Source organism: Bradyrhizobium yuanmingense (genome assembly GCF_900094575.1).
GTDB lineage: Bacteria > Pseudomonadota > Alphaproteobacteria > Rhizobiales > Xanthobacteraceae > Bradyrhizobium > Bradyrhizobium yuanmingense.
Genome location: NZ_FMAE01000011.1, coordinates 53,658 through 109,385, shown reverse-complemented (window position 1 = coordinate 109,385; position 55,728 = coordinate 53,658). Strand labels below are relative to the sequence as shown.

The 55,728-nt window shown below is 64.3% G+C and carries 54 protein-coding genes and 1 pseudogene (1 of these 55 cut by a window edge); 30 read left to right on the top strand and 25 right to left on the bottom strand.

Translation table 11 applies throughout. From position 1 onward, the window contains the following. Positions 1-65 (bottom strand): annotated as a pseudogene (locus GA0061099_RS32710) (DUF3455 domain-containing protein) (its annotated part extends 226 nt beyond the left edge of the window); the annotation flags it as partial. Positions 66-150: 85 nt separating this feature from the next. Continuing rightward, positions 151-1,365 carry an NADP-dependent isocitrate dehydrogenase gene (locus GA0061099_RS32705; protein WP_036027864.1) on the bottom strand — a complete coding sequence of 405 codons (1,215 nt, stop codon included), beginning with the start codon at positions 1,363-1,365 and terminating at the stop codon, positions 151-153. A 336-nt stretch (positions 1,366-1,701) separates the two neighbouring features. Here GA0061099_RS32705 and GA0061099_RS32700 point away from each other — a divergent pair, with 336 nt between their 5' ends. Then, positions 1,702-2,895 carry a TrmJ/YjtD family RNA methyltransferase gene (locus GA0061099_RS32700; protein WP_036027863.1) on the top strand — a complete coding sequence of 398 codons (1,194 nt, stop codon included), beginning with the start codon at positions 1,702-1,704 and terminating at the stop codon, positions 2,893-2,895. A 4-nt stretch (positions 2,896-2,899) separates the two neighbouring features. Here the strand turns inward: GA0061099_RS32700 and GA0061099_RS32695 are convergent, their stop codons facing one another. Together GA0061099_RS32695 and wrbA are read right to left on the bottom strand one after the other, a co-directional pair. Then, positions 2,900-4,099: an MFS transporter gene (locus tag GA0061099_RS32695; protein ID WP_036027862.1), complete on the bottom strand. Its 1,200-nt coding sequence runs from the start codon at positions 4,097-4,099 to the stop codon at positions 2,900-2,902. Beyond that, on the bottom strand, positions 4,099-4,725 hold the full coding sequence (wrbA, locus tag GA0061099_RS32690) for an NAD(P)H:quinone oxidoreductase (protein ID WP_036012985.1): 627 nt from the start codon (positions 4,723-4,725) through the stop codon (positions 4,099-4,101). The genes GA0061099_RS32695 and wrbA overlap by 1 nt, the downstream gene beginning before the upstream one ends. Positions 4,726-4,827: 102 nt before the next feature. On the opposite strand from wrbA, the gene GA0061099_RS32685 reads away from it, so the two are divergent. Together GA0061099_RS32685 and GA0061099_RS32680 are read left to right on the top strand one after the other, a co-directional pair. Beyond that, positions 4,828-5,736 carry a LysR family transcriptional regulator gene (locus GA0061099_RS32685; protein WP_074448245.1) on the top strand — a complete coding sequence of 303 codons (909 nt, stop codon included), beginning with the start codon at positions 4,828-4,830 and terminating at the stop codon, positions 5,734-5,736. Positions 5,737-5,951: 215 nt separating this feature from the next. Continuing rightward, positions 5,952-7,637, top strand: a complete 1,686-nt coding sequence (locus GA0061099_RS32680) for a tetratricopeptide repeat protein (RefSeq protein ID WP_036027858.1) — start codon at positions 5,952-5,954, stop codon at positions 7,635-7,637. A gap of 197 nt (positions 7,638-7,834) precedes the next feature. Here the strand turns inward: GA0061099_RS32680 and GA0061099_RS32675 are convergent, their stop codons facing one another. Next, entirely contained in the window at positions 7,835-8,482 is a 648-nt protein-coding gene (locus GA0061099_RS32675; protein ID WP_036012964.1) for a TetR/AcrR family transcriptional regulator, read from the bottom strand. 247 nt (positions 8,483-8,729) lie between these two features. Here GA0061099_RS32675 and GA0061099_RS32670 point away from each other — a divergent pair, with 247 nt between their 5' ends. From GA0061099_RS32670 to GA0061099_RS32660, 3 genes are read left to right on the top strand one after another with little or no spacing between them, the layout of a single operon-like run. Further along, on the top strand, positions 8,730-9,272 hold the full coding sequence (locus GA0061099_RS32670) for an OsmC family protein (RefSeq protein WP_027576569.1): 543 nt from the start codon (positions 8,730-8,732) through the stop codon (positions 9,270-9,272). 35 nt (positions 9,273-9,307) lie between these two features. Continuing rightward, on the top strand, positions 9,308-10,441 hold the full coding sequence (locus GA0061099_RS32665) for an acyl-CoA dehydrogenase family protein (protein WP_036027860.1): 1,134 nt from the start codon (positions 9,308-9,310) through the stop codon (positions 10,439-10,441). 48 nt (positions 10,442-10,489) lie between these two features. Continuing rightward, on the top strand, positions 10,490-11,368 hold the full coding sequence (locus tag GA0061099_RS32660; protein ID WP_036027857.1) for a sulfurtransferase: 879 nt from the start codon (positions 10,490-10,492) through the stop codon (positions 11,366-11,368). Positions 11,369-11,485: 117 nt separating this feature from the next. Here the strand turns inward: GA0061099_RS32660 and GA0061099_RS32655 are convergent, their stop codons facing one another. Continuing rightward, the gene (locus GA0061099_RS32655; protein WP_036027855.1) at positions 11,486-13,432 is read right to left on the bottom strand and encodes a sigma 54-interacting transcriptional regulator; all 1,947 of its coding nucleotides are present in this window, start codon (positions 13,430-13,432) and stop codon (positions 11,486-11,488) included. Positions 13,433-13,592: 160 nt separating this feature from the next. Between GA0061099_RS32655 and GA0061099_RS32650 the strand changes: the two genes are divergently transcribed. The 4 genes from GA0061099_RS32650 (at position 13,593) to cynS (ending at position 17,397) form a co-directional block, all read left to right on the top strand. Beyond that, positions 13,593-14,972, top strand: a complete 1,380-nt coding sequence (locus GA0061099_RS32650) for a CmpA/NrtA family ABC transporter substrate-binding protein (protein WP_036027854.1) — start codon at positions 13,593-13,595, stop codon at positions 14,970-14,972. Positions 14,973-15,126: 154 nt separating this feature from the next. Next, positions 15,127-15,966 (top strand): nitrate ABC transporter permease, encoded by an 840-nt coding sequence (ntrB, locus tag GA0061099_RS32645; protein ID WP_036027853.1) that lies wholly within the window; start codon positions 15,127-15,129, stop codon positions 15,964-15,966. A 5-nt stretch (positions 15,967-15,971) separates the two neighbouring features. Further along, entirely contained in the window at positions 15,972-16,895 is a 924-nt protein-coding gene (locus GA0061099_RS32640; RefSeq protein ID WP_036027852.1) for an ABC transporter ATP-binding protein, read from the top strand. A gap of 13 nt (positions 16,896-16,908) precedes the next feature. Beyond that, complete coding sequence (gene cynS / locus GA0061099_RS32635; RefSeq protein ID WP_025037304.1) at positions 16,909-17,397, top strand: cyanase; 489 nt, start codon at positions 16,909-16,911, stop codon at positions 17,395-17,397. Here cynS and GA0061099_RS32630 read toward each other — a convergent pair. Beyond that, a complete protein-coding gene (locus GA0061099_RS32630) occupies positions 17,384-18,211 on the bottom strand; it encodes an isocitrate lyase/PEP mutase family protein (RefSeq protein ID WP_036027851.1) in 828 nt (275 codons plus the stop codon). The two genes, cynS and GA0061099_RS32630, sit on opposite strands and share 14 nt — an antisense overlap. On the opposite strand from GA0061099_RS32630, the gene GA0061099_RS32625 reads away from it, so the two are divergent. After that, positions 18,192-19,289, top strand: coding sequence for a LysR family transcriptional regulator (locus tag GA0061099_RS32625; protein ID WP_244429364.1), 1,098 nt, complete (start codon positions 18,192-18,194; stop codon positions 19,287-19,289). The two genes, GA0061099_RS32630 and GA0061099_RS32625, sit on opposite strands and share 20 nt — an antisense overlap. A gap of 5 nt (positions 19,290-19,294) precedes the next feature. Here GA0061099_RS32625 and GA0061099_RS32620 read toward each other — a convergent pair whose 3' ends face one another. Next, a complete protein-coding gene (locus GA0061099_RS32620; protein WP_036027850.1) occupies positions 19,295-19,618 on the bottom strand; it encodes a DUF1476 domain-containing protein in 324 nt (107 codons plus the stop codon). Between the two features lie 320 nt (positions 19,619-19,938). On the opposite strand from GA0061099_RS32620, the gene purC reads away from it, so the two are divergent. The 3 genes from purC to GA0061099_RS32605 are packed head-to-tail and all read left to right on the top strand — an operon-like array spanning position 19,939 to position 21,155. Continuing rightward, positions 19,939-20,706 (top strand): phosphoribosylaminoimidazolesuccinocarboxamide synthase, encoded by a 768-nt coding sequence (purC, locus tag GA0061099_RS32615; protein ID WP_172782948.1) that lies wholly within the window; start codon positions 19,939-19,941, stop codon positions 20,704-20,706. Positions 20,707-20,721: 15 nt separating this feature from the next. Then, the gene (purS, locus tag GA0061099_RS32610; protein ID WP_036027849.1) at positions 20,722-20,964 is read left to right on the top strand and encodes a phosphoribosylformylglycinamidine synthase subunit PurS; all 243 of its coding nucleotides are present in this window, start codon (positions 20,722-20,724) and stop codon (positions 20,962-20,964) included. Between the two features lie 5 nt (positions 20,965-20,969). Further along, a complete protein-coding gene (locus GA0061099_RS32605; protein ID WP_036027848.1) occupies positions 20,970-21,155 on the top strand; it encodes a hypothetical protein in 186 nt (61 codons plus the stop codon). 19 nt (positions 21,156-21,174) lie between these two features. Here GA0061099_RS32605 and GA0061099_RS32600 read toward each other — a convergent pair whose 3' ends face one another. Further along, the gene (locus tag GA0061099_RS32600; RefSeq protein ID WP_036027847.1) at positions 21,175-22,191 is read right to left on the bottom strand and encodes a magnesium and cobalt transport protein CorA; all 1,017 of its coding nucleotides are present in this window, start codon (positions 22,189-22,191) and stop codon (positions 21,175-21,177) included. Between the two features lie 167 nt (positions 22,192-22,358). On the opposite strand from GA0061099_RS32600, the gene purQ reads away from it, so the two are divergent. Beyond that, positions 22,359-23,060: a phosphoribosylformylglycinamidine synthase subunit PurQ gene (purQ, locus tag GA0061099_RS32595; RefSeq protein ID WP_036027846.1), complete on the top strand. Its 702-nt coding sequence runs from the start codon at positions 22,359-22,361 to the stop codon at positions 23,058-23,060. After that, positions 23,057-24,046, top strand: coding sequence for a tripartite tricarboxylate transporter substrate binding protein BugD (locus GA0061099_RS32590; protein ID WP_036027845.1), 990 nt, complete (start codon positions 23,057-23,059; stop codon positions 24,044-24,046). Before purQ ends, GA0061099_RS32590 begins: the two co-directional genes overlap by 4 nt. A gap of 47 nt (positions 24,047-24,093) precedes the next feature. On the opposite strand, the gene GA0061099_RS32585 is transcribed toward GA0061099_RS32590, so the two are convergent. Beyond that, complete coding sequence (locus GA0061099_RS32585; protein WP_074448244.1) at positions 24,094-24,492, bottom strand: RidA family protein; 399 nt, start codon at positions 24,490-24,492, stop codon at positions 24,094-24,096. A gap of 131 nt (positions 24,493-24,623) precedes the next feature. On the opposite strand from GA0061099_RS32585, the gene GA0061099_RS32580 reads away from it, so the two are divergent. The 3 genes from GA0061099_RS32580 to GA0061099_RS32570 all read left to right on the top strand — a co-directional run bounded on the left by GA0061099_RS32580 (position 24,624) and on the right by GA0061099_RS32570 (position 26,676). Continuing rightward, on the top strand, positions 24,624-25,229 hold the full coding sequence (locus GA0061099_RS32580) for a TetR/AcrR family transcriptional regulator (protein WP_036027838.1): 606 nt from the start codon (positions 24,624-24,626) through the stop codon (positions 25,227-25,229). A 145-nt stretch (positions 25,230-25,374) separates the two neighbouring features. After that, a complete protein-coding gene (locus GA0061099_RS32575) occupies positions 25,375-26,112 on the top strand; it encodes a tetratricopeptide repeat protein (RefSeq protein ID WP_036027837.1) in 738 nt (245 codons plus the stop codon). Between the two features lie 138 nt (positions 26,113-26,250). Further along, the gene (locus GA0061099_RS32570) at positions 26,251-26,676 is read left to right on the top strand and encodes a GFA family protein (RefSeq protein ID WP_036012975.1); all 426 of its coding nucleotides are present in this window, start codon (positions 26,251-26,253) and stop codon (positions 26,674-26,676) included. A gap of 13 nt (positions 26,677-26,689) precedes the next feature. On the opposite strand, the gene GA0061099_RS32565 is transcribed toward GA0061099_RS32570, so the two are convergent. Both GA0061099_RS32565 and GA0061099_RS32560 read right to left on the bottom strand, forming a co-directional pair. Continuing rightward, complete coding sequence (locus tag GA0061099_RS32565) at positions 26,690-27,655, bottom strand: DMT family transporter (RefSeq protein WP_036027843.1); 966 nt, start codon at positions 27,653-27,655, stop codon at positions 26,690-26,692. A gap of 76 nt (positions 27,656-27,731) precedes the next feature. Then, positions 27,732-28,211: a PaaI family thioesterase gene (locus tag GA0061099_RS32560; RefSeq protein WP_036027836.1), complete on the bottom strand. Its 480-nt coding sequence runs from the start codon at positions 28,209-28,211 to the stop codon at positions 27,732-27,734. A gap of 186 nt (positions 28,212-28,397) precedes the next feature. Here GA0061099_RS32560 and purL point away from each other — a divergent pair, with 186 nt between their 5' ends. After that, positions 28,398-30,608 (top strand): phosphoribosylformylglycinamidine synthase subunit PurL, encoded by a 2,211-nt coding sequence (gene purL, locus GA0061099_RS32555; protein WP_036027835.1) that lies wholly within the window; start codon positions 28,398-28,400, stop codon positions 30,606-30,608. Positions 30,609-30,734: 126 nt separating this feature from the next. Here purL and GA0061099_RS32550 read toward each other — a convergent pair whose 3' ends face one another. After that, positions 30,735-31,922, bottom strand: a complete 1,188-nt coding sequence (locus tag GA0061099_RS32550; RefSeq protein ID WP_085972307.1) for an acyltransferase family protein — start codon at positions 31,920-31,922, stop codon at positions 30,735-30,737. 175 nt (positions 31,923-32,097) lie between these two features. On the opposite strand from GA0061099_RS32550, the gene GA0061099_RS32545 reads away from it, so the two are divergent. Further along, positions 32,098-32,271: a DUF1328 domain-containing protein gene (locus tag GA0061099_RS32545; protein ID WP_036027834.1), complete on the top strand. Its 174-nt coding sequence runs from the start codon at positions 32,098-32,100 to the stop codon at positions 32,269-32,271. Positions 32,272-32,427: 156 nt separating this feature from the next. Here the strand turns inward: GA0061099_RS32545 and GA0061099_RS32540 are convergent, their stop codons facing one another. Further along, complete coding sequence (locus GA0061099_RS32540) at positions 32,428-32,787, bottom strand: DUF427 domain-containing protein (RefSeq protein WP_036027833.1); 360 nt, start codon at positions 32,785-32,787, stop codon at positions 32,428-32,430. 197 nt (positions 32,788-32,984) lie between these two features. On the opposite strand from GA0061099_RS32540, the gene GA0061099_RS32535 reads away from it, so the two are divergent. Then, positions 32,985-33,221 carry a BolA family protein gene (locus GA0061099_RS32535; RefSeq protein WP_036012929.1) on the top strand — a complete coding sequence of 79 codons (237 nt, stop codon included), beginning with the start codon at positions 32,985-32,987 and terminating at the stop codon, positions 33,219-33,221. Positions 33,222-33,263: 42 nt separating this feature from the next. Then, positions 33,264-34,457: a low temperature requirement protein A gene (locus GA0061099_RS32530; protein WP_036027841.1), complete on the top strand. Its 1,194-nt coding sequence runs from the start codon at positions 33,264-33,266 to the stop codon at positions 34,455-34,457. 9 nt (positions 34,458-34,466) lie between these two features. Here GA0061099_RS32530 and egtD read toward each other — a convergent pair whose 3' ends face one another. Together egtD and egtB are read right to left on the bottom strand one after the other, a co-directional pair. Then, positions 34,467-35,438, bottom strand: a complete 972-nt coding sequence (gene egtD / locus GA0061099_RS32525; RefSeq protein ID WP_074448252.1) for an L-histidine N(alpha)-methyltransferase — start codon at positions 35,436-35,438, stop codon at positions 34,467-34,469. 48 nt (positions 35,439-35,486) lie between these two features. Next, positions 35,487-36,782, bottom strand: coding sequence for an ergothioneine biosynthesis protein EgtB (gene egtB, locus GA0061099_RS32520; RefSeq protein WP_036027832.1), 1,296 nt, complete (start codon positions 36,780-36,782; stop codon positions 35,487-35,489). A 239-nt stretch (positions 36,783-37,021) separates the two neighbouring features. On the opposite strand from egtB, the gene grxD reads away from it, so the two are divergent. The 4 genes from grxD to GA0061099_RS32500 are packed head-to-tail and all read left to right on the top strand — an operon-like array spanning position 37,022 to position 40,497. Then, the gene (grxD, locus tag GA0061099_RS32515; RefSeq protein ID WP_018647423.1) at positions 37,022-37,348 is read left to right on the top strand and encodes a Grx4 family monothiol glutaredoxin; all 327 of its coding nucleotides are present in this window, start codon (positions 37,022-37,024) and stop codon (positions 37,346-37,348) included. 3 nt (positions 37,349-37,351) lie between these two features. After that, the gene (locus GA0061099_RS32510) at positions 37,352-37,903 is read left to right on the top strand and encodes an O-acetyl-ADP-ribose deacetylase (RefSeq protein WP_036027831.1); all 552 of its coding nucleotides are present in this window, start codon (positions 37,352-37,354) and stop codon (positions 37,901-37,903) included. 46 nt (positions 37,904-37,949) lie between these two features. Beyond that, complete coding sequence (locus tag GA0061099_RS32505) at positions 37,950-39,236, top strand: serine hydrolase domain-containing protein (protein ID WP_074448243.1); 1,287 nt, start codon at positions 37,950-37,952, stop codon at positions 39,234-39,236. A gap of 1 nt (position 39,237) precedes the next feature. Continuing rightward, complete coding sequence (locus GA0061099_RS32500) at positions 39,238-40,497, top strand: serine hydrolase domain-containing protein (RefSeq protein WP_036027827.1); 1,260 nt, start codon at positions 39,238-39,240, stop codon at positions 40,495-40,497. Between the two features lie 112 nt (positions 40,498-40,609). On the opposite strand, the gene GA0061099_RS32495 is transcribed toward GA0061099_RS32500, so the two are convergent. The 7 genes from GA0061099_RS32495 to GA0061099_RS32460 form a co-directional block, all read right to left on the bottom strand. After that, positions 40,610-41,677, bottom strand: a complete 1,068-nt coding sequence (locus GA0061099_RS32495) for a threonine aldolase family protein (RefSeq protein WP_036027826.1) — start codon at positions 41,675-41,677, stop codon at positions 40,610-40,612. A gap of 349 nt (positions 41,678-42,026) precedes the next feature. After that, positions 42,027-42,644: a 30S ribosomal protein S4 gene (gene rpsD / locus GA0061099_RS32485; RefSeq protein WP_036012915.1), complete on the bottom strand. Its 618-nt coding sequence runs from the start codon at positions 42,642-42,644 to the stop codon at positions 42,027-42,029. Positions 42,645-42,866: 222 nt separating this feature from the next. Then, positions 42,867-43,634 carry an acyltransferase gene (locus GA0061099_RS32480; protein WP_036012914.1) on the bottom strand — a complete coding sequence of 256 codons (768 nt, stop codon included), beginning with the start codon at positions 43,632-43,634 and terminating at the stop codon, positions 42,867-42,869. Between the two features lie 221 nt (positions 43,635-43,855). Further along, positions 43,856-44,629 carry an HpcH/HpaI aldolase family protein gene (locus GA0061099_RS32475; protein ID WP_036027825.1) on the bottom strand — a complete coding sequence of 258 codons (774 nt, stop codon included), beginning with the start codon at positions 44,627-44,629 and terminating at the stop codon, positions 43,856-43,858. 61 nt (positions 44,630-44,690) lie between these two features. Then, the gene (murI, locus tag GA0061099_RS32470) at positions 44,691-45,488 is read right to left on the bottom strand and encodes a glutamate racemase (RefSeq protein ID WP_036027824.1); all 798 of its coding nucleotides are present in this window, start codon (positions 45,486-45,488) and stop codon (positions 44,691-44,693) included. A 136-nt stretch (positions 45,489-45,624) separates the two neighbouring features. Further along, positions 45,625-46,431 carry a Crp/Fnr family transcriptional regulator gene (locus GA0061099_RS32465; RefSeq protein ID WP_036012905.1) on the bottom strand — a complete coding sequence of 269 codons (807 nt, stop codon included), beginning with the start codon at positions 46,429-46,431 and terminating at the stop codon, positions 45,625-45,627. Between the two features lie 229 nt (positions 46,432-46,660). Further along, a complete protein-coding gene (locus GA0061099_RS32460) occupies positions 46,661-47,740 on the bottom strand; it encodes a SecDF P1 head subdomain-containing protein (RefSeq protein WP_036027823.1) in 1,080 nt (359 codons plus the stop codon). A 226-nt stretch (positions 47,741-47,966) separates the two neighbouring features. Between GA0061099_RS32460 and GA0061099_RS32455 the strand changes: the two genes are divergently transcribed. Together GA0061099_RS32455 and GA0061099_RS32450 are read left to right on the top strand one after the other, a co-directional pair. After that, entirely contained in the window at positions 47,967-49,874 is a 1,908-nt protein-coding gene (locus GA0061099_RS32455; protein ID WP_036027822.1) for an acyl-CoA synthetase, read from the top strand. 168 nt (positions 49,875-50,042) lie between these two features. Then, positions 50,043-51,875, top strand: coding sequence for a caspase family protein (locus GA0061099_RS32450; RefSeq protein ID WP_244429363.1), 1,833 nt, complete (start codon positions 50,043-50,045; stop codon positions 51,873-51,875). 19 nt (positions 51,876-51,894) lie between these two features. Here the strand turns inward: GA0061099_RS32450 and GA0061099_RS32445 are convergent, their stop codons facing one another. Next, entirely contained in the window at positions 51,895-53,067 is a 1,173-nt protein-coding gene (locus tag GA0061099_RS32445) for a M20 aminoacylase family protein (RefSeq protein WP_036012899.1), read from the bottom strand. Positions 53,068-53,235: 168 nt separating this feature from the next. Further along, the gene (purB, locus tag GA0061099_RS32440; RefSeq protein WP_036027821.1) at positions 53,236-54,543 is read right to left on the bottom strand and encodes an adenylosuccinate lyase; all 1,308 of its coding nucleotides are present in this window, start codon (positions 54,541-54,543) and stop codon (positions 53,236-53,238) included. 571 nt (positions 54,544-55,114) lie between these two features. Here purB and GA0061099_RS32435 point away from each other — a divergent pair. Further along, entirely contained in the window at positions 55,115-55,702 is a 588-nt protein-coding gene (locus GA0061099_RS32435) for a TetR/AcrR family transcriptional regulator (protein WP_036012895.1), read from the top strand. Positions 55,703-55,728: the final 26 nt, after the last annotated feature.

The following is a 55,728-nucleotide window of genomic DNA, read 5'->3' as shown; positions in this document are numbered from 1 at the left end:
GCGCTGCCGTCGGCAAGCTCCCAGTTCGGCCCGGCATAGTGTGATCGGCATGGTCGCATCTCCGCGCGAGGGCCACAGAATTGAAAAAGGGCCGCGCTTTGGCGCGGCCCTTGATCATGTCTGGCCCAGTCGGGCGAAATTGCGGACAGCTTACGCCGCCAGCTCTTTCGTCAGGTTCTCGGCGACCTTGTCGAGGAAGCCGGTGGTCGAGAGCCAGCGCTGGTCGGCGCCGACGAGGAGCGCGAGGTCCTTGGTCATGTAGCCAGCCTCGACGGTGTCGACGCAGACCTTCTCCAGCGTGGCCGCGAACTTGGCGAGCTCGGGGTTGTTGTCGAGCTTGGCGCGGTGCGACAGGCCTCTCGTCCAGGCGAAGATCGAGGCGATCGAGTTGGTCGAGGTCTCCTTGCCCTTCTGGTGCTCGCGGTAATGGCGGGTCACGGTGCCGTGGGCAGCTTCCGCCTCGACAGTCTTGCCGTCGGGGGTGAGCAGCACCGAGGTCATCAGGCCGAGCGAGCCGTAGCCCTGCGCGACCGTGTCGGACTGCACGTCGCCGTCGTAGTTCTTGCAGGCCCAGACATAGCCGCCGGACCATTTCAGCGCCGAGGCCACCATGTCGTCGATCAGGCGGTGCTCGTAGGTCAGGCCCTTGGCGTCGAACTCCTTCTTGAACTCCTTGTCGAAGATCTCCTGGAAGATGTCCTTGAAGCGCCCGTCATAGACCTTGAGAATGGTGTTCTTGGTCGACAGGTACACCGGGTAATTGCGCAGCAGGCCGTAATTGAACGAAGCGCGGGCGAAGTCGATGATGGAATCGTCGAGATTGTACATCTCCATCGCGACGCCGGCGCCGGGCGCCTTGAACACTTCCTTCTCGATCACGGTGCCGTCCTCGCCGACGAACTTCAGCGAGAGGGTGCCCTTGCCCGGGAACTTGATGTCGGTGGCGCGGTACTGGTCGCCATAGGCGTGGCGGCCGATGATGATCGGCTTGGTCCAGCCGGGAACCAGGCGCGGCACGTTCTTGCAGATGATCGGCTCGCGGAAGATCACCCCGCCGAGAATGTTGCGGATGGTGCCGTTCGGCGACTTCCACATCTGCTTGAGATTGAACTCCTTCACCCGGGCTTCATCCGGGGTGATGGTGGCGCATTTGACGCCGACGCCGACCTTCTTGATCGCCTCGGCGGCGTCGATCGTCACCTGATCGTTGGTGTGGTCGCGGTATTCCATGCCCAGGTCGAAATAGAGCAGCTCGACATCGAGGAACGGGGTGATCAGCTTGTCCTTGATGTACTGCCAGATGATCCGGGTCATCTCGTCGCCATCGAGCTCGACGACGGGATTGGATACCTTGATTTTTGCCATGATCGGGGAAGCCTCTTGGGAACGGCGCTTTCGGCGCGCCACGGGAATATCCGCCGCCTCTTAGCACCTGATAGCAGCGGGCGAAAGCCAAGGGATTATGCACTTTTAGCTCATCCAGCTTGCGCAGGCGGGAAGCGGCCGGCCGGCCCTCGGCCCGGCCTTCGGGCCCGTTTCGGGCGAGATTCAAAGTCGAATCCAAGTCGTTATTTCCCTTGAGAATTTTGTCAGGACAGGCAAACGACAGACCGCGAGGCGGCCCGGTCGTGGGGGCCGCTTGAATCAATTCCTAAGGCGGCCTTGCCAAGGCCTTGAGACGAAGAGTGGAAGCGAAAGCAGATGTCGGGGACTGACAAGAGCAAAGCGGGCCTTTCCCTCGACGGTCCCATCGTGATCCTGGTCGAGCCGCAGCTCGGCGAGAATATCGGCATGGCCGCGCGCGCCATGGGCAACTTCGCCCTCGACCGGATGCGCATCGTCAATCCCCGGGACGGCTGGCCCAACATCGCGGCCCAGCGCGCCGCGGCCGGTGCGGACCATATCCTGGAGAAGGCGCAGCTGTTCGACACGGTCGAGCAGGCGGTTGCCGACCTCGACCTCCTGTTCGCCACCACCGCACGCCCCCACGACCAAGCCAAGCCCGTGGTCGGGCCGGAGGCCGCAGCGGCCGAGATCGCAGGTCACGTCGCGACCGGCGGCAGGGCCGGCATCCTGTTCGGCCGCGAGCGCTGGGGTCTGACCAACGAGGAGGTCGGGCTCTCCAACCGCATCATCACCTTTCCGGTCAATCCGGGCTTCGCCTCGCTCAACCTCGCCCAGGCCGTGCTGCTGGTCGGCTACGAATGGTTCAAGCGCGCGACGTCGGGCGAACTGCCGCACGCCATGCCGGAGCGCTCCGAGCGCGCCTCGCAGCACCAGATGCAGGCCTTCTTCGACAATCTCGTGCGCGAGCTCGACAAGGTCGAATTCCTGCGCCCGGCCGAGAAGCGCGACACCATGCTGGTGAACCTGCGCAACATCTTCACCCGGATGGAGCCGACCAAGCAGGATATGCACACGCTGCACGGCGTGATCATGGCGATCGCCGAGGGGCGCAAGGGTCCGGCCAAGGGCGGCGTGCTCGATGGCGAGCAGGCCACGCGCCTGCGCGCGCTGCTGGCCGAGCACGGGCAGGGCGGCGGCGTGCCGGACAGCGGCTCGACCGTGCGCGGCCTTGCCCGCCTGCTCCGCCGCAACCCGACCGACGCCGAACGCCTGCTCTGGCAGGCGCTGACGCGTGATCGCCGCTTCGCAGGTGGGTTCAAGCGGCAGACTCCCGTGGGGCGCCACATCCCCGACTTCGTCTCATTCCCGCACCGGATCGCGATCGAGCTGGTGAACCCGGGCGAGGGGGAGGCGATTGCGGCCGATCGCGCGGGACGGCGGACTTGGCTCGAGGCGCGCGACTATCGGGTGCTCGACATCCGGGCAGTGGATGTGGAGCGCGATCTCGAGGCGGAGCTGGTGCGGCTTGCCGGGATGTTGGGACAGTAGAATCTCAGCGGGCTGGGGCGTCATCGAAGCGGGCGGATGCGGCGATGATGGCGGCAAGCAGCGCGGCGATCAGGATGATGGCCAGTGCGGCTGTCCACCCATAGGCCTCAACGGCACTTCCGACCGCGACAGGTCCGGCCACCTGGCCGAGATTGCTGCCCTGCATCACCAGTCCGGTGACCACAGGAATGAGTGCGGCGGATGGCGCGAGCAAGGGGATCGATGAGATCAGGACGGCCGGCATCAGGCCACCGACCGCAGCGAACAGGATGCACAGCAGAAGCGTGGGCGTATCGCCGAAGATCTGCAGGAAGATGCCAGGAGCTGAAAAGCCCATGGCCAGACAGGCCGCGAAGATCAGCACTGAACGCCGGGCACCGCGCGCGAGCAGGTAGCCGGCAGCGACATTGCCGATGATGTTGCTTGCGGTGGCGAGGGCACTGAGCATGCCGGCCGTGCCATGGGGGATGTTCATCCGTTCCATCAGCAGCACCGGGAGGAAGCTGAACAGCGCGAAGAACATCAGGCTGTAGAGGACAAAACATCCGGCCAGCAGAAGCGGGCCTTTGCTTGCCGCCACGTACACGGCATCGGACATCGTCCGTCGCCACGATGCCGGGGTGCGCTTCGGAGCGGCCGGAATACTCATCCACGCGGCCACGATGGCGATCGCTGCAGGACCGGCGCTGCCCCACCACAGTGCGCGCCAGTCGCTGAAGAACGTTCCGACGAGCATCGCGAGCGCAATGCCGGCCGGCATGAAGCAGCTCCACAGGGCAAGCGGAACGTCCTGTTGCCCGGACGGGACTGCTCTGTTCAGGATCGCCGGACCCGCAACAATGATCAGAAGAAATCCTGAGCCTTCTACGATGCGCGATGCGAGAAGCACCGCATAGTCGGTTGCGAGCGCGCCGATGATGGCGCCAAGGATGAGCAGCCCGAGGCCGAGAATGAGACTTCGCCGATCTCCGGCGCGGGCGACGAGGGAGCCGGCAGGGATACCGCCCAACAGGCCGAGAACAGCGATGATCCCGGTCAGCCAGCCGGCAGCGGCGAGGTCAAGGCCCAGATCCTTTTGCAGCATGGGCGTGGCGATCGCAGCCTTCCCCACCTGGATCGCGGCGACGGCGCCAGAGCCCACGACGATGCTCACCACATGCCAATGCCGATCTCGCAAGGACGAGGCAGGTGCTGCCGCCGCCATCAGGCCGCCTCCGTGAGCCGCCCAGCGGCCAGGGCGCGAGCGATCTCGGCGACATGGCGTCCCTGAAAGCGTGCCCCGGCCAGTTCGTTGGCGCTTGGACGACGATCCCCGCCGCTGCCGTCGTCGGCGAGGGTCGATGCGCCGTAGGGCGAGCATCCGGTGACCTCGTCCATGCGCATCTGTCCCTTGAATGTGTAGGGCAGCCCGACCACGACCATGCCGAGGTGCAGCAGCACGCTGTGCACGGACAGAATGGTGCTTTCCTGGCCGCCATGCTGGCTGCCCGTCGATGTGAAGACGCTGCCGACCTTGCCCACGAGCTTGTTCTCGAACCACAGGCCGCCGCACTGGTCGAGGAAGTTCTTCATCTGCGCGGCCATGTTCCCGAAACGCGTCGGGGTGCCAAGGATGATCGCGTCGTAGTCCGGCAATTCGGCCACGGCGGCGGTGTCGGCGCGTTGATCGACCTTGTATCCGGCCCTCTGCGCGACGTGGTCGGGAACAATTTCCGGCACGCGCTTGATGGCGACTTCGGCTTCGGCCTCCCGTGCACCCCGGGCCATCTCTTCAGCCATCGTCTCGATGTGACCGTAGGACGAGTAGTACAGCACCAGGACCTTCGTCATTTTGCTTCCTCGCTCTTAGGTGGGGGCTAGCAGCCAAAATAGGTCTGTGCTTGATCAGCGGTAGCGCGATAGGATCGATGAGTTCGATCGATTGGATAGATCATGCTGGACGTGCTGACGCTAGATCAGTTGCGAACATTCGTGACGGTGGCGGAATGCGGGAGCTTCCGGGCGGCCGCGGCTCGGCTGTCCCGTGTTCAGTCCGCCATCAGCCATGCCATCGCCAATTTGGAGGCCGAACTGGGTGTTGCGCTGTTCGATCGCACGGGTCATCGGCCGGTCCTGACGCCCGAGGGGCAGTCACTGCTCGCCAACGCGCGTGACATTCTCCTCAGGGTCGATGCGATGCGGGCGCGAGCCCGGGGCCTTGGCGAGGGAGTCGAACTCGAGCTTTCCCTGACAATCGACACGTTGTTTCCGATCGGCATGGTCGGCGCAGCATTGACGAAGATGCGCGCTGCCTATCCCTCGGTTTCAATCAGGCTTGCGGTCGAGCCGCTGGGTGGACCGATCGCCTCGCTGATCGACAAGCGCAGTTCGCTTGCGATCGTGGTCGGCGAGGATTTTCGCGATCCGCGGATCGCACTCGAGGCGATCTCGTCGGTCGAGCAGGTTGCCGTCGTTTCCGTCGATCACCCATTGGCGAGGCGGCAATCGCGCAACAGGATCAGCCTTCAGGATCTGGCCGATCATCTGCAGATCGTTCTGTCCGATCCGACGCCGCTGACGGAAGGGCGCATGTTCGGTGTGCTTTCGCCCCAGACCTGCCGGGTCACCAATCAGGACACCAAGCATGCGATGATTTTCGCCGGTCTCGGCTGGGGCCGCCTGCCGTTCTGGCTGGTGGAGCGCGATCTGAGGGAAAGGCGCCTCGTGCGCCTTGCCACCACCGCCCTCGGACGGCGCAGCCAGGTTGCCGCAGAAGCCTATCTCGCGCACCGGCTGGACCAGCCGCTCGGACCAGCCGCGCTGGCTTTTCGCGAGGCCTTGTTGCAGATCGCCGAGGCGTAGGCGGACACGGCTCGAGGCGCGTCGCGTGCTCGACATTAGGGCAGTGGATGTGGAGCGGTGATCTGGAGGCGGAACTGGTGCGGCTTCAGGGGATGATGGCCAAGTCGGCCTGAGCATCGGGCCGCACGGACCCGTCGCCTGCAAGTGCGCAACCAAGGGCTGTGCATAGACAAGATTGGTTGCTATGAAGTCTCTGGAAATTGAGTGGGGACTGCATGTTTGGAAGGATCGGCCGCGCAGGAGTTCGTGCGGCAGCAAGCTTCGGTGTTGTGGCGCTGACGGCCTTGCTCGAAATGTCAGGCGCTCGCGCGGAAATGCCGTTGGCTTCCAAGTGTAACGCGGTCGGCAATTTCAGCCTCGATGACAGGATCGCAGGCTGCACCGCCATCATTCAGGCGGCGGGGACGGGCATGCAGCAAGGTGTGGTCATGGCGCGCTTCCGCCGCGCCATGTTCTACCGCCAGAGGGGCGAGATCGACCTTGCGATAGCGGACTACAACGAGATCATTGAGCGCGATCCGGGCAATCTGAACTCCCGCATCGCGAGGGCTTCTGCGCTGATCCAAAAGCGAGAGCCCGAGGCTGCGCTGCTTGATTATGCCAAGGTGATCGAGCTCGATCCGAAGAATACCTACGCCTATATCGGACGTGCTCACGTCTATTCGGCGAGACGCGACTTCGTCCGTGCCATCGCCGATTATGATCAGGCCCTTCTGATTCATCCGGACAATGTCATAGCGCATGTCGAACGAGGCCTCTCTTACGTCCGGAATGGGGATCCCGATCGGGCCATGGCTGACTGCGATCGTGCGGTCGAGATCAGCCCGCAAAACGGTGGAGGCCAATTGTGCCGCGGTCGAGTTTACTTCGCAAAGGGTAAGAGAGAGCTCGCGTTGGCCGCACTGGATCAAACCATCCAGATCAAACCCAGAAGCGAGAATTTTTACTACTTCCGAGCCGAATCCTTTTCTCAACTGGGTGAACTCGACCGCGCGATCGCCGACTATGACCGGATCATCGAGCTAAACCCACAGAGCCGGTCTGCCTATGGTTGCCGGGGCGTCGCCTATTTTCAAAAGGGTGATTACGATCGCGCCATTGCCGATTACAATCAGGTGATCCAGCTGGCACATAAGGGTCAAGGAAACACCGGCGATCGGCAGAGTCAGCTTCAAGGTCAGGATGCAGATCCCATTTCTGCGTCCGTCGCAGGTGAATCGATTGCGCTCGCGTCCACGGATGGCCCCGTGCTCCGCGCTCGGGGTGGGGCCTACCACGCGAAAGGGGAGCTTGACCGCGCTATCGCAGACTTCGATGACGCGATACGCCTCAACCCCAAGGATAAGGATGCATTCGGGCTCCGCGCCAACGCGTACAAGGCCAAGGGGGACTTCGGCCGCTCGCTCGAGGACTACGATCAACTCGTGCAGCTCGATCCCAAGGATGCGCGCGCCTACTTTCATCGTGCGAGGCTCTATTGGCAGACCGCTTCCTTCGCCCAATCGTTGACCGATCTGGATCAGGCGATCGAGCTCGATCCGAAAGGTGCCTATCCAGTCATCTGGCGCGAAATTGTTGCAAGGCGCAGCGACCAACCGAGCCGGCTGAGCGAGGCTGCAAAGCGGCTCGACGCGACGAAATGGCCCGCGCCGGTCGTCAACCTCTTCCTGGGTACGACGACGCCGGAGCAAGTGCGCAGCGCAGCGGACGATGCCGACCCGGCGAAGAAGAAGGGGCAGGTCTGCGAGGCGAATTTCTATATTGCCGAGCGAGCCCTGCAGAGCGGCTCCAGGGAAGAGGCGTTAAAACTGTTCGAGCAGGCGGCTGCCGATTGCCCGAGGACCTTTATCGAGAAGTCGGCCGCCGACGTCGAGCTTGCCGCGCTGCGAGCGAGCCGCTGATCGAGCGGGCCTCGCAGGGTGGACACAGTGGAAGCGTGCCCACCATGTCGATCAACGGAGCTGTAATGGATTGGGGGCGCGGCGCTTTTGCGCCTTGCCCACCACGAAATCTTCGTAGCCCGGATGGAGCGGAGCGTAATCCGGGACGGTGTCCCCGCATTCCGCTTCGCTGCATGCGGGCTACGAGACCGGCGCGATCACACCGCCTCCAGCTGCTCCGCCGCGCGCTTCTTCTTCGCCTTGGCCTGGCCGAGCAGGGGGCCTGCCGTAAGCGCCGCGGTATCCGCGACGGCCGGGTCGCGCGAGATCATCGCGGCGACGATGGCGCCGTCGATGATGAGGCCGAGCTGGTGCGCCAGCACTGCAGGCTCGGCCGAGCCGAGCTCGCCGGCGAGCTTCTCGATGTGGCCGAGCACGATCTTCTTGTGCTTCAGCGCGATGTTGCGGAATTGCTTGGCATCCTTGTCGTGCTCGCCGACGGCGTTGATGAAGGGGCAGCCGTAGAAGCGCTCTTCGGCGAACCAGCTCTTCAGCGCGGGGAAGATGCGCGTGAGTTTCGCCTGCGCATCGCCGCCGCCTTGCTCCATGGCGCCGATGAACCATTCGCGCCATTGCTTGCCTTCGCTCTCCAGCACCGCGTTGACGAGGTTGGTCTTGGAGCCGAATAATTTGTAGAGCGTGGTCTTGGCGGTGCCGGCCTCTTCGATGATCGCATCGATGCCGGTGGCGTTGATGCCGTTCTTGCAGAACAGATGCGTTGCGGCGCTGAGCAGGCGCCCGCGTGCGGATTCGTCGTCGCCGGCAGCGGCGTGGGGCGGATTCTTCTTCGATGACGGCTTTGCCATGAGCGACAACTTAATCGCAGCCGCCTCGCATCAGCAAGCCGCATCTGTTCGGCGCCGAAAAGATTCGCATCCGCGCGCGCGTCTGCTCCGCCTTTGAGCAGGAGTGGGCTGACCAATCTGCAGGCAGCGACGCTTAAGCGGCTCCAAAGCCTCGCCTTTTGTTTTTCGCGAGATCTGGCACGCTCCATGCAAGGAAACAGACCGTTCGGTATCCTGCCGATTTCCACTTCTGCCAGGGAGAAGATTGATGACTGCCGTCGTTCAGAAGACAGTGCTGACGGGGTGCCTCGCGCCCATCGACAAGAACGGGCTCGAGCAACTGATTGCCAACGGCAAGGCAAACCCGAAGGTCATCAAGACCTTGAAGTGCAAGACGGTCGCGGAGGGCAAATTCCGCCACGCCAACTATATCCGCAACCTGCCGCCCTACATCGTCGACGAGCCGCCGGGGCTTTTGGGTGACGACACCGCGCCCAATCCGTCGGAAGCCTCGCTCGCCGCGCTCGGCTCGTGCCTTGCGGTCGGCCTGCATGCCAACGCCGTGCACCGCGGCTGGATCGTCAACAAGCTCGAGCTCGAGCTCGAAGGCGATCTCAACATCACCGCGGTCTGGGGCACCGGTGACACCTCCGACAAGCCGGTCGGCTTCACCGATGTGCGCGTCAAGGTGGACATGGAATGCGAGGGCATCTCGCCGGACGAGATCAACGCGCTGGTCGCCCATGTGAAGAAATGGTCGCCGGTCGCCAACACCTTCACGCGGCCGGTCAATCTCGAGGTCGGCATCTAGCAGACGGCAATCAGGACAGGGTGCGGGAGACGATCATGGGTTCACTGGCTTTATCGCGGGCCGACGTTCTGGATCAGCCCGCACCGTCCATTGCGGACGAGGTGGCGCGGATCGCGCGCCAAGAGCTCGCGCCGCTGGCCGCCGGCATCGACGACGGTTCGGTCTATCCAGCCGAGGTGCTGCGCAAGTTCGGCGCGGTCGGAGCGTGGGGCAGCCATGTGCCGCACGAAGGCCCCGCCGATCTGCGCTGCGCGATCCAGGCGATGGCGGCGATCGGCGAGGTCTGCGGTGCCACGGCCTTCATGGCGTGGTGCCACAACACGCTGGTCTGGTACGCGGCGAACTCCACCAATGTGAAGCTCGCAAAGCGCTTCGGAGATGCCTTCTCGACCGGCCGCGTGCTTGGCGGCACCGGGCTCTCCAATCCCATGAAGAGCTTCTTCGGCATCGAGAAGCTCAAGCTAAAGGGCCGCAAGGTCGAGGGCGGCTATATCGTGCGCGGTGCGTTGCCCTGGGTCTCCAACCTCGGGCCTGATCACTACTTCGGCACCATCTTCGAGCGCGAGGACGAGCCGGGCATCGCAAGTGGCGAGCCCGGCACTGTCATGTTCCTGGCCGATTGCTCCGACCCCGCGATCACGCTGACGCCCTGCAAGCCGTTCCTCGCGATGGACGGCACCGGCACCTATGGCGTGCAGTTCCGCGACGCTTTCGTGCCCGATGAGCTGATCCTGGCCGATCCCGCCGCGCCCTTCGTCAAGAAGATCCGCGCCGGCTTCATCCTGCTGCAGGCCGGCATGGCGCTGGGGGTGATCAAGGATTGCATCAACATCATGGACGAGGTCGACAATCCCCTCGGCCATATCAACCGCTATTTGCCGCAGCAGCCGGTGCATTTCCGCGAGCTCGCCGCCGAGCTCGAGGCCGAGACCATGGCGCTGGCGCGCGATCCCTACAACGAGGAGGAGACCTACTGGCGCAAGGTGATTGCGCTGCGGCTGCGCGCCGGCGAAGCCAGTGTCGCGGCGGCGCATGCGGCGATGCTGCATTGTGGTGCCCGCGGCTACCTCAAGAGCCACCGCGCGCAGCGGCGCCTGCGCGAGGCCTATTTCGTCGCGATCGTCACGCCGGCCACCAAGCAGCTGCGCAAGATGCTGGCCGAGTCCTGAGTTCTACGAGTCCACCCGAAGACCCCCAACCTCAACGGAGAGGCTGCCATGACTGACGTTCTGATCACTGCCGTCGAACTCGCCGATCTCTTGAAGACCGAGCCGTGTGTCGTCATCGACACCCGCAATCCCGACGCCTACGCCGCCGGCCATCTGCCGGGCGCCGTCAACGTGCATGAGATCTTCACGTTCCTCGCGACCTCCACGCCCGAGGGCATGGCCGAGCTCAAGACCAAGTTCGCCGATGCGTTCGGCAGCGCCGGTCTTTCCGGCAAGGAGACGGCGGTGATCTACGAACAGTCGATGAACTCCGGCTTCGGCCAGTCCTGCCGCGGCTATTACCTGCTCACCATGCTCGGCTATCCCAAGGTGAAGGTGCTGCATGGCGGCTTCGACGCCTGGTCGGCCGCGGGCTTCCCGGTGACCAAGGATGTGCCCGCGCCTGAGAAGGCCTCGTTCTCGATCGTGCCTGAAGCGGGCGAGATCCTGATCGACGCCAAGACCATGCTCGCCGCCGTCGGCAAGCCGGGCATCGCGATCCTCGACGTCCGCGACGTCGACGAGTGGATCGGCGACAGCTCGTCCCCGTACGGCAAGGATTTCTGCCCGCGCAAGGGCCGCATTCCCGGCGCCGTATGGCTGGAATGGTATCGGATGATGAAGCCGACCGCCGAAGGCCCGCGCTTCAAATCGAAGGATGAGATTCTGGCCGAATGCGCCACCGTCGGCATCTCGCAGACCACGCCGGTCTACCTCTACTGCTTCAAGGGCGCGCGCGCTTCAAACACGTTCCTGGCGCTGAAGAACGCCGGCGTGAAGGACGTGCGGATGTATTTCGGCTCGTGGAACGAATGGTCGCGCGATCCGTCGCTGCCGATCGAGCAGGGCCTGCCGATCGCATCGGACGTCACCACCAAGGCAGCCTGAGCGCGCGCCTCGTCCTTCGAGACGACCGCTTCGCGGTCTCCTCAGGATGAGGCTAAGCGGCACCGGTGTCTGTTGATACTGTGGCCGCGCACTCCGACCTCATCCTGAGGAGCCCGCCTAAAGCGGGCGTCTCGAAGGATGGGCCCCTTGCGGACGATGTGCGATTCCCAGCGCCTTGATCCGTGAGGCCAGCGTGGTCGGCTTGATGTCGAGGATCTCGGCGGCGCCGCCGGGGCCGAAAACTTTTCCGGCACAGGCCTCGAGCGCGGCGAGAATGTTGGCGCGCTCGTGGTCGCGCATTTCCGACGACGTCATGATTGCGGGGCGCGCGTCGGGCCTATGGCGGGTGGCGCCGCTAGGCGCTTGTGCGCCTGAAGTATCGGGCAGATCGATGCGCAGGCGGCCGTTCTGCGCCAGGATCGCAGCGCGCTCGATCACGTTCTGCAGTTCGCGGACATTGCCGGGCCAGTCGTAGCGGGTCAGCCGCCGCGCATCGCCCTCCGACAGACGGAGGTTCGATTTCAGCGCCTTGCTCTCGCGCGTCAGGAAATGCTGGGCCAGCAGGGGAATGTCCTCGCGGCGTTCGCGCAAGGGGACGGTCTCAATCGGAAACACGTTGAGACGGAAGTAGAGATCCTCGCGAAAGCGGCCGCGCTGGACCTCCTGCTTGAGATCGCGATTGGTCGCGGCGATGACGCGAACGTCGACCGCGCGGGTGCGCGCCTCGCCGACACGCTCGAAATGGCCTTCCTGCAGCACGCGCAGCAGCTTGCCTTGCAGCTCGAGCGGGATCTCGCCGACCTCGTCCAGGAACAGCGTGCCGCCGTCGGCGAGCTCGAAGCGGCCGATGCGGTCGCGCGTTGCGCCGGTGAAGGCGCCGCGGACATGGCCGAAGAACTCGCTCTCGAACAATTCGCGCGGGATCGCGGCGCAGTTGACGCGGATCAGCGGCCGGTCGCTGCGGGTGGAATCCTCGTGGATGGCGCGCGCGATCAGCTCCTTGCCGGTGCCGGATTCGCCGGTGATCATCACCGCCGCGGTGGTCGGCGCCACCAGCTTGACCTGGCGCAGCGTCTTCTGGATCGCCTCGCTGCCCCCGATGATGCCGCGCGGGTTGGTCTCGATGCGGATTTCCTCCTGGAGATAGGCGTTCTCCAGCTCGAGCCGCTCGCGCAAGCGGTCGACCTCGGCAAGGGCCGCGTGCAGCTTCTCGGCGGCCTCGCGGCGCTGGCTGACATCGCGAAACACCACGACGGCGCCGACCACGACGCCGCGGTCGCGGATCGGTGTCGAGGTGTACTCGACCCAGGCCGGCGAGCCGTCCTTGCGCCAAAACACCTCGCCGTCGACCTGGTGCACGGCGCCGTCGCGGAACGCCGCATAGATCGGGCAGTCGTGGTTGTGATAGTGCCGGCCGTCGTGATGGGTGTGGTGGACGATCGGGTGGATCTCCTTGCCGACCAGCTCCTCGGCGGTCCAGCCCAGCATGCGCTCGGCCGCGGGATTGACGAAGGTGGTCTTGCCTTCGGCGTTGACGCCATAGATGCCTTCGCCGGCGGCGCGCAGGATCAGCTGGTTCTCGCGCTCGATGTCCTGGAACACGCGCTCGACCCGCTGCCAAGTCGAGATGCCGCCGCGCATGTGGTCTTCGGCGGCTGCATCGACATTGCGCCGGCGGCGGGCTTCGAGATCGGTCAGCGTCAGCAGCAGCAGCGTGCGGCCGTCATGCGGCAGCAGGCAGCCGGCATATTCGAGCTTGAGATCTTGCCCGGTCGCATGGCGTGGATTGAGCGCCGTGGTCCAGTAGGCGCCCTTGTGCAGCACGGCCTGGGTGAAGACGGTGAGGGCGGCAAGCTCGCCGGCATGGAGCGTGCTGGCCCTGGTCTGCCGCAGCAAAGCGCGGTCGTAACCGAGCAGGGCGCAGGCGGCGGGATTGGCATCGACGATCTGGTCGCCGTAGGGATCGACCAGCAGCATCGCCTCGACCGAGGATTCGAAGGCCGCGATGCGCGGGTCGATGACGGGGGCCACCTCGTCGTGGACGGGCATTGGCGTCGTTGCCATTGCGAAATCTCGTAATTGAACTACGAAATCTCGTTTATCACGAGTTTTCGTAGCGGCCAAGCGCGGGTGAAAATGCTGCGTCATCAAGGCAATGCCTGCCTATTCGTCGGTGGCATGCTCCTTGCGTAATTCCTTCTCGCATTGACGCGCAGGAGGGCCGATGTCCACGTTCGACAATCCGTTTGATCCCAATCGCAAGCTTCGAGCCGGCTGTGTTTGCGGCCAGCATGGTTCCGACGCAGAGCATGAGCAGGCCACGGCGCTGTATTGCGAGCCGGTCGCAAGCGAAGAGAAGCGCTACGAGGGCGTCGTCGCCTCCGCATTGATGCGCGCGATGTTTCCGCAGGACGTGGCGCGGCGCGCCTTCCTGAAGTCGGTCGGAGCATCGACCGCGCTCGCGGCGCTCTCGCAATTCTTCCCGATCAAGACGGCGACCGAGGTGTTCGCGCAAGCCGGCGCGCCCGAGAAGAAGGACCTCAAGGTCGGTTTCATCCCGATCACCTGCGCCACGCCGATCATCATGGCAGCGCCAATGGGCTTCTATGCCAAGCACGGCCTCAACGTCGAAGTGGTGAAGACCGCCGGCTGGGCCGTGATCCGCGACAAGACCATCAACAAGGAATACGACGCCGCGCACATGCTGGCACCGATGCCGATCGCGATCTCGCTCGGGCTCGGCGCCAACGCCATTCCGTTCACCGTCCCGGCCATCGAGAACATCAACGGGCAGGGCATCGTGCTGGCGAGCAAGCACAAGGACAAGCGCGATCCGAAGGACTGGAAGGGGCTGAAATTCGCCATCCCCTTCGACTATTCCATGCACAATTATCTCTTGCGCTATTACCTCGCCGAGCACGGTCTCGATCCCGATACCGACGTGCAGCTGCGCTCGGTGCCGCCGCCGGAGATGGTCGCGAATTTGCGCGCCGACAATATCGACGGCTTCCTTGCGCCCGACAATATCTGCCAGCGCGCGATCTATGACGGCGTCGGCTTCATGCATCTGCTCTCCAAGGAGATCTGGGATGGCCATCCCTGCTGCAGCTTTGCCGCCAGCCGCGAGTTCATCACGTCAGCGCCGAACAGCTTCGCGGCGCTGACGCGGGCGATCGTCGATGCCACCGCCTTCGCCTCGAAGGCCGAGAACCGCAAGCAGATCGCCGAGGCCATCGCGCCTGCGAACTACATCAACGCGCCTGTCACCGTGCTGGAGCAGGTCCTGACCGGCACCTATGCCGACGGCCTCGGCGGGGTGAAGACCGATCCCAAGCGCGTCGATTTCGATCCATTCCCCTGGCAGTCCTTTGCGGTTTGGATGCTGACGCAGATGAAGCGCTGGGGCCAGATCAAGGGCGACGTCGACTACAAGGCGGTGGCCGAGCAGGTGTATCTGGCAACCGATACCAAGAAGCTGATGACCGAGATGGGCCTCACGCCGCCGGCGAGTGCCTACAAGTCGTTCGCGGTGATGGGCAAGAATTTCGATCCGGCCAAGCCCGAGGACTATCTGGCGAGCTTCAAGATCAGGAAGGCGTCGTGATGGCCCGCGCTCTATCTTCACCTCGCCCAGCTTGCGGGGAGAGGTCGGGGGTACAGGTCCCTCGACAATCTCACGTGTCGAGGGAGGCCCCTCACCCCGACCCTCTCAGCGCGAGCGAAGCTCGTCGCGCCCCCGTAAGAACGGGGAGAGGGAGATGACCGCCTCCCTCCGCCTCCGCGCTGGCCTCGTCTCTCTCGTGCTGCTCGCCGCCTTCCTCGGCATCTGGCATCTCGCCACACGCTCGACCGGCACGACGGCGACGATGAGCCCGGAATACGCCAAGCTGATGGGGCTCACGGCGACGCAGGGCAAATCGGCGATGCCCGGGCCGCTCGATGTCGGCGCAAAGCTCTGGGAGCATCTGAAGCGGCCGTTCTACGACAACGGGCCGAACGACAAGGGGCTCGGCATCCAGCTCGGCTATTCCATTGCGCGCGTCGGCACCGGCTATCTGCTGGCCGTGCTGGTGGCGATCCCGCTCGGCTTCCTGATCGGCATGTCGCCGCTGCTGAGCAAGGCGCTCGATCCGTTCATCCAGGTCTTGAAGCCGATCTCGCCGCTCGCCTGGATGCCGCTCGCGCTCTACACCATCAAGGATTCCTCGGTCTCCGCGATCTTCGTCATCTTCATCTGCTCGATTTGGCCGATGCTGCTCAACACGGTGTTCGGCGTCGCGAGCGTGCGCAAGGAATGGATCAACGTCGCGCGGACGCTCGAGGTCGGCACCGTCAGGCGGGCCTTCACCGTGATCCTGCCGGCAGCGGCCCCGACCATCCTGACGGGCATGCGCATCTCGATCGGCATCGCTTGGCTCGTGATCGTCGCCGCCGAGATGCTCGTCGGCGGCACCGGCATCGGCTACTTCGTCTGGAACGAGTGGAATAATTTGTCGATCACCAACGTCATCATCGCGATCCTCCTGATCGGGATCGTCGGAATGCTGCTCGACCAGATCCTGGCGCGCTTCACGCGCATGGTCACGTTTCCGGAGTAGAGGCGATGACCGACAAGTTCATCTCGATCGAAGGCATCGCCAAGCGCTATCCAGGTGCGGGCGGCGCGACGACCACCATCTTCGAGAACCTCTGGCTCTCGATGGCGCGCGGCGAGTTCGCTTGCGTGATCGGCCATTCCGGCTGCGGCAAGACCACGGTGCTCAACATCCTCGCCGGGCTCGATGCGCCGAGCGAGGGCGCGGTCATCGTCGACGGTCAGGCGATCTCGGGCACCAGCCTCGACCGCGCCGTGATCTTCCAGAGCCATGCGCTGCTGCCCTGGCGCACGGTGCTCGGCAACGTCGCCTATGCCGTCAGCTCGAAATGGCGCAGCTGGGACCGCGCCAAGGTCAAGGCGCATGCGCAGAAGTTCATCGATCTGGTCGGCCTCTCCGGCGCCGAGCACAAGCGTCCCTCGGAGCTGTCGGGCGGCATGAAGCAGCGCGTTGGCATCGCACGGGCGCTGTCGATCATGCCGAAGATGATGCTGATGGACGAGCCGTTCTCGGCGCTGGACGCGCTGACGCGCGGCACGCTGCAGGACGAGGTGCGGCGGATTTGCCTGGAGACCGGGCAGACCGCGTTCATGATCACCCACGACGTCGACGAGGCGATCTATCTCGCCGACAAGATCTTCCTGATGACCAACGGTCCCGGCGCGGTGCTGGCGGAGGTGGTCGAGAACCCGCTGCCGCGGGACCGCGGCCGCACCGACCTGCACCGCCATCCGCTGTACTACGCGCTGCGCAACCACATCATCGATTTCCTGGTGACGCGCAGCAAGACTTTTACCACTGAAAAGCCGGATCACGATCCGCGCAATGTGCCGACGGTGCAGATCGGCAAGCCCGGGCTCTCGATCGCATCAAGCGGCGAAGAGCCGCGACAGACCTGGATGCCGGGGACAAACCCCGGATTGAGCGCCTAGCAAGGAGACCCTAATGAAACGCGAAGACCTCACCGAAAAACTGCTCGACATCAAGCGCGAGAAGGGCTGGAGCTGGAAGCACATCTGCGAAAAGATCGGCGGCTATTCCGAGGTGCTGATCGTCGGTGCGATCATGGGCCAGATGAAGCTGACGAAGCCGCAGGCTGCCAATGCCGGCGAGCTGTTCGGCCTGTCGAAGGCGGAAGTTGCCATGCTCAACGAGGTGCCGATGCGCGGCACCGGCACGCCGATGCCGCCGACCGACCCGCTGATCTACCGCTTCTACGAGATGGTGATGGTGAACGGTCCGGCCTGGAAGGCGCTGATCGAGGAGGAGTTCGGCGACGGCATCATGTCGGCGATCGACTTCGACATGGGCATCGAACGCGTCGCCAACCCCAAGGGCGACCGCGTCAAGATCACCATGAGCGGCAAGTTCCTGCCGTATAAATATTACGGCGCCAGCGGCAACGTGCCGGAGTACGGCTTCAAGGAGGAGTGACCGCGGCGAAGGCGGCGCGCAGCTCGCCGACCGGCGCCATCTCGCGGATGTAGGTGAAGGACCCCTTGTCCTTCATCTCGCGCGCGCAGTTCAGGAACGCTGCGAGCGCGTAGCGCGACATGGCTCCGCCGACGCTGATGCGCTTGACGCCAGCGGCGGACAATTGCTCGACGGTTAGCGTCGGGTCGGCAAAGCCCATCACGTGGTTGAAGGGCTTGCCCAGCGAGGACACCACCGTCCTGATCGTGGCGAGATCGTACAGGCCCGGCGCATAGAGGACGTCGGCGCCAGCGGCCTCGAAGGCCTGCAGACGGCGGATCGTATCGTCGATGTCCTTGCGGCCGTGCAGGAAGTTCTCGGCCCGCGCCGTCAGCGTGAACGGAATGGGCAGCGCGCGTGCCACCTCCACCGCGGCCTGGACGCGCTCGACGGCGTGGGAGAAGTCGTAGATCGGGCGATCGCGATCGCCGCTGAAATCCTCGATCGAGCCGCCCACCGCGCCAGTGTCTGCGGCACGCCGAATAGCTTCGGCGGCGCGTCTCGGCTCATGTGCGCCACAATTCTCGAGATCGACGCTGACGGGCAGGTCGGTGGCTTCGACGATCGTGCGTGCGTTGGCGAGGATGACGTCGAGGCTGACGCCGCTGCTGCCGAGCATGTTGGCGACCCCGAGGCTCGTAGTGGCCAGGGCTTCGAAGCCCATCGCCGCGAGCAGCTTCGCGGTGCCGGCATCCCATGGATTGGGAATGATGAAGGCACCGGGCCGCTCGTGCAACGCGCGAAACGCTCTCGCCTTGTCCAACTGGCTCGTCATGGCTCGTCTCCATTGTCTATCCCAACGAGCTTTAGGCGCACTTTCGTCATCCGCCAAATTTGTTATTCTGTCAGATATCATCAGCTTTTTGCATGAGGTCGCGATGGACAGTGACGCCCTCAACACCTTCCTGGCGGTTCATCGCAGAGGCGGGATTTCGCATGCCGCGAAATTCCTGCACCGCTCGCAGCCGGCGATTTCGCGCCGTATCGCTCTATTGGAGCAGGAGCTCGGCGTTCCCCTGTTCGAGCGGGTGGCAGGCCGCACCCGGCTGAGCGATGCCGGGCGCGTGCTGATCCCCTATGCCGAGCGCGCAGTGGCCGCGGCGCAGGATGCCGAACAGGCGATCCGCGCACTGACCAAGCAGAATGCAGGGCCGGTTTCGCTGGCCGTGACCGGGACGCTCGCTGACAGCCGCCTCTCGACCATCATGAAGCGGTTTACCAAGGAGCATCCCGCCGTCGTGCTGAGCTTGCGGACGGCGACCAGCGCGGAGGTCAGCGATCTCATCCGGCGCGGCGAGGCCACGATAGGCCTGCGCTACAACGCCGACGGCTCGGGCGATCTCGCCTGCGAGCAGATCCTGCGCGAATCGTTGCAAGTGGTCTGTGCGCCCGACCATCCTCGCGCCGGACAGCGGGTGAAACGCCTCGCCGAGCTTGGTGGCGAGCGCTGGATCGCATTCCCCGAGATTCGCGGGCGCCGCGAGATTGCCGCGGCTCACGTGTTCGCGCTGTTTCTGACGCGGGGACTTGGCGAGGTGGAATGGACGGCCGTGGACAGCCTCACTGCGCAGAAGCGGCTGGTGGAATCGGGCTTCGGTCTTGCACTGCTGGCAAAAAGCCATGTGGCGGAGGAGCTGCGTGCGGGCTCGATTGCGACGATCGCCGTGGGCGACCTTGATGCGCACCAGGATATCATCCTCGTCACGCGTCGTGACGGGTTTTTGAGCGCTGCCGCAGAGCGCCTGCTCGAAACCATCCGCCGCAACTATGCCGGGCCGAATGTCTCGACCACGCGGGAAGGCAGAAGAAGAACGCCGGCGCGCAAGGCTATTGCGCGCCAGCGGGTCGGTTGACTCGATTATTTCCCCGCCTTCACCTCGGCGGCGGCAACCGCGAGCAACTCGCTCATCTTGGCGCGAATCGCCTGCTCGGTGACGGTGACGTTCTTGGCGGCGAAATCGGCCGTCAGCTTGCGCACGACGTCGGCATCGCCGGCCTCCTCGAAATCGGCCGCGACGACCTCCTTGGCATAGGCGATGGCGGCATCACCCGTGATGCCGAGCTTCTCGGCTGCCCACAGGCCGAGCAGCCGGTTGCGGCGGGCCTCCGCCTTGAACTTCTGCTCCTCGTCGAGGGCGTACTTCTTCTCAAAGCCTTCCTGGCGTTTGTCGAACTCGCTCATGCCTGTTCCAAATCCTCGCTGAATGGAGCGGGAGCCTTCCGTTGCGGCGACCCGGCTGCATGCCTACATAGATAGCACGAATCGGCAAAACAACGGGCCGTTAAGCCGCAGGCAAGACGGTATAAGTTGGTGCCGGACGGCCGGATCGATTGTGCTCGGACAGCCAATCGGATAGGTTGCCTAAGGCTTGGTTCCCGTTCTGTTTCCAACGGGTTATAGATGGGTTCCTGGCCGTTCACGGCAGCTCCGCTGTGGGTCGTAATCCTAGTCAACCGGAGCACACCAAATTCATGGATTTCAACAAAACACGGTACATCCCCATGAGCCGTCGGCGTCGCATTTATGAAGGCAAGGCAAAGGTTCTTTACGAAGGCCCCGAGCCCGGTACCCTGATCCAGCACTTCAAGGACGACGCCACCGCGTTCAATGCGAAAAAGCATCAGGTGATCGAGGGCAAGGGCGTCCTCAACAACCGGATCTCGGAGTACCTGTTTCAGCACCTCAACGACATCGGGGTGCCGACCCATTTCATCCGCCGCCTCAACATGCGCGAGCAGTTGATTCGCGAGGTCGAGATCGTGCCGCTCGAGGTGGTGGTGCGGAACGTCGCCGCCGGCTCGCTGTCGCAGCGCCTCGGCATCGAGGAGGGCACGCAGCTGCCGCGCTCGATCATCGAGTTCTATTACAAGAACGACCAGCTCAACGACCCCATGGTGTCGGAAGAGCACATCACCGCCTTCGGCTGGGCGACGCCGCAGGAGATCGACGACATCATGGCGCTCGCCATCCGCGTCAACGACTTCCTCACCGGCCTCTTCCTCGGCATCGGCATCCGCCTCGTCGACTTCAAGATGGAGTGCGGGCGCCTGTTCGAGAACGAGATGATGCGCATCATCGTCGCCGACGAGATCTCGCCGGACAGCTGCCGGCTGTGGGACATCAAGTCGAACGAGAAGCTCGACAAGGATCGTTTCCGCAGGGATCTCGGTGGTCTGCTCGAGGCCTACACCGAAGTCGCAAAGCGTCTCGGCATCCTCATGGAGAACGAGCGGCCCCAGGGCACCGGCCCGGTGCTGGTGAAGAGCTGAGAGAGGACTATTGACGTGAAGGCACGTGTCACCGTTACCCTGAAGACCGGCATCCTCGATCCGCAGGGCAAGGCCATCGAAGGCGCGCTGAAGTCGCTCGGCGTCGACGGCGTCGCCAGCGTCCGCCAGGGCAAGGTGTTCGACATCGAGCTCGCCGGCGCGGACAAGTCCAAGGCGGAGGCGGCGCTGAAGGAGGCCGCCGACAAGCTCTTGGCGAACACCGTGATCGAGAATTATGCGATCGAGATGAAAGGCTGAGCGGAGTGGCGGATATCGGCAAAGAGCTGATTTTGGAGCTGCTGAAGCAGGTCGAGCAAACGCTCGGTGATGTCGAATACAAGATCGACGAAATCAGGTCTGAGCTGAGCGCCTGTCGAGAAGAGCAGCTTCTCATGCTGCACGACCTTCAGGTGGCGCAGAGCACGTGGTCTGGCAGACGAGGCATGTAACCAGTCTGAGCGTCTGGACTCACAGCCACCCGGCCCGCCGAAAACGCCAGTACAGCGAGCCGCATGCCGTCAGCATCACGCCCAGCAGCATGAAATAGCCGTACTCCCATTCCAGCTCAGGCATGTGCTTGAAGTTCATGCCGTAGATGCCGGCGAGCGCGGTCGGGACCGCGATGATGGCGAGCCAGGATGCGAGCTTCTTGGATACCGCCGTCTCCTGGGCCTGGCCGACCAAAAGGCTTGCCTCGAAGGCGAAGGCCAGCACCTCGCGCATGGAATCGATGCGCTCCTGGATGTTGCGGACGTGGTCGGTGACGTCGCGGAACAGCGGCTGCATGGCCTGCCGCACCATCGAGAGGTCGTCATGCTCCAGCCGGCGGCAGACCTCCACCAGCGGGCCGATCGCGGTCCTCAGCCGCAACAGGTCGCGGCGAAGCATGTAGAGCCGCTCGATCTGCGCCTTGCTGATCTGCTTGGAGAGCACGTCGTCCTCGATGCTCTCGATCTCGTCGTGGATGCTCTCCAGCACGGGCGAGTAATTGTCGACGATGAAATCGAGGATGGCATAGAGGATGTAGTCCTCGCCGCGCGCGAGCGCCCGCGGACAGCTCTCGCAGCGCTCGCGCACCGGCGTGTAGGAGGTCGAGGCGCCGTGGCGCACCGAGACCAGATAGCCTTCGCCGACGAAGATGTGGGTCTCGCCGAAGGCAATGCGCCCCTCGATCAATTGCGCGGTGCGCGCGACGATGAACAGGGCCTCGCCATATTGCTCGATCTTCGGCCGTTGATGGGCGTGGTTGGCGTCCTCGATCGCGAGGTCGTGCAGGTCGAACTGCTTCTGCACCGCGCCGAGCAGCGCCATGTCGGGCTCGTGCAGCCCGATCCACACGACATGGCCGGGCTTGGCTCGCCAGCTCGAGGCCTCGCTGATGGCGATATTGGCGACCCGGCGGCCGTCGACATAAGCGCCGGCGGCGACGACGCCCTCGGCGGATACTGCTTCGGCGAGAGATGCGGGCAGCGACGGGACGTTCATGGCTTCAATCCCGGGCAAATCGAGCGGCCAAAGGCGCGTGGCTATGGCCTGTGTACAAGGGCGCTCCGCAACGCTAGCACTGGTAAAATCTCCGTCAAATGGTTATGTCTGTTCACGAATTGGCCCGTTGGCCAGCCTCGATTCCCAGCCGCGTCGGAACCTCTGCCATGAAAGCCGCCATCCTCGTCTTTCCCGGAATCAACCGCGAGCGCGACATGGCGCGCGCGTTGAGGCTGATCTCCGGCAGCGAGCCCGCGATGGTCTGGCACGCCGAGACCGCGCTGCCTGCGGGCACCGATCTCGTCGTCGTGCCCGGCGGCTTCTCCTACGGCGATTACCTGCGCTGCGGCGCGATTGCGGCGCGTGCACCGGTGATGGATGCGGTGCGCGACTATGCGGCCAAGGGCGGCCTCGTGCTCGGCGTCTGCAACGGCTTTCAGATCCTGTGCGAGTCCGGTCTCTTGCCGGGCGTGCTGATGCGTAACGCGCGGCTGAAATTCATCTGCCGCGACGTGCATCTGCGCGTCGAGCGTTCCGACACGCCGTTCACCCGCGGCTACAATGCCGGCCAGGTGATCCGCGTGCCGGTCGCCCATGGCGAGGGCAATTACGAGGCGGACGAAGAGACCATCAAGCGGCTCGAAGGCGAGGGGCGGGTGCTCTATCGCTATTGCTCCGCTGCCGGCGAAGTCGACGATTTCAACAACATCAACGGCGCCGCGCATTCGATCGCCGGCATCGTCAACGACCGGGGCAACGTGCTCGGCATGATGCCGCATCCGGAAAACCACGTCGAAGACATCATGGGCTGCACCGATGGTCGCGGCTTGTTCGCCGGTCTCGCCCAGCATCTGGAAAAAGCCGCGTGATCTCGTTCGTGGTGAAGCGTGCGCTCGCCGCGATCGCGGCGCTAGCGTTCGCGACATTTTCGATCGCCACTTGCGCATCCGCGCAGGACTATCCCAAGCGTCCCATCACCATGATCGTGCCGTTCGCGGCCGGCGGCACCTCGGACGTGATCGCGCGGGCGGTGGCCGAGCAGATGGGCATCGCGCTCGGCCAGCCCATCGTGATCGAGAATGTTGCGGGGGCCGGCGGCTCGACCGCGCTGGCGCGGGCCTCCCGCGCCGAGCCGGATGGTTATACGATTGCGATCGGCAATGCCGGCACCAATGCCGCGACCTACACGATCTATCCAAAACTGCCGTTCACGCCTGATTCCTTCGTGCCGATCGCGATGGTGGCGAAGACGTTCGGCATCATCGCGCTGCGCAAGGACTTTCCAGCGAAGGACCTGAAAGAGTTCATCGCCTATGCCAAGGCGAATCCGGGCAAGATCAATTTCGGCCATGCCGGCGTCGGCTCCTCGAACTATCTGATCTGCAAAAGCTTCGTCACAGCAGCCGGGATCGACGCGACGCTGATCGGCTATCGCGGCGCCGCGCCGGCGCTGACCGACGCGGTCGGCGGCCAGATCGACGGCGTCTGCGACGCGGCCGCCTCGGTGTCGCAGTCGATCAACGACAAGCTGGTGAAGGGCCTCGTGGTCGGCTCGACCGTTCGGCTCTCAACGCTGCCGGATCTGCCGACCTCGGCAGAAGCGGGCCTGCCCGAGTTCGAGGCACAAGGCTGGAACGGCCTGTTCGCGCCCAAGGGCACGCCGCCGGCCGTGATCGCCAAGCTGAATGCCACGGCGCGCACGGCCGTCGAGACCGAAGCGGTGAAGAAGCGCTTCGCCGACCTGTCGACCGTCGCGCCCGATGCCGACGAGCACGCGCCCGACGTGCTGCAAAAGCTCGTGACGCGCGACGTCGAAAAGTACCGCAAGATGCTGGCGGACGACGCCAACAAGTAGCCCGGCCAAGTTGTCTGCTGGCGGCCGGCGTATGGCCGCCCGGAAGCTTACTGGAGCACGGGAATGCGGGCGATGACCTTGATCTCGAAGTCGAAGCCGGCAAGCCAGTTCACGCCGACGGCCGTCCAGTTCGGATAGGGAGGATCGCCGATCTCCTCGGCGCGAACGGCCATCACCGTCTCGATCTGGCTCGCCGGATCGGTGTGGAACGTGGTGACATCGACGACATCGTCCAGCGTGCATCCACCAGCGGCGAGCACGGCACGCAAATTGGCGAACGCGCGCCGGACCTGGTCCTCGAATACCGGTTCGGGCGAGCCGTCCTCGCGGCTGCCGACCTGCCCCGACACGAACAGCAGGTCACCGGAGCGGATCGCTGCGGAGTAGCGATGCACTTGATAGAGCGCGTGGCGGTTGGCGGGGAAGATTGCCTCTCGCTGGGGCATGGCAGGGCCTTTCGGTTAATGGGCGTGAGCGGATCGTGGGTGTTCCATGGCTGGCGCGTCACGGCAATTTCAGATACGTTTCGTATGTGAGATATCGCTCACATACGAGGCGTATGTCAAGGGGGCAGGGCATGGCAAAGGGGAAGCGCGCCGCGGCCATGGCGGAAAACCGGGCCAGGCTCATCCGCGCCGCACGCGCGGCATTTGCCACGCAGGGCTATGCAGACGCGTCGATGGACGAACTCACTGCGGCCGTCGGTCTGACGCGGGGCGCGCTGTATCACAACTTCGAAGACAAGAAGGGGCTGCTCTGGGCCGTCGTCGAGCAGATCGACGGTGAAATGGCGGAGCGGCTCCGCATCGTTCGGGAGCAAGCGCCCAACCCGTGGCTGGGCCTGCTCGCCGAGGGAAGCGCCTATATCGAAATGGCGCTCGAACCTGAGATCCAGCGCATCATGCTCCTGGATGGACCTGCCGTGCTCGGCGATCCCTCCAAATGGCCCGGCGAGAACGCCTGTCTCGATATCACCATGCGAACGATCCGTGCGCTGATCGAGCAGGGAATCGTGAAGCCGGTCGATGTCGAAGCGGCGGGGCGGTTGCTGAACGGGGCTGCGCTCAGCGCCGCCTTGTGGGTCGCGGCAGCCGACGATCCCAAGAATGTGCTGAGCAAGGCCGTCGACGCGTTTCGAGTGCTGGCGAGTGGATTGCTACGCGAGGCGCGTGAACCTGCATAGGTTTTGCGGCGACTGACTCCTCGTCACCATTAAGGCGCGCGTCCGGGTTCGCTGATTTCTTGCCGGTTGACGCAACTCAAAGTTGTTTCATCGGTTCGATTGCATTATCAGGAGGCCGGCTGTCGTTGTGCTTTCCGGATGTCACATGCCCGTTGCTTTGGTCGTTCTGCTGCTCGATATCACGCTGATCTATCACGCCTCGCGAACCGGACGGTTGCGGCCCTGGGCCTTCATCATCCTGCTGGTGCCGATGATGGGCGCGCTCGCCTATATCGCGGTCGAGCTCATTCCCGAATGGTTTTCCAGCCCCGGTGCCCGGCAGGCGCGCCAGCGTGTCGCCAATCGCCTCGATCCCGAGAAGCGCTATCGCGAGCTGTCCGACCAACTCGCCGGCACCGATACCATCGCCAACCGCGCCGCGCTGGCGGAAGAGTGCGCGAATATCGGCCGGTTCGGCGAAGCGGAAGCGCATTATGATCACATCCTGAAGCTGCCGATGGGCCACGATCCCTCCTACGCGCTGCGCAGGGCGCAGGCGCAATTTGCCGCCAGCCGCCCGGCCGATGCGCTGGCGACGCTGGACGATCTGCAGAAGCAATGGCCCGATTTCGATTCCGCCGACGCGCATCTGCTCTATGCCCGCGCGCTCGCCGAGGTCGGACGTGTCGACGAGGCGCTGGAGGAATATCACGCGCTCGCCGGCTACTTCCCCGGCGCCGAGGCGCGGGTGCGCTACGGCATGCTGCTGCAAACGGTCGGCCGCACCGCAGAGGCGCGCATGGTCTTCAACGAGCTCCTAATCCAGATGCGGCGCGCGCCGAAATATCTGCGCAAGGCGCAGGCCGAGTGGCTGTCGATCGCGGAGAAGCAGTTGTCGGCGTGAGGAGTCCGGCCCGCGTGAGTTGTTTTGATGCCTTGGGCGATTCCTTTTGATTGTTCGGCCCACATTTGAGAGAACGTTGTGCCCGCTGACGTCGCCGAGCGGCGTCGTCATTCGCAGCAACGCCAGGAAGCATGCAACATGGTGAGTGATACAAACGTCCGCGCTGGTCAGTGCCATTGCGGAGCGGTGCGTTTCCAGGCGACGCTGAGTGACGGTTTCAATTCGATCCGCCGCTGCACCTGCTCTTACTGCCGGATGCGCGGTGCGGTCGTCGTCATGGCGGAGATGGGCGGCATCAAGTTCCTGAAGGGCGAGGATGCGCTGACGAGCTACCGTTTCCATACCAGATCAGCGCAGCATTTCTTCTGTTCCCGCTGCGGAATCTACACGCATCATCAGCGTCGATCGGACCAGAATCTGTATGCTGTCAACGTGGCTTGCCTTGACGGGGTAAGTCCATTCGATTTTCCTGAGGTGCCCGTCATGGACGGTGTCAATCACACCAACGACACCGGCAAACCGACGCGCCGTGCAGGTACCCTCCGCTTTATTCCGGCGGATTGACCATCACTGTCGGCTACCGCCACTTCACCCGCTCAGCAGGCACCGTCATCGCGGCAACACCGGCCATCACCAGCAATAACCCCAGCGCGAGGTTCGACGGCACGCTCTCGCCGAGCAGCAGCACCGAGAGGCCGACGCCGATCGGGATGCGCAAATAGCCTTGGGCGTTGGTCGTCAGCGTGCCGAGCCGGCCGAGGCAGACATAGAACAACATCAGGCCCAATGCGCTGGAGACGATGCCCATGACGATGGTGGCGACGATCGCGGTCGGAGTCGGTTGCAGCGTCCAGGGCTGGTCGATGATCAGCGCGGGCGGCAGCAGCACGAGACCGCCGAACAGCAGAGAGCCGGTTGCCACCACCATCGGATCGTACTCGGAGAGACGGAGGCCGAAGATGGTCGCGCAGGCAAAGGAAATGGTGGCAAGCAGGATCGCGATCTCCGCTACGATCTCGCTGCCAAGGCCATGCAAAGCATCGAGCCCGACGATCGCGACGGTGCCGGCCAGTCCCAGGATCGCGCCCGCGAGCTTGAGCAGCGTCGCCGGCTCGTGCCGCGTGATCAGCGAGGTGATCAGGAAGGCGAAGATCGGCGTCGTCGAAGCCAGCACCACCGTGTTCGACGCCGGCACGTATTGCTGCGACCAGGTGATGACCAGAAACGGAAAGGTCGAGTTGATCAGCTGCTGGGTCGCAAACAGCTTCCACGCCTTCACGTCGGTCGGCAGCTTGACGCCGCGCATCCGCAGGATCGCGAACAGAAAGAGGAACGCGATCAGCGAGCGCGCCGAGATGAAGGTGATCGGCGGAATGGTGGGAAGCGCGAGCTTGGTCAGCGGATAGGTCGAGCTCCAGCAGCAGGCGAGCGCGAGCAGCAACGCATAGTCGCGCCAGTTTCGCACGCCGGTAGCGGCTGTGGACGGCAACGGCGTCGATGCGGACGCCGCCGTGCGACCCGCCTCCGATGTGCTCTGCGGCACCTTGTTCTTGCTCCCCGGCGCCAAAGCGCTTGGTGGGAAGTCTGGGCGAGGGCGCGCGAAAAGGGAAGGCGTCGAGCTATGCGTTTGGGTGCGGGAGCGCCTTCCGCTTCATCCGCTTGATCGTGCCGGAAAAGGTGAGCAGCACGCGCTCGCCGGACATCATCTTGCCGCGCAGGAAGATCAGCGAGCCGCCGGCGCGGGTGACCTCGCCGGTGCATTCGATCAGTTCGCCCTCGCGTGCCGCATCGAGGAATTCGCAGGCGAAGTTGGTCGTCACCGCCCGGCTGTCCAGGACATGGGTGGCGATCGCAAACAGGGAGTAGTCGGCAAAGGCCATGTAGCAGCCGCCATGGACGTTGCCGGAGCCATTGAGGTGCTTCTTCTCGACGCGGAAGGCGCTACGGACGCTCCCGTCCGCTTCGATCCGGTGCCAGAAGGGGCCGACATGGGACTCAAAACTGTCGCGAATCCAGGTCCGCCAGCCCACAAATTCGCCCTCGGTGGCGACGTGGAGGTCGGGGCGGCGGGGCGGGGGCGCTTTGGTCAATTCGTGCAAGGAAATAGGCCTTCAATTGCGGGTCTTTAGACCTTAAATCCGATCCGACCGCGCCGTGCAATTCCCGTTCCCGCCGGCCCTGCCGGCGCAAAACGTGGGACAGCGGGAAAATGCGCCATAAAGGGCTTTTCGAAGCCGTCCGATGTTCCTAAGAACGGCCAAACCGCCGCCGAAAGCCTCGAATCCATGAAGAACGAACCCAAGATCACCCCGGAACTGGTTGCCGCCCACGGGCTCAAGCCCGACGAGTATGAGCGCATCCTGAAGCTGATTGGGCGGGAGCCGACCTTCACCGAGCTCGGCATCTTCTCGGCGATGTGGAACGAGCATTGCTCCTACAAATCCTCGCGCATCCATCTGCGCGGCCTGCCAACCAAGGCGCCCTGGGTGATCCAGGGCCCCGGCGAGAATGCCGGCGTGATCGACATCGGCGACGGCCAGGCTGTGGTCTTCAAGATGGAGAGCCACAACCACCCGAGCTATATCGAGCCGTATCAGGGCGCGACCACCGGCGTCGGCGGCATCCTGCGCGACGTCTTCACCATGGGCGCGCGTCCGATCGCCTGCCTCAATGCGCTGAGCTTCGGCGCGCCCGAGCATCCGAAGACGCGGCATCTCGTCTCCGGCGTCGTGGCGGGCGTCGGCGGCTACGGCAATTCCTTCGGCGTGCCGACGGTGGGCGGCCAGGTGCGCTTCCACACCCGCTACGACGGCAACATCCTCGTCAATGCCATGGCGGTAGGCCTCGCCGACGCCGACAAGATCTTCTATGCGGCGGCCTCCGGCGTGAACATGCCGATCGTCTATTTGGGCTCCAAGACCGGCCGCGACGGCATCCACGGTGCCTCGATGGCCTCGGCCGAGTTCGACGACAAGTCCGAGGAGAAGCGCCCGACCGTGCAGGTCGGCGATCCCTTCGCCGAGAAGCTGCTGCTCGAGGCCTGCCTCGAGATCATGGAAAAGGGCTGCGTCATCGCGATCCAGGACATGGGCGCAGCGGGCCTGACCTGCTCGGCGGTGGAGATGGGCGCCAAGGGCGACCTCGGCGTCGACCTCGACCTCGATGCAGTGCCGACCCGCGAGACCGGCATGAGCGCCTACGAGATGATGCTCTCGGAGAGCCAGGAGCGCATGCTCATGGTGCTCAAGCCCGAGAAGGAGAAGGAAGCCGAGGCGATCTTCACGAAGTGGGGGCTCGATTTTGCGATTGTCGGCTACACCACGCCGAGCAAGCGCTTCGTGGTCAAGCATGGCGGCGACGTCATGGCCGATTTGCCGATCAAGGAGCTCGGCGACGAGGCGCCGGTCTATGATCGCCCGCACGTTCCGTCCACAGCGCTGCCGGTCGTGCATGCCCGCGACGTGCCGGCGCCGATGGGCCTTGGAGCTGCGCTGGAGAAGCTGATCGGCACGCCGGACATGTGCTCGAAGCGCTGGGTCTGGGAGCAGTACGATCACGTCATCCTCGGCAACACCATGCAGCGTCCCGGCGGCGACGCCGCCGTCGTGCGCGTGCAGGACGGGCCGAAGGGCCTCGCGCTCACGGTCGACGTCACGCCGCGCTATTGCGAGGCCGATCCTTATCAAGGCGGGATGCAGGCGGTCGCGGAAGCCTGGCGTAACATCACCGCGGTCGGCGGCAAGCCGCTCGCGATCACCGACAATCTCAACTTCGGCAACCCTGAAAGGCCCGAGATCATGGGCCAGTTCGTCGGCTGCCTCAAGGGCATCTCGGAAGCCTGCCGCACGCTGGACTTCCCGGTCGTGTCCGGCAACGTCTCGCTCTACAACGAGACCAACGGCCGCGCGATCCTGCCGACGCCCTCGATCGGCGGTGTCGGCCTGCTCGACGATTTCACCAAGTCGGCGTCGCTCGCCTTCAAGGCAGAGGGCGAGGCGATCCTCCTGATCGGCGAGACCCATGGCTGGCTCGGCCAGTCCGTCTATTTGCGCGACGTTTGCGGCCGCGAGGAGGGTGCGCCGCCGCCGGTCGATCTTGCCGCCGAGAAGCGCAACGGCGATTGCGTGCGCGGCATGATCCATGCGGGCACCGCGACCGCCGTGCATGATTTGTCGGACGGCGGCCTCCTGATCGCCCTGGCCGAGATGGCGATGGCGGGCGGCATCGGCGCCAAGCTGCTGGCGGCGCCGACTGCGCTGGTGCCGCAGGCCTATTGGTTCGGCGAGGACCAAGCGCGCTATCTCGTCACCGTGCCGGAAACCGAAGCCGGCCGCGTGCTCGCCAAGATGCGCGGCTGCGAGGTGCCCTGCGTGCGGATCGGCACCACCGGCGGCGATGCCATCGCGATCGCCGGCGAGACGCCGGTTACGATCGACAGCTTGCGCAAGTCGTTCGAGCGCTGGCTGCCGGAATATATGAGCGGCAAGGCGGCGTAAGGCGCTGCCACAAATCAGATCTGTAGCCCGGATGGAGCGTAAGCGTAATCCGGGACCGCTATCACTTGTGGCGAGGTCCCGGATTGCGCTGCGCTCCATCCGGGCTACGGACCGAGAGACCGTGCCTCACAACACGCGTGACGCGCCCGGGATCTGCCGCAACGCGCGCGTCAGCGCCCAGCTCGCCGCGACAGTCAGTACAAAGCCGATCGTAGCCTTGACGATCGCCGGCAGGTCATAGTCGAACAGCCAGTATTGCAGCCACAGCGCGATCGGATAGTGCACCAGGAACATGCCGAACGCGTCGCCCTGCATTGGATCGAGCAGCCTGGCTGAGCCTGATTGCTTGAACCTCTGGAAAAGGGCTAGGATCAGAAACATGATGGCCACGCTGAAGACGGTGAAGCAGATGGCATAAAGCGCTTCATACCAATCCGGCAACGGCGACGGGTTGCCCAGTATTTCGCGCTTGATGAAGATCAGCCCCCACAACAGGCAATACGGAACGATCGCCAGGACCATCCAGTCCCAGCTGACCTTCGCCATGCGGCCGTCGACAGAGAGCAGCCCACGATCCATTTGCGCAACGCCGATGCCGGCACCGAAAAAGAAATAGGTCGCGTACAGCATCACGCGCCCGTGCTGGACCGAGAACGGCCCGAACTCGAACCAGCTGCTGTGTCCGTAGTGAACCAGCCCGGGAATGTAGAACGCGGCGGTGACCGCCAGCATGACCGCGAAGAACACGGCGGGCCGGCGGCGACCGTGTAGCGAGAGGCGATTGATCGGATCGAGCAGGTTGGGTGACAGCCGGTACAAAAGACAGGCCACCAGGTCGAAGGCAAACAAGACCCAAAGGAACCAAATCGGTCCGCTCGGCCACGGGCCCTTCGTGACCATATTCCACCAGAATTCCGCAAAACCGATCTCGGGATGGTGCCGCAGGGAGATCGCGTAATAGGCGAGCGGAATGACTGTAAAGGCGCAGATCGCGAAGGGTAGGCCAAGCCGAAGCAGGCGATCTGCCAAATAGCTCCGGACTCCCTTCCGGGCGATGCCAGACCAGGCGAACAGTCCCGACAGGAAGAAGAACATCGCCATGAAGAAGCTGTCGGTGGCGAGCACGATCATGTCGAAGCCGAAGAAATAACTCGGATCGGTATGCCCGAAATAGGTATAGGGGATCACCGCGTGATGCAGCAGCACCACCAGAGTGAGGAAGGTGCGGGCGCGATCGATCGCCAGATTGCGCACCTTGCTCGTGGGCGCGGCATGCACCTCCGCGCCGATCGTCGCTGAATGTGACATCGTCATCGTGGCCGCCCCGATCCTGACCTCGGCTGGACTGTGCCGCCGGGAACTCGATTCAGCAAGGGCCGTTTGTTTCGGAGGTCGCCCCCGACTACCTCTAGGAACCAGTTCCTCGCAGCAATGTTAGCGTTCGCCGAAAACAGCGTAGGCCGTGAGACGCGGCAGTTCGGAGCTGGCGATGTCGATCCTGAAATGGGCCCTGATCTTCCTCCTTGTCTCGATCGTGGCCGGCGTGCTCGGCTTCACCGGAATCTCGGCCGCCTCCGCCGATATCGCGCGCTTCCTGTTCTACGTCTTCGTCGTGATCTTCCTGGTGCTGCTGATATTGGGACTCACGATCTTCAGGACGTAGCTGATTCAGCCCTCTCCGCCGTCATGGCCAGGCTTGACCCGGCCATCCACGCCTTACCGCGTACAGAACGTGGATGCCCGGGCCTTCGCCTCGCCGGAGCGGCTTCGACCGCGCAGGCGGGACAAGCCCGGGCATGACGGTCGTGGGTTGCGGCGCTTATCCCACTTCCTCGATCTTCACCTTGTCCGGATAGAACGCGAGATGGCCTGAAATCTCCGTCATCGCAGGGAAGGGTGTCTCGTAGGTCCAGATCGCGTTGTCCAGCGTCTTGCCGTCGGCCTTGACGCTGTAATAGTTCGCGTCCCCCTTGTAGGGGCAATGGGTGACGCGGTCGGTACGCTCCAACAGGGCCATGTTGGCGTCCTCCCGCGGTACATATTGCACTGCCGGATATCTGGCCTCCTTCAAGGTCAGCGCCTTGCCGGTCTCGGCGATCACGATGTCGCCCGCCGTGACGCGGACGCGCCGGGGATTTGGGGTGATGGTGATCGGGTGGTCGGGCCCTGGAAGCTTCATGATTTCACGCCTTTTCGATCAATCTGCCGCGCGCGGCACTTTGTCGTGCCTTTGTCCTGATGGGATCAGGGATATAGTGCCGGAAGGCGTGACGTAGAAGGCCGTTCACGCTAAGTTTGACCTTGCCGGCGAGGGGACCCCCGGCAGCGATTCGATGATGAGGCTGCTTTGCAGCCGAGATAAGGAGCAAGACCCGAATGCCCATGGACGCCCACGATATCGAGGCGATGATCAAGGCAGCGATCCCCGATGCCGAGGTGACCATCCGTGACCTCGCCGGCGACGGCGACCACTATGCCGCGACCGTGATCTCGGAATCCTTCCGTGGCAAATCGCGCGTCCAGCAGCACCAGATCGTCTACCAGTCCCTGCGCGGCCAGATGGGCGGCGTGCTGCACGCGCTGGCGCTGCAAACCGGCGTGCCAGGTAACTGACGAAGCTGCACCTGACCTGACCAGCGCCACGAGGGGACGATGATGGCTGCGGACAATCCGCACGGCGCGATGTTCCGCGTCATTGTGCCGAACCAGCACAGCCGCGTCACTTTCGTCGAGCTGTTCTTCGACCTTGTCTTCGTCTTCGCCGTCACGCAGATATCGCACACGCTGCTGCACCATTTCACGCCGCTCGGCGCTGTGCACGTCGCGGTGCTGTTTCTCGCGGTGTGGTGGCTGTGGGTTTTCACCGCCTGGGTTACCAACTGGCTCAATCCCGAGCTGACCCCGGTCCGGCTCCTGCTCTTTGCGATGATGTTGGGCGGCCTCGTGCTGTCGACCACGATCCCGACCGCCTTCGAGGGCCGTGGCCTGTGGTTCGCGATTGCCTATGCGGCCATGCAGGTGGGGCGTACCGCGTTCTGGCTGCTCGCAACGCCGCTGCATCGAACAGCGGTGCGGCATAACGCAATCCGCATCCTGACCTGGCTGTCGATCTCCGCGGCGTTGTGGATCGCGGGCGGCCTGGCCGAGGGCGAGAGGCGGCTATGGCTGTGGATCGCGGCGGTTACCTGGGAATACATCTCGCCGGCCGCGCGGTTCTGGGTGCCGAAGCTGGGCTTTTCTTCCGTTGAGGCCTGGGCGGTCGAAGGCGGCCATATGGCCGAGCGTTGCGGTCTATTCGTCATCATCGCGCTCGGCGAGGCCATTATCGTCAACGGCGCGACCTTCGCTGAACTGGAGTGGACCGCGAGCAACATTCTCGCCTTCGTCTCAGCGCTGGTCGGCGCCATCGCGATGTGGTGGATCTATTTCCACAAGGGCGCGGAGGCCGGCTTGGAGCGGATCTCGAAGTCAAGCGAGTCCGGCCGCCTGGCGCGGCTCGCCTACACCTATCTGCATATGCCGATCATCGCCGGCATCATCCTGACCGCGGTCTCGGACGAACTGGTGCTGAAGCATCCGTCCGGCCATTCCGACGTCCGCACGGTTCTGAGCACGATCGGCGGCCCCCTGGTGTTTCTGATCGGCACCATCCTGTTCAAGCACGCGGTCCGCGGCTTCCTCCAGCTTTCGCACGGCATCGGCATCATCCTGCTGCTGGTGCTGTGGTGGTTCGCGTCGGAACTGTCGCCGCTGTGGCTGTCAATGGCGACGAGCGCCATCTTAATCGTGGTGGCGGTGTGGGAGTCGGTGTCGCTGGGGTCGAAGGTGGAGGAGGCCGGGGAGCATTGAAGCCCGGCCTTACTCCGCGACCTCCAGCGCGTGCACCGAGAACATCTTCGCCGCATCCGTCCAGCTCTCGCGGACCTGCCAGCCCGCGCCCTGGGCCAGCGCGGCAAAACGCGCGATGCTGTATTTGTAGCTGTTCTCTGTGTGGATGCTTTCGCCCGGGCGGAACGAGAAGCTGGTGCCCAGCAGGCGCACGGTCTGGCTCTTCCTGCTGATCAGGTGCATCTCGATGCGGTGCCGCTCGCGGTTGTAGATCGCGCGATGGGTGAAGGCGGACAGGTCGAAATTGCCGCCGAGCTCGCGGTTGATGCGCACCAGCACATTGAGGTTGAAGCGCGCGGTGACGCCGGCCGCATCGTTATAGGCGTCGAAGAGGATCCGCTCGTCCTTCTCGAGATCGGCGCCGATGATCATCTGCGCGCCCTTGCCGAGGATCTTGCGCGCGCTTTTCAGGAAGGCCTGCGCTTCCTGCGGCTCGAAATTGCCGATGGTGGAGCCGGGGAAGAAGCCGACCTTCGGCATGGATGCAACCTGCTTGGGCAGCTCGAACGGCGTCGTGAAATCGGCCGCCACCGGATAGATGCCGAGCGCCGGGAAATCCCGCTTCAGGCCGCTCGCCTGTGCCTTCAGGAAGTCGCCGGAGATGTCGACGGGGACATAGGCTGCGAATTTGCAATGATCGAGCAGCAGGCGCACCTTCGTGGTCGCGCCGGCGCCGAACTCGACCAGCGCGGCGTGCTCCGGGATGATGCTTGCGATCTCGCTTCCGCGCTCCTTCAGGATCGATAGCTCGGTGCGCGTCGGATAATATTCCGGCAGCTTGGTGATCGCCTCGAACAGCTCCGATCCGGTCGCGTCATAGAAATATTTCGGCGACAGCTTTTTCGGCTGCTGCGAGAGGTCCTCGATGGCCTCACGGGCGAAAGCGGTGGTCTGCTCGTCGGGAAGATGGGCCTCGGCCAAAGCGCTGGCGTGCACATTCATGATACTCTCCTGAACGCGCTGTCCGGCGCGCATCTGTCGTCGGAATACTTAGTCGTAATCGGCAAGCCGCAGCCCGGTGAACTGCCAGCGGTGGTGCGGATAGAAGAAGTTGCGATAGGTGGTACGACTGTGGCCCTGCGGAGTTGCAAGCGAGGAGCCGCGCAGCACCAGCTGGTTGACCATGAACTTGCCGTTGTACTCGCCGAGCGCGCCTTCGACGGCGCGATAGCCGGGGTAGGGCGCGTAGGAGCTGCGGGTCCATTGCCAGACGAGGCCGAAGGCGTCGTTGAGCTGGCCAGCGCGGGCCGCGACCTCCCATTCCATCTCGGTCGGCAGGTGTTTTCCGGACCAGCGCGCGAACGCATCCGCTTCGTAATAGCTGATGTGGCAGACCGGCGCGTCCGGATCGACCGGCTTGAGGCCGGCGAGCGTCATGACCTGCCATGCGCCATCGACCTCGCGCCAATAGCCGGGGGCTTGCCAATCTTCCTTGCTGGCCGCGGCAAAGCCGTCCATCAGCCACAGGGTTGCGGTCCGGTAGCCGCCGTCCTGCATGAAGGCGAGCCATTCGGCATTGGTGACCAGATTGCGGGCGATCCTGACCGGACCGACCAGGGCGCGGTGCGCCGGCTTCTCGTTGTCGAAATGAAAGCCGTCGTCGACATGGCCGACGGTGTGGATGCCTTCGTTCAGCGTCAGCCAGTCATCGCCGCCGCCTGTTGCGGCCGGGAAGCGCCAGGCCGGGTCATACGCCGGATAGATCGGGTTCTGCGCAAAGGCATGCAGGATGTCGGTGAACATCAGCTCCTGATGCTGCTGCTCGTGATTGAGCCCGACCTCGACCAGCGGCGCGATTGCGCGGAGCTTGTCCGCGCCCGCCTCGCGGAAGAATTTGCTGACGGCCGTATCGACGTATTTGCGATAGGCGCCGACCTCGTCGGCGCTGGGGCGGGTGATGTCGCCGCGATGATTGCGAGCATGTCGCGGGCCGGCGCTGACGTAGTAGGAATTGAACAGGAACGCGAAATCGGGGTGGAAGGGCCGGTAGCCCGCAGCATGCTCGCCGAGCAGGAATTGCTCCCAGAACCAGGTCGTATGGGCCCGGTGCCATTTGGTCGGGCTGGCATCCGGCATGGACTGGATCTGCTGGTCCTCGGGCGACAGCGGTGCGGCCCGGCGTTCGGTCTCATTGCGGACAGTCGAGAACGCCGCTTCCAGCCGCTGGGCGAGGTCGTCCTCGCGGGAGGACGGTGACGAACGCAGGGAGGCCGTGGCTGAGGCTTGTTTCGTCACGTTTTTCTCCAGACAGGACAAGAGAACGTTGTTCGCACGACCCGGTTCCATGAACAGGGTTCGTCCTAGATAGGGGCTCCGTTACGGTATGAAAGTCCTCTGCGGCGATGATATTGATGTCATCAGCCTATGGACCCGGCTGGGGCCAATCCGGCCGCCGGGGACCCGTCGCCGCCATTTTACTTTGGATGCACAACGGTTTGGGCTACATATATGGGCAGGTATCGGGTTAAATCGGCTGAGCCGGCCCGAAGCAATTGGTGAGGGCTCTGCCCCAGAAGGACACGGATATGAGCATCGCGGAATTCATCGACAATGAAGTGAAGTCGAACGACGTGGTTCTGTTCATGAAGGGGACGCCGCAATTTCCGCAGTGCGGTTTCTCCGGCCAGGTGGTCCAGATCCTCGACCATATCGGTGTCGGCTATAAGGGCCTCAACGTTCTCGAATCCGCCGAGCTGCGCAACGGCATCAAGGAATATTCGAACTGGCCGACCATTCCGCAGCTCTATGTGAAGGGCGAGTTCATCGGCGGCTGCGACATCGTCCGCGAGATGTTCCAGGCCGGCGAATTGCAGCAGCTCTTCTCCGAGAAGGGCGTCGTCGTCGCGGCCTGACACGTGACCGTGCTGACGCGCCGGATTGGCGGCGCGGAGCTCGAGGTCATCGTCGCCGATATCACCACACTCGGCGTTGACGCCATCGTCAACGCCGCGAACACGTCGCTCCTTGGCGGGGGCGGCGTGGATGGCGCGATCCATGACGCCGCTGGTCCCGAGCTTCTCGCCGAATGTCAGACGCTCGGGGGATGCCCGACCGGCGATGCCAAGATCACGAAGGGCTATCGTCTGCCCGCCCGATACGTGATCCATGCCGTCGGTCCGGTCTGGCACGGCGGCACTCGCGGCGAGGCGGCGGCGCTTCGTTCCTGTTACCGCCGTGCGCTGGAGCTCTCCCAGGCCAATGGGCTGACTTCGCTGGCGTTCTCCGCGATCTCGACCGGCGTATATCGTTTTCCTGCCGACCAGGCGGCAAAGATCGCGGTCCATGCCGCCATCGAAGCCCTGCCTGCTGCGCCGCTGGTTGCGCACGCCATATTTTGTTGTTTCTCGGAGGCAAGCGCCGCCCTCCATTCGGATGTCTTGGCGCGGTACGGCAGCCCTTGTGCCTGATGACGCGGTCGGTACACTCCGAAGCGCCATGTTCCGGGGAGGGGATATGATTTCACAATTTGGACTGCGTGCGCTCGCCTGCGGCGTGTTGGTGTCGCTTGCCGCGATGTCGCCGGCGCACGCGGAGGGCACTTACGAGATTCCGGCCGGCGCGCATTTCAATCAGGAGAAGCTCGGCAGGATCACCGACTTCTTCAAGAACGAGGTCGCGACCGGCAAGATCGCCGGTGCAAACGTGCTGATCCAGCAGCATGGCAAGCCGGTCTATCACGAAGTCTTCGGCGTGCAGGACGTGGTCAGCAAGGCTCCGATCACGGACAAGACCATCTTCCGCCTGTCGTCGCTAACCAAGGTGATCACCTCCGTTGTGGCGATGCAACTGATCCAAGACGGAAAGATCAAGCTCGACGATCCCGTTTCGAAATACATTCCCTCCTTTGCAAATGTGAAGGTCGGTGAGGAGAAGAAGGCCGAGGACGGCACCAAGACGCTCGAGCTGGTACCACTGGCCCGGCCCATTACCATTCTCGATCTGATGCGCCATACCTCCGGGATAACCTACGGTTTCTACGGCGATAGTCTGGTTCGCAAGGCCTATCGCGACGCTAGCATCTACGCGGGCGAATTCGATCTCGCCGAGTTCGCCGAGCGGATCGCCAAGCTGCCGCTGCACAATCAACCCGGCGCACTCTGGCAGTACGGCCATTCCACTGACATTCTGGCGCGGATCATGGAAATCGTGTCCGGAAAGACATTGTTCGAACTCGAGAAGGAAAAGCTGCTCGATCCGCTCGGTATGACCGATACAGGCTTCTTCGTCACCGAACCGGAGAGACTGAAACGGCTCGCCCAGCCGCTGCCGAACGACAGCAATTTCCGGGTCGGCCGCGAGTACAGGACTGAGGTTCGCCAGAAGTGGGAATCCGCCAGCGGCGGCATGGTTTCGACTATGGCGGACTTTTCCCGCTTTGCGCAGATGCTGGTCAATGGAGGAACGTTCGAGGGCAAGACCTATCTCAGCCCGCAGACGTTTGAGCTAATGGCATCGGACCATGCAGGCAAGGACTCCGGCGTTGAGCGGGACTACTTCTATTTTCCCGGTGACGGTTTTGGCATGGGACTTGGGTTTGCCGTGCGCACCGATCCCGGTAATGCCAAACCTCCGCCGCCCGGCGATCTCGGGGAATTGAAATGGGACGGCGCCAGCGGTTGCTATTTGGTGGTTGATCGCAAGCAGGACATGTTCTTCCTGGTGCTGCAGCAGACCCCGAGCGAGCGCCAGCGCGTGCAGCGGACATTGAAGCAGCTGGTTTATGAAGCCATGGAGAAGTGACATGAACGGGCGCCGCGCGCTGTTCGCGGCGCTCGTTCTTTTGTTCGGCGCCGTAAGTGCGCGGGCGGGCTCGGAGGGCCGCGCGCACAGATTCACGCCCGAAGGCCTGGCAAAAGTCTCCGACTACATCAGGAACGAGATCGCGACCGGCAAATTTCCGGGGGCGATTCTGCTGCTCCAGCAACACGGCAAGCCGGTCTACTGCGAGAATTTCGGCGTCCGCGACGTCGCGACCCAACTTTCGATGAGCGCGGACACGATCTTCCGCCTCTATTCGATGTCCAAGCCGATCACCTCGGTCCTGGCGATGATGCTGGTCGAGGAGGGTAGGCTTGCGCTCGGCGATCCCGTCTCGAAATACATTCCGGCCTTTGCCGGCATGAAGGTCGGCGTCGAGAAGAAGGCCGAAGACAACAAGGTCTCGCTGGAGCTGGAGCCGCTCAAACGTCCGGTGACGATCGAGGATTTGATGCGGCATACCGCCGGGATCCCTTACGGCTATTATGGCGGGGACCTGGTGAACAAGCTCTATGCCGACGCCGGACTGTTCGACAGGAATTCGACCAACGCCGAACTGGTCGCGAAGATCACCGCGCTGCCGCTCGCCGAACAGCCCGGAGCGATCTGGGACTACGGTCACTCCACGGACGTGCTCGGACGCATCATCGAGCTGATCTCGGAGACATCGCTGCTCGAGTTCGCGAAGACGCGGCTGCTCGATCCACTCGGGATGAAGGACACGGCGTTCTACGTCGCCGATCCCGCCCAATGGCCGCGTATCGCCGAGCCGATGCCGCAGGATCGGGCGATCAGCCCGATCACGCAGGTTCGCGATATCAGGAAACCGCTGCGATGGGAGTCGGGCGGCGGCGGCCTCGTCGGCACGGTCGGCGATTATGCCCGCTTCTCGCAAATGCTGCTCAACGGCGGCACGCTTGAAGGTCGACGTTATCTGAAGCGGGAAACCATCGCCTTGATGGCGAGGGATCATATCGGTCCCGAAACCCGCGTCGAGCGCGACAAGCACTACTATCCGGGTGAGACCAGCGGCTACGGCCTCGGCTTCGCCGTACGTACCGCAGTGCCGCCGGGCACGAACTGGCCGCTTGGCGAATATCGCTGGGACGGCGTTGGCGGCACCTTCTTCTTCATCGATCCCGAAGACGACCTGTTCGGAATCTTCATGGTGCAGACCCCCTCGCAGCGCGGCCGGATCCAGCTCGAGCTGAAGACGCTGATCTATCAGGCGATGGGGCGGTGAGACCTCTCCCCCTTTGCGTAGCCGGATGGAGCGAAGCGCAATCCGGGACGTCCTCACCGCGTGGATAGATCCCGGATTTCGCTGCGCTCCATCCGGGCTACGGGGCTGAGCTTTACGCCCCGCGCACGATCTCGCGCACGTACCCGATCGTCTCCTCGATCTGGCTCGCATTGACGTCCAGATGGGTGCAGGCGCGGATGCGGCCGTCCATCATCGCGAGCGTCACGCCGCGCTGACGGAGGGCCGAGACCATCTTGTCGCCGGGAATGCCGGCGCCGTCGGGCTTGAAGAACACGAGATTGGTCTCGGGCTCCTGCACCTCCATGCCCGAGATCTGCGACAGGCCGCGGGCGAGCGCGCGCGCATTGGCGTGGTCGTCGGCCAGGCGCTCGACGTGGTGGTCGAGAGCATAGATGCACGCTGCGGCGCAGATGCCGGCCTGCCGCATCGAGCCGCCGAGCCGCTGCTTCCACTGCCAGACCGCGTCGATGAAGGCGCGCGAGCCTGCGAGCACGCCGCCGATCGGTGCGCCCAGGCCCTTGGAGAAGTCGATCCAGGCCGAGTCCCAGCCCGCGGTCATGTCGCGTGGCGAGATGCCGCTCGCGACCGTGGCGTTGAGCAGGCGCGCGCCGTCCATATGGGTGACGAGGTCGTGCTGCCTGGCGATCGCGACGATCTCGTCGAGCACCGCCTTCTTCCAGATCGTGCCGCCGCCGATATTGGCGGTCTGCTCGACGCTGACGACGGTCTGCGGCGGCTGGTACCGCGTGCGCGGATGCAGCGCCTTGCGAAGGGTCTCCGGCGTGAACTGGCCATCGGGGCCCTTGAGCTGGGTGACCTGGAAACCGCCGATTGCGGCATGCGCGCCGCCTTCGCGCGCGATGATATGCGCGGTCTCATGGGCGAGGATCTCGTCGCCGGGGCGGCAATGCACCAGCGTCGCGGTGACGTTGCACATCGTGCCCGAGGGCATGTAGACCGCAGCTTCCTTGCCGAGCAGATCGGCCACGCGCTCGCACAGCGCGTTCACGGTCGGATCGTCGCCGACCTGTTCGTCGCCGACTTCCGCCCGCGCCATCGCCTCCCGCATCCCTGCCGTCGGCTTGGTCTGCGTGTCCGAGAGCAGATTGATGCGCACCGGCGGCGCCTTGGGATCGACGGGGGGAGGGGTGTAGAGCATGGCGTGTCTCATCTCTAGTCGAACAATTGCGACGTATTGCGTGCGTGCCCCGATGACCTGTACTAGCCACGAGAACGTTGAGCGACGCGCTGTCGCGCGGCAAGGAGGATGTCGTCTGGCGTGTCTGCTGTGAAGACATTGCAATCGGGCAGAGCGAACAGCCCCTGATATCGGCAGATCTGCTCGGCGCGGGAGAGGGCCTCCCACGCGCGAAGCGCCGCTTCAGTCGGCGTTGCAGAAGGCAGAGTGTTGGCGAACTGGTCGGCCGCGCGAGACATCGATGACATGCTACCAAACAAAAAGGCCCCGGAGAACCGGAGCCTTTTGAATGTCGATCTGCCGAAACTTATCAGCGCGAATAGAATTCGACGACCAGATGCGGCTCCATCTGCACCGGGAACGGCACGTCGGAGAGGCCGGGGATGCGGGCGTACTTCGCGGTCATCTTGCCGTGGTCGACTTCGAGATAGTCGGGGACCTCGCGCTCGGGAAGCTGGCTGGCTTCGAGCACGTGGGCGAGCTGCTTGGAGGCTTCCTTGACCTCGACCACGTCGCCGACCTTGAGCTGATAGCTCGAAATGTTGACCTTGCGGCCGTTCACCTTGATGTGGCCGTGGTTGATGAACTGGCGTGCGGCGAAGATCGTAGAGACGAACTTGGCGCGGTACACGACCGCGTCGAGACGACGCTCCAGCAGGCCGATCAGGTTCTCGCCGGTGTCACCCTTGAGGCGGCTGGCCTCGACATAGATGCCGTGGAACTGACGCTCGGAGATGTTGGCGTAATAGCCCTTCAGCTTCTGCTTGGCGCGCAGCTGCACGCCGAAGTCGGAGAGCTTGCCCTTGCGGCGCTGGCCATGCTGGCCGGGGCCGTATTCGCGGCGGTTGACGGGACTCTTCGGGCGGCCCCAGATGTTCTGGCCCATACGGCGATCGATCTTGTACTTCGCCTCACTGCGCTTAGTCATCGCGTCCTCTTCAGGTCATGGTTTGAGGAAACGCGCCCTCCTGTGTGACGGGATGATCCCGGCACCGACAGGTCCGATCCCCAAAGCTTAAGGGAGAGGACCACGGGTCGCGAAACGCTTCGCGGGCCGAAATCGGCCCGCGAGCAGGCGGCTTTTAGGGGAGTTTGGGGTTGGCTGTCAATTCTTTAGCCTGTCATTCCGGGACCTGCGACGACGGTATTCTTATGTCCTGACCGCCCGGACCGGCTTTGACCCCGCCGCCCGCAATTCGGCAGCAATTTCAGTGTTCAGGACCTGTTCCAGCCGGGTCAGGACCCGCGCGATCGGGGCGGCGTCGGTGACGCGGTGGTCCCAGCGGATCACGACATGGATGGTCTGATCTGGCTCGACCAGCCCATAGCTCAGGACAAAGGGGCCCGGCGTGATCGGGTGGAGCTCGCCGCCGCCGTAGGCGGCGACCGAGCTTACCGCAAAGCTGCCGAACCAGTTACCGCGCTGACGGCCGAAATTCAGACCGATGGCCAAGGACAGGCGCCGCAATGGCAACGGCAGGCGGGTCGCCCGCATGATCTTGCGGTACATCGGAACATCCTCGATCGGGGCCGTCTTGCCGCGTCGGATTTCCGCATCGACTTCTGCCAGCGAAAGAGCCTCGGGACCCGCGATTCGCTGCAGCAGCACGCATTCCTCGCCATCCTCGACCCGCGCGATCGCGACCGTCGCCACGCTCTTTGGAAGCTCATACAGAGCCGGCCAGGGCCATTTGACGTAAAGGGTGCGCAGGATCGGCTCGTCCTTTGCAACCAGGGCGAAAGCCTTGACGAACATCGCGGCCCAGCCGGCGGGCGCGGCCGCGTCCGCGCGGGCCTCCAGCAGGGGGCGGATATTGAGCGAACGGGCCAATGAAACGAAAGGTACGCCCTTCGAGGCGTGCATGAGGTCGCAGATCACACGACGACGCAGCGAAATGGTCTTGGGCGTCCCGCGCATAGGCCTCCGGTTCCAAATCAAAAGATCAAAATATGTGCAACGAGCGGGGCCCGCCTGCTCGCTCTAGCACGAACCAACCCGCTTGGGGCCGGTCGGTTCGCCGCACCGGGCAGCGCCAAAGATGGACCCCCTTTAGACCAAAAAATCATCCATTTTCAATGATTTATATCTCGATCAGGCGCTCTTGGTCGCGTCGGTCGGTCATGCGTCGATCGGCCCGATCAGCGCCTGACCCCCTCGTAGGCCGCCATGATGCCGCGCTGGAACAGCGACCAGTCGAAGCCCAGCGCAATCGCGCGGTAGCCGCGGTCGATCAGCGCATTGGCCTGATCGGCGGTGCGCGCCACCCCGCCGATCGGCACCCCGCTCTTGAGGATGCCCGCCTCGGCGCGCGCGATCAGGTCCAGCAATTGCGGATCATCCATCCGGCCGCGCTTGTTGATGGAGGTGGCGAGATCGCCGGGACCGATGACCGCGACGTCGATACCGGGCGTTGCCATGATCTCGTCGATGCGATCGACCGCGTCGACGTGCTCGATCGTGATCATGCAGATCATCTCGTCGTCGGCAGAGGCCATGTAATCAGGCATCGACTGGCCCCAGCGGAACGGCGCGTGGAAGGGGCCCCAGAGCCGATCGCCGTGCGGCGGGTAGCGCACGCTGCGCACCGCTTTCTCGGCATCCGCGCGGCTCGTGATCATCGGGAAGTTGATGCCGAAGGCACCGATGTCCATCGGCGCTTTCGCCAGCCACGGCTCGTTGGCGGCGATCCGCACCAGAGGCGTGCACGGCGTGCCCGTGGTCGCGGCGATCATCGCGTGGGCTTCGGTCAATCCGATCGGGCCGTGCTCGAGATCGACGATGATCCAGTCGAGCGAGCGCGCCATGATCTGCACCATCTGCACGCTCGGGATGGTCGCGATCGCACCGAAGGCGGGGCGACCCTCGCGCCAGAGCTGGCGGAGGCGGTTCAGCGGCTTTGCGGGGACCGACATGGAAAATCCTGCGGGACGATGGCGACGGCAAAGCCTAGCAGCGCGCCGCCAGTGCGCAAGCTCAGGCCACCGCGCGTCCGCCGAAGAACGGCGTCAGCGTGGCGCTGAGACCATGCACGCGGTTCGATGTAAAAATCATCTCGGCGCCGGACTGCGCGATGCCGCCGGTCGGCGGGCCGAGCAGGTCGGAGACGCGACGGGCGATCGCGGGCGCCGGATCGATCCAGTCGACCGGCCAGGGCGCGAGCTTCTTCATCCGGTCCAGCAGAAGCGGGTAGTGCGTGCAGGCGAGCACCACAGTGTCGGTGCGCGCGCTCGCATCCGAGGCGTCGCCGACGAAGCAGGGAGCGAGCTCGGCGAGGATGGCTTCGTCGCTGATCGGGCTACCGCCGAGCGCGGCTTCGGCCAGCGAAGCGAGCTCGGGCGAGCCGACCAGCGTCACCTCGCATCCTTGTGCGAAATCGCGGATCAGCGCCTTGGTGTACTCGCGCTTCACCGTGCCCTTGGTGCCGAGCACCGAAACGCGGCGGGTCCTGGACTGCGCACAGGCCGGCTTGATCGCCGGCACCGTGCCGACGAAGGCTACGGAATAGGCGGCGCGCAAGTGAGACAGGACCAGGGTGGACGCCGTGTTGCAGGCGATGACGACGAGGTCTGGACTATGCCGGCCGATCAGCTCCCCCATCAGCGGCACGACGCGGGCGATGATCTCGTCCTCGCTGTGGTGGCCATAGGGGAAGAAGGCGTCGTCGGCGACGTAGACGTAATGCGCGTCGGGCCGCGCCGCCACGACCTCGCGGAGCACCGTGAGCCCGCCAAGGCCGGAATCGAACACCAGGATCGTCGGAGAATTGGTCACGTCGCCACCCTAGCCCGGCATGGTTACCATTCGGTTTTTAGGGCGATTTTGCGGCGATCCCGCAAAGACCGGGGGGCGTCTCGTGTCACGGACGCGCTGCGTCATCATCCCCGGCGTCAGATCGGCCGCGCGGCGCTCACGCGATCCTGTTGGTGGTGGTCCCGCGCTCGGTTGCCAGCTGCTTCTGCAGGCGATCGATGTTCTGCAACAGGCGCTGGCTGGTCAGCACCAGGAAGTAATAGCCGAATTGCGGATCCTGGAAGTAGATCTCGAGCAGCCGGTCATAGGTGATGGTCAGCACCTGGCCGTCCTCGATGCATTCGACCGTCCCCGTGCGCCGGTTGTCCGGCGTGAGGAAGCCGAGCTCGCCCATCAGCGCCCCGGGCCCGATCTCGACGTTGATCTCCTTGACCAGGAACTTGCCGGTGACGGTGAGGAACATTTCGTTGGCTGGGTCACGCATCTTGAAGAGGATGTCGCCGCGCCGGTATCTGCGCTCGGTCATGAATGGCTTGAGCCATTCGATCGACATGTCCCCTTCGGCCGCATGGCGCGCCTTCTTGACCAGCTTCAGCATCTGCCGCAGGCGCAGCGCGTTGATCGGAAGCATCAGGAGATAGAGCAGGAACGTCGCGACGTTGGCGGAGAGCGCGCCGAAGAGAGCGAAGAACGCGCAGCCGATCATGTTGGCGACGCGCAGCGGCACCATTGTCCGCATCAAGAGGGTGGCGACGAAGAAGACCGCCCCGACCACGGCGAACAGATTGGCGAGCGTGATGTTGTGGACGAAGATCTCCAGGAGCCGGTTGAAGATCGCCTCGTAGGTGACGCTGTCGGGATCGAGCCCCATCTGGACCAGGATTTTCGCGATCCTGAGGTTGTCCGTGGCCGCTTCGAGGATGCGGTCGAGGATCGACGAAACGTCTGCGCTGCCGGACGGCATGGTACTAACCCCACGTAAGGCATTCAGTCCTGGTCGGCACCCGTATAGCCGAAATCGAATGACGACCGCTTGAATGACGCTTCCGGCCATCGTGCCGCAAGGGGCAAATTTTAGCCTGATCGGGCGTTTCGGCAATTGCCCGTTGGTTGCGCGTCCGGCCGCGCAGGCCCGTGATTCGGGCCAGCCGTGCGGGCTTGAGCGTCGCTGACGGGCCCGAAGCGACCTTCGTTTACGGCTTGGCGGCGGGTTGCACGACCCGCTGCTCGACGAGGCCGAGCCGCCCCGGCAGCGAGCCGGCGCGCAGCAGCATGGCGACGCTGTTGGCCTCTTCCAGGGTGAAATTGCCGGAAATCTGGCCGGAGCCGCCGGTGATGGGCTCGCGGATCACGGGCGCGGAGATCACCTTGTCGTCGAGCACGATGGCAAAAGGCTTTCCGACATTCTCTGCCGTGATATGGGCGAAGCGCCGCGTGCCGCGGCCGTTGAAGCGGAACGATGCGATCGGCTCCTTGCTGTCGCCGGTCAATCCCGGGCCGGCATAGCTGATCTCGTCGCCCTCGAAGGCGCTGTCCTTGGCGACGAGATAAGGAAGCTTGTCCTTGAAGCCGAGCAGGACTTCCGTGCCCGCCGGCGGTGTGCCCGATTGCGCCTGCTCTGCGGACATCGAGAGGTCGATCAGGCGGAAGCCGACCTTGACCTTCCTGGCGAAGATCGCGGTGATTTGCTCGGGCTCCATCAATCCGGGCAGGAAGATGCGGATACGGTCCATTCCCTCGGGCTGGACGCTGGCGAGCTTGACGCCGGCGTCCTTGAGGCGCTGCTCGATCATGGCGATGGAATCTTCGACGAGATCGCGCAGCCGCGCGGCTGATGCGGCATCGGTCGGCGCGAGCCTGAGCAGCCCGTCGCCGGCGTCGGTGACGTTGAGCGCGTGTGTCGGCAACCCCTCCGCCGCCGCGACGAGCCTGCGCGTGAGCTGTTCGCGGCCTTTGCCGTCAGCGATCTTCACGTCGACGCCGCCGTCGCGGATCGCAAGTCCGGAGAACGCGATGCGGCCCTCGCGCAGAATCTTGTAGACGTCGTCGCGCAAATCCGTGACGACCGCCTCCCGCAAGGCATCGGTGTCGACCCTGTAGACGATCCGCGATCCGCCCAGCTTCTCCATCTTGTCGGCGATGAAGGCGGCGACCTTGACCCGCACCTTGTCGAGCTGGCTGTCGGCAAGCGCGGCACCGGGCAGGGCGATCGCGGATACCATTGTGAACGCAGCGACCAGCCGTGCGATCCGGTTCCGCAGGGGCGTCGTCATGATGACCTCGAGTCTTGCGGCAGGGCGCTGGCGAGTGAATTCAGTGGCAGTTCTTGGTCCCTCGATCAGGCGCAGAGGTTCAAGTGGCGCAGCCGGTAGGCAATGGACGAACGGGAAATCATCCATCATTCTGGTCCGGCTCGGCCGAACACGGCCGAGACCTCGCCGAACCAAACTGTCAAAAGATACGGCGGCGGGGACATGCATCTGAGGGAGGACGGAATTCATGGCGGGCATCCACGCGCTCGATCGGTTGATCGGCAACGACTATCCGGAACTGTTGACGGACGAGGAGGTCCGGGCGTTCGAGCAGGTCCCCTACGCCGACCGCGTCACGGCCGAGAGCACCTATGACGCCATTAGGCTTGGTGCCGAGCGCAATCCCGACGGGGCGGCGATCCAGTTCCTGCAAAATGCCGATCCCGCCGACGCGCCGCTGGTCGTCACGCACCGCGATTTCATCGCGCGCGTCACCCAGGCCGCCAACATGTTTCACGCGCTCGGCGCCGAGAAGGGCGACGTCATCAGCTTCATGCTGCCCTTGGTGCCGGATGCGTTCGTCACTCTGTTCGGCGCCGAGGCCGCCGGCATCGCCAATCCCGTCAATCCGCTGCTCGAGCCGCACCAGCTCGCCGAAATCCTGGAAGCTGCGAACACCAAGATCCTGGTGGCGCTCGGGCCGATGCCGGGCACCGACATCTGGCAGAAGGTCGAGCAGATCCGCCCGCATCTGAAGCATCTGAAAGCCATCGTGCAGGTGTTCGGCGGCGGCGATCCGGCCAATGGCATCTTCGCCTTCAGCGACCTGATCAAGCAGCAGCCGTCGGATCGGCTGGTCAGCGGGCGCAAGATTCGCGGCAGCGACATCGCAGCCTATTTCCACACCGGCGGCACCACGGGTACGCCCAAGCTGGTGCGGCATACCCATGCCAACCAGGTCTATCAGGCCTGGGCACTCAATCTGCTGTTGAAGGGCAAGCCCGGCGCCAACCTGCTGTTCGGCATGCCGCTGTTTCACGTCGGTGGATCGCTGACCCAGGTGCTGACGACGCTGTCGGGCGGGGGCTCGCTGGTCGTGCTGTCGCCGAGCGGCTGGCGCAACCCGAATGCGGTGAAGAACATCTGGCAGCTCGTCGAGCGCTTCAAGCCCGAAGCGCTGTCGAGCGTGCCGACCGTGCTCGCCGCGACGCTCGCGGTGCCGCCGGGGAATGCGGATATCTCGAGCCTGAAATATGCGGCCGGCGGCGGCTCGGCGATTCCGGTCGCGGTCGGCTCGGCGATTCAGGAGACGCTGAAGCTGCCGGTGGTCGAGGTCTACGGCATGACCGAGACCTCGAGCGTGCACACGCTCGCTTATCCGGGCCGGCCGATCCGGCTCGGCTCGGTTGGCCTTCCCATGCCCTATGCGCGCGTGCGCATCGTGCAGCTCGACGCCGACGGCCGCCTGATCCGCGACTGCAAGCCGGACGAGATTGGTGTCGTCATCATGGCCGGGCCCGGCGTGTTCGGCGGCTATCTCAACGACGAGCACAACAAGGGTGCCTTCATCGACGGGGTCTGGGTCAATTCCGGCGATCTCGGGCGGCTCGATGCCGACGGCTATCTGTGGATCACCGGCCGCGCCAAGGATCTCGTGATCCGCGGCGGCCACAACATCGATCCGGCGCCGATCGAGGAGATCATGTTCCGCCATCCCGCCGTCGGCTTCGCCGCGGTGGTCGGCCAGCCCGACGCCTATGCCGGCGAATTGCCGGTAGGCTACGTGCAGTTGAAGCCCGGCGCAAAGGTTGAGCCGGGCGAGCTGGAAGCCTGGGTGCGCGAGCGCACGCCGGAGCGCGCCGCCGTTCCTGTGCAGGTCATCCCGATCGATCCAATGCCGGTGACGGGCGTCGGCAAGGTGTTCAAGCCGCAGCTGCGCTGGGACGCGGCCGCGCGCGTGTTCACCAAGGTGCTGGCGCCGCTGGTCGAGCGCGGCATCGATTGCAAGGTGAAGGTCGGTCCGCACGGCAGCCACGGCTCGATCGCGACCGTGACGCTGACGGGCCTGCCGGCTGGGCAGCGCGAAGCGGTGGAGGGGGAGGTGCACGCACTGCTCGCACCCTTCGTGATGCGCCACGAGGTGGTGCAGGCGTAGGTCCGCGCCTGCGGGGCGACGGCTGGCTGCATTAGCTATAAGCCGCGATCGAGGAGTTTATGTGATGGGCCTCACATAGAAAAATTTGGCTTTCGTCGACGCTCCGAATAGTCTCAGGGAATTGCATCCGAGGGGGCTGCAGTGATTCCGTTTCGGCTATTTGGTTTATTGATTTTTGCGACCTTGCTGGCCTGCGGATCGGCACACGCCGATCGGCGGGTCGCGCTCGTCATCGGCAATTCCGCCTACAAGAGCGCGCCCAAGCTCACCAATCCCGCGAACGATGCCACGCTGATCGGCGGCATGTTCAAGAAGGCCGGCTTCGATTCCGTCGATGTCAGGCTGGATCTCAGTGCGAGCGAGATGCGGCGCATGTTGCGCGAGTTCGCCGGCAGGTCACGCGATGCGGATATGGCGGTGATCTACTATGCCGGCCACGGCATCGAGCTCGACGGCAACAATTATCTCATTCCGACCGACGCGACGCTGGAGACGGATGGCGACGTTCTCGACGAAACCATTCCTGTCGAGCGCGCATTGTTCGCGGTCGAGCCGGCCAAGCAGCTGCGCCTGATCATCCTCGATGCCTGCCGCGACAACCCCTTTGCGAAGACGATGAAGCGCACGCTGGCCTCGCGGGCGATCGGACGCGGCCTCGCTAAGGTCGAGCCAACCAGCCCGAACACGATGATCGCCTTCGCCGCGAAGGCCGGCTCGACCGCATCCGACGGCGATTCTCGCAACAGTCCGTTTGCTGCCGCGCTGGTCGAGCACCTGCCGAAGCCGGGCCTCGATCTGCGCAAGGCGTTCGGCTTCGTGCGCGACGACGTACTCAAGACCACCGGCTACAAGCAGGAGCCTTATGTCTATGGCTCGCTCGGCGGCGACGACGTGCCGCTCGTAATGAAGCCGGCCGCAACCGGTCCGCAGGCAAATCCCCAGGACGCGGTTCGCAGGGACTACGAGCTCGCGCTCCAGCTTGCGACGCGCGATGCCTGGGAAGCTTTTTTGGCGACCTATCCGGACGGCTTCTATGCCAGCCTCGCCAAGGGGCAGTTGAACAAGATCGGTGCCGAAGAGACGCGTCTGGCTGCCGAGCAAAAGGCCAGGGCGGCCGAGCAGGAAAAGGCAAGGCTGATCGCCGAGCGCGCCCAGAAAGCCGAGCAGGAGAAGGCGGCTGCTGCGGCCAAAGCCGCTGAAGAGGCGCGGATCGCTGCGGAGAAGCAAAAGCAGATCGAACAGGCCAGGGCGGAAGCGGCCGAGCAGCAGCGCAAGGCCGCCGAGGCGGCGGCCGCGAAAGCGCTGGCCGAGAAACAGGCGGCAGAGAAGGCCAAGGCCGAGTTGGCGGCCAAGCAGGCGGCAGAGAAAGCGGAGCAGGCTGCAAAGCCGGCCGCCGATCGGCAGATGCCCGAGGTCGAGAACCAGAAAGTGGCCGCGCTCGCGCCCGGGCCCGGGCCGAAGACGACCTTATCCCCGGCCGAACTCACGAAATCCGTGCAGAGCGAATTGCGCCGCGTCGGTTGCCTGACCTCGTCTGCGGAAAGCGAGTGGAGCTCGGCCGCGCAGCGCTCGCTGACGCTGTTCAACAAATATTCCGGCACCAAGTTCGACGTGAAGCTGGCCAGCGTCGACGCACTCGATGCTTTGAAGGCCAAGCCGGGACGGGTTTGTCCGCTGGTGTGCAATTTCGGATTCAAGGCCGACGGCGACCAATGCGTGAAGATCACCTGCCGGGCCGGTTATCGTGTCAACGACGATAACGAATGCGAAAAGGTGCAGGAGAAGAAGCCGGTTGCGACGCGCGAGAATTCCAGACCGCGAGACGATGAGCGGAAGGCAAGCGAGTCCGCGCCGTCAAAACCGCAGGCGACCGGTCAGGTCTTTTGCAACAGTGCAGGGTGCCGGCCGGTCCGGCAGGGTTGTCGGCTCGAGACGTGGGGCAATAGGACTGCCGGCCAAACGGCCGGCGGCGGCACCAGCATGGTCGAAGTCTGCAACTGAGCTGGTGATTGCCCGCCTGCTACCCCGCAGGCATTCGTGTTTCCACCAGCCGCGCCCAGAACGAGGCGCCGTGACCCAGAATGTTGTCGTTGAAAACGTAAGCCGGGTGGTGACACTCGTTGCCGTCGCCCATGCCGACCAGCACCATCGCGCCGGGGCGTGCTTCCAGCATGAACGAAAAGTCCTCGGCGCCCATCATCGGGACGAACTTGTCGTTGACGCGCTCAGTGCCGACGATGTCGCGCGCGACGTCGGCGGCGAGTGCGGCCTCGCGGGCATGGTTCATCGTCACCGGATACATCCGCGTGTATTTCGTTTCGGCCGAGCCACCATAGGCGCGGGCGATGCTGTCGGCGACTTCGCCGATGCGGCGTTCGACGAGATCGCGCACTTCGGGGTCGAGCGTGCGCACGGTGCCGGCGAGCTCGGCGACCTCCGGGATGATGTTGAAGGCGGTGCCGGAGTGGAATTGCGTGATCGAGATGACAGCGGACTTCAACGGATCGACGTTGCGCGCCACGATCGATTGCAGGGCGTTGACGATCTGGGAGCCGATCAGCACGCTGTCGACCGACTTGTGCGGACCGGCGCCGGCGTGGCCACCCTTGCCGCGGACCGTGATCTGGATGTTGTCGGAGGAGGCGAGCATCGCACCCGGCGTGGTGGCGAAATGGCCCTCGGGCAGGTTCGGCATGTTGTGCATGCCGTAGACCTCCTGGATGTTCCAGCGCGTCATCAGTCCGTCCTCGACCATCGCCTTGCCGCCGCCACCGCCTTCCTCGGCGGGCTGGAAGATCATCACGGCCGTGCCGTCGAAATTGCGCGTCTCGGCGAGATATTTGGCCGCGCCCAGCAGCATCGCGGTGTGGCCGTCATGGCCGCAGGCGTGCATCTTGCCGGGGACCTTCGAGGCATAAGACACGCCCGACGTCTCCATGATCGGCAGCGCGTCCATGTCGGCGCGCAGGCCGATGGTCTTGCCGGAGGCCGACTTGCGGCCGCGGATCACGCCGACCACGCCGGTGCGGCCGATGCCCGTCACCACCTCGTCGCAGCCGAATTCGCGCAAGCGATCGGCGACGATGCCGGCGGTGCGGTGGACTTCGTAGAGCAGCTCGGGGTTCTCGTGGAAGTCATGGCGCCAGGCGGCCATTTCGTCGGAGAGGGCGGCGACGCGATTGACGATGGGCATGAGGGAATCCGTTTTCTGGTTGTCGTTTGTAGGGTGGGTTAGCCCCGTGGATGCGCAAGCGCATCCACTAGGCGTAACCCACCACGGTTTCCGTGGGAGCGAAAGAGGTGGGTTACGCCCAGCGGACTGCGCTTCGCGCAGGCCGCAAGGCTAACCCACCCTACGATCCTACGCTTCCCCGAACACGCGCCTGAAGATCGTGTCGACGTGCTTGAGGTGATAGCCGAGGTCGAACTGCTCCTCGATCTCGGCGTCGGTGAGATATGTCTTCACCTCACTGTCCTTCTTCAGCAGCTGAAGGAAGTCGCCTTCGCCGCGCCAGACCGGCATGGCATTGCGCTGCACGAGCTTGTAGGCATCCTCGCGGCTGGCGCCCTTCTGGGTCAGTGCTAGCAGCACGCGCTGCGAATGCACGAGGCCGCCGAGGCGGTCGAGATTCTTCTGCATGTTGGCGGGATAGACCAGCAGCTTGTCGATCAGGCCGGCGAGGCGCACCAGCGCGAAGTCGAGCGTCACGGTGGCGTCCGGGCCCATCATGCGTTCGGCCGAGGAGTGCGAGATGTCGCGCTCGTGCCAGAGCACGACGTTCTCCAGTGCCGGCGTCACATAGGCGCGCACCATGCGGGAGAGGCCGGTGAGGTTCTCCGACAGCACCGGGTTGCGCTTGTGTGGCATGGCGGACGAGCCCTTTTGTCCCTCCGAGAAGAACTCTTCGGCCTCCAGCACCTCGGTGCGCTGCATGTGGCGGATCTCCACGGCGATGCGCTCGATCGAGGAGGCGATCACGCCGAGGGTCGAGAAATACATCGCGTGACGGTCGCGCGGGATCACCTGGGTCGAGATCGGCTCCGGCACGAGTCCCATGGCCTTGGCGACATGCTCTTCGACGCGCGGATCGATCTGCGCGAAGGTGCCGACGGCTCCGGAGATCGCGCAGGTCGCGACCTCCTTGCGCGCCGCGATCAGACGGTCCTTGGCACGCGTGAATTCGGCATAGGCATAAGCGAGCTTGAGGCCGAAGGTCACGGGCTCGGCATGGATGCCGTGGCTGCGGCCGATGGTCGGCGTCATCTTGTGCTCGAAGGCGCGCTTCTTCAGCGCGGCCAGCACCTTGTCGAGGTCGGCGAGCAGCAGGTCGGCGGCGCGGGTGAGCTGGACGTTGAGGCAGGTATCGAGCACGTCGGAGGAGGTCATGCCCTGGTGCACAAAGCGCGCCTCGGGGCCGACGATCTCGGCAAGGTGGGTGAGGAACGCGATGACGTCGTGCTTGGTCTCGCGCTCGATCTCGTCGATGCGGGCGACGTCGAAGATGGCGTCCTTGGCCTTGGCCCAGACCGTCCGGGCGGCCTCCTTGGGGATGGTCCCGAGCTCGGCGAGGGCGTCCGCCGCATGCGCCTCGATCTCGAACCAGATCTTGAACCGGGTCTGCGGCTCCCAGATCGAGGCCATTTCCGGGCGGGTGTAGCGGGGGATCATGGGCGGCTCCAGGAAGGTGGGCGGGCGGTCCCGAGAACGGCGGCGCCGGCCAAAATGCTTTTTACGCCGTGATGTAACAGAGCAGGCAGGGCGAAACAAACGGTCTGGGCCCCGGAAGAAGGGCATCGCCGACCTTTCTATCGGATCTATCGGACCGGCCGGCCGGGATGGCGGCGCCTGGCCGCAGATATTAGCTGTCAATCACGGATCATTGACTGACAGATATTGAAATCTGTCAGCGGGACGTGTATATCCGTTCTCGGACGCTCCGATTGGGCGTCCCGCGACAAGCCCCGGGGAGCCCGACATCCGAGCCACGCTCGGATCGGAGGGCGGATTGAAGAGCGGGGACCGCGGACGAATGGAGACTTAGACAATGACGACCGAAATCCTCAATTTCACCGGCGTGATTGGGCATTGGCTCAATTTGCTGGTGGCGCGCCAGATCGCGGCGCAGGCTGCAAAACTGCCGCATTAAGGCATAGGCTTTCCGAAACGACCGGCCAGGGCGCTTCGGAAGCAGCCCTACTGCCGGAGTAAACTGAGCCCTGAACGGGAACATGGTGCTGGCATGAATGAAGCTGTTGTCTTGACGCCGGAGCGGATCCTCGAAGTCACCGAGGACGTGCTCAGGCGTTACGGACTTGCCAAGGCCACCGTGGTCGACGTTGCCCGTGCGCTCGATGTGAGCCACGGCAGCGTCTACCGTCATTTCCCCAGCAAGGCCTCGCTGCGCGAGGCCGTTGCCAAGCGCTGGTTGGACCGCATCGACGCCCCGCTGCTGGCGATCGCCAGGGAGCAGGGATCGGCGCCCGACAGGCTCGACCGCTGGCTGCGCACGCTGTTCGCGGCCAAGCGTTCGCGTGTGCTCGACGATCCTGAAATGTTCGAGACTTATCTGACTCTGGCGCGTGAGGCATGCGCGGCCGTCAAGTGCCACAAGGACACTATGATCGACCAGATCGCCGCGATCCTGACCGACGGCGTGCAGCAGGGCGAGTTCGCCGTGGGCGACGTCAAGGTGACCGCGCGCGCGATCTTCGATGCGACCGTCCGCTTCCACCATCCGGCCCATGCCGAGGAGTGGAAGGACGCCGATCTCCCCGCGCGCCTCGATGCGACGCTGGCGCTGCTGCTGCGTGGGCTGAAGGCGGCCTAAGGCCGCAGAACCCGTTCAGCCCTGGG

Coding starts and splice junctions, on each gene's coding strand:
- GA0061099_RS32705 (WP_036027864.1), bottom strand. CDS start 1,365: ATGGCAAAAATCAAGGTATCCAATCCCGTCGTCGAGCTCGATGGCGAC.
- GA0061099_RS32700 (WP_036027863.1), top strand. CDS start 1,702: ATGTCGGGGACTGACAAGAGCAAAGCGGGCCTTTCCCTCGACGGTCCC.
- GA0061099_RS32695 (WP_036027862.1), bottom strand. CDS start 4,099: ATGGCGGCGGCAGCACCTGCCTCGTCCTTGCGAGATCGGCATTGGCAT.
- wrbA (WP_036012985.1), bottom strand. CDS start 4,725: ATGACGAAGGTCCTGGTGCTGTACTACTCGTCCTACGGTCACATCGAG.
- GA0061099_RS32685 (WP_074448245.1), top strand. CDS start 4,828: ATGCTGGACGTGCTGACGCTAGATCAGTTGCGAACATTCGTGACGGTG.
- GA0061099_RS32680 (WP_036027858.1), top strand. CDS start 5,952: ATGTTTGGAAGGATCGGCCGCGCAGGAGTTCGTGCGGCAGCAAGCTTC.
- GA0061099_RS32675 (WP_036012964.1), bottom strand. CDS start 8,482: ATGGCAAAGCCGTCATCGAAGAAGAATCCGCCCCACGCCGCTGCCGGC.
- GA0061099_RS32670 (WP_027576569.1), top strand. CDS start 8,730: ATGACTGCCGTCGTTCAGAAGACAGTGCTGACGGGGTGCCTCGCGCCC.
- GA0061099_RS32665 (WP_036027860.1), top strand. CDS start 9,308: ATGGGTTCACTGGCTTTATCGCGGGCCGACGTTCTGGATCAGCCCGCA.
- GA0061099_RS32660 (WP_036027857.1), top strand. CDS start 10,490: ATGACTGACGTTCTGATCACTGCCGTCGAACTCGCCGATCTCTTGAAG.
- GA0061099_RS32655 (WP_036027855.1), bottom strand. CDS start 13,432: ATGGCAACGACGCCAATGCCCGTCCACGACGAGGTGGCCCCCGTCATC.
- GA0061099_RS32650 (WP_036027854.1), top strand. CDS start 13,593: ATGTCCACGTTCGACAATCCGTTTGATCCCAATCGCAAGCTTCGAGCC.
- ntrB (WP_036027853.1), top strand. CDS start 15,127: ATGACCGCCTCCCTCCGCCTCCGCGCTGGCCTCGTCTCTCTCGTGCTG.
- GA0061099_RS32640 (WP_036027852.1), top strand. CDS start 15,972: ATGACCGACAAGTTCATCTCGATCGAAGGCATCGCCAAGCGCTATCCA.
- cynS (WP_025037304.1), top strand. CDS start 16,909: ATGAAACGCGAAGACCTCACCGAAAAACTGCTCGACATCAAGCGCGAG.
- GA0061099_RS32630 (WP_036027851.1), bottom strand. CDS start 18,211: ATGACGAGCCAGTTGGACAAGGCGAGAGCGTTTCGCGCGTTGCACGAG.
- GA0061099_RS32620 (WP_036027850.1), bottom strand. CDS start 19,618: ATGAGCGAGTTCGACAAACGCCAGGAAGGCTTTGAGAAGAAGTACGCC.
- purC (WP_172782948.1), top strand. CDS start 19,939: ATGAGCCGTCGGCGTCGCATTTATGAAGGCAAGGCAAAGGTTCTTTAC.
- GA0061099_RS32600 (WP_036027847.1), bottom strand. CDS start 22,191: ATGAACGTCCCGTCGCTGCCCGCATCTCTCGCCGAAGCAGTATCCGCC.
- purQ (WP_036027846.1), top strand. CDS start 22,359: ATGAAAGCCGCCATCCTCGTCTTTCCCGGAATCAACCGCGAGCGCGAC.
- GA0061099_RS32585 (WP_074448244.1), bottom strand. CDS start 24,492: ATGCCCCAGCGAGAGGCAATCTTCCCCGCCAACCGCCACGCGCTCTAT.
- GA0061099_RS32580 (WP_036027838.1), top strand. CDS start 24,624: ATGGCAAAGGGGAAGCGCGCCGCGGCCATGGCGGAAAACCGGGCCAGG.
- GA0061099_RS32575 (WP_036027837.1), top strand. CDS start 25,375: ATGCCCGTTGCTTTGGTCGTTCTGCTGCTCGATATCACGCTGATCTAT.
- GA0061099_RS32570 (WP_036012975.1), top strand. CDS start 26,251: ATGGTGAGTGATACAAACGTCCGCGCTGGTCAGTGCCATTGCGGAGCG.
- purL (WP_036027835.1), top strand. CDS start 28,398: ATGAAGAACGAACCCAAGATCACCCCGGAACTGGTTGCCGCCCACGGG.
- GA0061099_RS32550 (WP_085972307.1), bottom strand. CDS start 31,922: ATGACGATGTCACATTCAGCGACGATCGGCGCGGAGGTGCATGCCGCG.
- GA0061099_RS32545 (WP_036027834.1), top strand. CDS start 32,098: ATGTCGATCCTGAAATGGGCCCTGATCTTCCTCCTTGTCTCGATCGTG.
- GA0061099_RS32540 (WP_036027833.1), bottom strand. CDS start 32,787: ATGAAGCTTCCAGGGCCCGACCACCCGATCACCATCACCCCAAATCCC.
- GA0061099_RS32535 (WP_036012929.1), top strand. CDS start 32,985: ATGCCCATGGACGCCCACGATATCGAGGCGATGATCAAGGCAGCGATC.
- GA0061099_RS32530 (WP_036027841.1), top strand. CDS start 33,264: ATGGCTGCGGACAATCCGCACGGCGCGATGTTCCGCGTCATTGTGCCG.
- egtD (WP_074448252.1), bottom strand. CDS start 35,438: ATGAATGTGCACGCCAGCGCTTTGGCCGAGGCCCATCTTCCCGACGAG.
- egtB (WP_036027832.1), bottom strand. CDS start 36,782: ATGGAACCGGGTCGTGCGAACAACGTTCTCTTGTCCTGTCTGGAGAAA.
- grxD (WP_018647423.1), top strand. CDS start 37,022: ATGAGCATCGCGGAATTCATCGACAATGAAGTGAAGTCGAACGACGTG.
- GA0061099_RS32505 (WP_074448243.1), top strand. CDS start 37,950: ATGATTTCACAATTTGGACTGCGTGCGCTCGCCTGCGGCGTGTTGGTG.
- GA0061099_RS32500 (WP_036027827.1), top strand. CDS start 39,238: ATGAACGGGCGCCGCGCGCTGTTCGCGGCGCTCGTTCTTTTGTTCGGC.
- GA0061099_RS32495 (WP_036027826.1), bottom strand. CDS start 41,677: ATGCTCTACACCCCTCCCCCCGTCGATCCCAAGGCGCCGCCGGTGCGC.
- rpsD (WP_036012915.1), bottom strand. CDS start 42,644: ATGACTAAGCGCAGTGAGGCGAAGTACAAGATCGATCGCCGTATGGGC.
- GA0061099_RS32480 (WP_036012914.1), bottom strand. CDS start 43,634: ATGCGCGGGACGCCCAAGACCATTTCGCTGCGTCGTCGTGTGATCTGC.
- GA0061099_RS32475 (WP_036027825.1), bottom strand. CDS start 44,629: ATGTCGGTCCCCGCAAAGCCGCTGAACCGCCTCCGCCAGCTCTGGCGC.
- GA0061099_RS32465 (WP_036012905.1), bottom strand. CDS start 46,431: ATGCCGTCCGGCAGCGCAGACGTTTCGTCGATCCTCGACCGCATCCTC.
- GA0061099_RS32460 (WP_036027823.1), bottom strand. CDS start 47,740: ATGACGACGCCCCTGCGGAACCGGATCGCACGGCTGGTCGCTGCGTTC.
- GA0061099_RS32455 (WP_036027822.1), top strand. CDS start 47,967: ATGGCGGGCATCCACGCGCTCGATCGGTTGATCGGCAACGACTATCCG.
- GA0061099_RS32445 (WP_036012899.1), bottom strand. CDS start 53,067: ATGCCCATCGTCAATCGCGTCGCCGCCCTCTCCGACGAAATGGCCGCC.
- purB (WP_036027821.1), bottom strand. CDS start 54,543: ATGATCCCCCGCTACACCCGCCCGGAAATGGCCTCGATCTGGGAGCCG.
- GA0061099_RS32435 (WP_036012895.1), top strand. CDS start 55,115: ATGAATGAAGCTGTTGTCTTGACGCCGGAGCGGATCCTCGAAGTCACC.